Source organism: Undibacterium sp. Di26W, assembly GCF_049340265.1.
In the GTDB taxonomy this organism is placed as follows: Bacteria; Pseudomonadota; Gammaproteobacteria; order Burkholderiales; family Burkholderiaceae_D; genus Undibacterium.
Genome location: NZ_JBMPOR010000003.1, coordinates 288,358 through 346,028 on the forward strand (window position 1 = coordinate 288,358; position 57,671 = coordinate 346,028).

51 protein-coding genes (2 of these 51 only partly in view) are annotated in these 57,671 nt (G+C 51.0%); 27 read left to right on the top strand and 24 right to left on the bottom strand.

The genetic code is table 11. The annotated features are described in order from the left end of the window. A protein-coding gene (locus tag ACO0LM_RS05635; protein ID WP_423035077.1) for a LysR family transcriptional regulator crosses the window boundary here: on the top strand, positions 1-553 show its 3' portion. 332 nt of this gene lie to the left of the window's left edge; 553 of the gene's 885 nt are visible here — the last part of the coding sequence; the start codon falls outside the window, past its left edge; it ends in the stop codon at positions 551-553. Between the two features lie 12 nt (positions 554-565). Here ACO0LM_RS05635 and ACO0LM_RS05640 read toward each other — a convergent pair whose 3' ends face one another. After that, on the bottom strand, positions 566-1,054 hold the full coding sequence (locus tag ACO0LM_RS05640; RefSeq protein ID WP_423035079.1) for a rhomboid family intramembrane serine protease: 489 nt from the start codon (positions 1,052-1,054) through the stop codon (positions 566-568). Between the two features lie 404 nt (positions 1,055-1,458). Between ACO0LM_RS05640 and soxC the strand changes: the two genes are divergently transcribed. The 6 genes from soxC (at position 1,459) to soxX (ending at position 6,488) form a co-directional block, all read left to right on the top strand. Continuing rightward, positions 1,459-2,823 (top strand): sulfite dehydrogenase, encoded by a 1,365-nt coding sequence (soxC, locus tag ACO0LM_RS05645; protein ID WP_423035081.1) that lies wholly within the window; start codon positions 1,459-1,461, stop codon positions 2,821-2,823. Continuing rightward, on the top strand, positions 2,807-3,838 hold the full coding sequence (locus tag ACO0LM_RS05650; RefSeq protein WP_423035083.1) for a c-type cytochrome: 1,032 nt from the start codon (positions 2,807-2,809) through the stop codon (positions 3,836-3,838). The genes soxC and ACO0LM_RS05650 overlap by 17 nt, the downstream gene beginning before the upstream one ends. Before the next feature lie 118 nt (positions 3,839-3,956). Beyond that, on the top strand, positions 3,957-4,445 hold the full coding sequence (gene soxY, locus ACO0LM_RS05655) for a thiosulfate oxidation carrier protein SoxY (RefSeq protein ID WP_423035085.1): 489 nt from the start codon (positions 3,957-3,959) through the stop codon (positions 4,443-4,445). A 244-nt stretch (positions 4,446-4,689) separates the two neighbouring features. Next, positions 4,690-5,001, top strand: a complete 312-nt coding sequence (gene soxZ, locus ACO0LM_RS05660) for a thiosulfate oxidation carrier complex protein SoxZ (protein WP_422983165.1) — start codon at positions 4,690-4,692, stop codon at positions 4,999-5,001. Positions 5,002-5,013: 12 nt separating this feature from the next. After that, positions 5,014-5,847, top strand: a complete 834-nt coding sequence (soxA, locus tag ACO0LM_RS05665) for a sulfur oxidation c-type cytochrome SoxA (protein WP_423035087.1) — start codon at positions 5,014-5,016, stop codon at positions 5,845-5,847. 71 nt (positions 5,848-5,918) lie between these two features. Continuing rightward, positions 5,919-6,488, top strand: coding sequence for a sulfur oxidation c-type cytochrome SoxX (gene soxX / locus ACO0LM_RS05670; protein WP_423035264.1), 570 nt, complete (start codon positions 5,919-5,921; stop codon positions 6,486-6,488). 702 nt (positions 6,489-7,190) lie between these two features. On the opposite strand, the gene ACO0LM_RS05675 is transcribed toward soxX, so the two are convergent. Continuing rightward, the gene (locus tag ACO0LM_RS05675) at positions 7,191-7,328 is read right to left on the bottom strand and encodes a hypothetical protein (protein WP_423035089.1); all 138 of its coding nucleotides are present in this window, start codon (positions 7,326-7,328) and stop codon (positions 7,191-7,193) included. A 44-nt stretch (positions 7,329-7,372) separates the two neighbouring features. Here ACO0LM_RS05675 and soxB point away from each other — a divergent pair, with 44 nt between their 5' ends. Beyond that, positions 7,373-9,091 (top strand): thiosulfohydrolase SoxB, encoded by a 1,719-nt coding sequence (gene soxB, locus ACO0LM_RS05680; RefSeq protein WP_423035266.1) that lies wholly within the window; start codon positions 7,373-7,375, stop codon positions 9,089-9,091. Here the strand turns inward: soxB and ACO0LM_RS05685 are convergent. The 4 genes from ACO0LM_RS05685 to ACO0LM_RS05700 all read right to left on the bottom strand — a co-directional run bounded on the left by ACO0LM_RS05685 (position 9,088) and on the right by ACO0LM_RS05700 (position 15,917). After that, positions 9,088-10,437, bottom strand: coding sequence for an MFS transporter (locus tag ACO0LM_RS05685; protein ID WP_423035091.1), 1,350 nt, complete (start codon positions 10,435-10,437; stop codon positions 9,088-9,090). The two genes, soxB and ACO0LM_RS05685, sit on opposite strands and share 4 nt — an antisense overlap. Beyond that, entirely contained in the window at positions 10,434-11,432 is a 999-nt protein-coding gene (locus ACO0LM_RS05690; protein ID WP_423035093.1) for a PfkB family carbohydrate kinase, read from the bottom strand. The genes ACO0LM_RS05685 and ACO0LM_RS05690 overlap by 4 nt, the downstream gene beginning before the upstream one ends. Next, the gene (locus tag ACO0LM_RS05695) at positions 11,429-13,393 is read right to left on the bottom strand and encodes an alpha-amylase family glycosyl hydrolase (RefSeq protein ID WP_423035095.1); all 1,965 of its coding nucleotides are present in this window, start codon (positions 13,391-13,393) and stop codon (positions 11,429-11,431) included. The genes ACO0LM_RS05690 and ACO0LM_RS05695 overlap by 4 nt, the downstream gene beginning before the upstream one ends. A 211-nt stretch (positions 13,394-13,604) precedes the next feature. Beyond that, complete coding sequence (locus ACO0LM_RS05700) at positions 13,605-15,917, bottom strand: TonB-dependent receptor domain-containing protein (protein ID WP_423035097.1); 2,313 nt, start codon at positions 15,915-15,917, stop codon at positions 13,605-13,607. Positions 15,918-16,920: 1,003 nt separating this feature from the next. On the opposite strand from ACO0LM_RS05700, the gene ACO0LM_RS05705 reads away from it, so the two are divergent. The 3 genes from ACO0LM_RS05705 to ACO0LM_RS05715 all read left to right on the top strand — a co-directional run bounded on the left by ACO0LM_RS05705 (position 16,921) and on the right by ACO0LM_RS05715 (position 18,968). Beyond that, positions 16,921-17,190 (top strand): hypothetical protein, encoded by a 270-nt coding sequence (locus ACO0LM_RS05705; RefSeq protein WP_422987652.1) that lies wholly within the window; start codon positions 16,921-16,923, stop codon positions 17,188-17,190. A gap of 75 nt (positions 17,191-17,265) precedes the next feature. After that, the gene (locus ACO0LM_RS05710) at positions 17,266-18,180 is read left to right on the top strand and encodes a DUF692 domain-containing protein (protein ID WP_423035098.1); all 915 of its coding nucleotides are present in this window, start codon (positions 17,266-17,268) and stop codon (positions 18,178-18,180) included. After that, positions 18,177-18,968 carry a putative DNA-binding domain-containing protein gene (locus tag ACO0LM_RS05715; RefSeq protein WP_423035100.1) on the top strand — a complete coding sequence of 264 codons (792 nt, stop codon included), beginning with the start codon at positions 18,177-18,179 and terminating at the stop codon, positions 18,966-18,968. The genes ACO0LM_RS05710 and ACO0LM_RS05715 overlap by 4 nt, the downstream gene beginning before the upstream one ends. 60 nt (positions 18,969-19,028) lie before the next feature. Here the strand turns inward: ACO0LM_RS05715 and ACO0LM_RS05720 are convergent, their stop codons facing one another. Both ACO0LM_RS05720 and ACO0LM_RS05725 read right to left on the bottom strand, forming a co-directional pair. Continuing rightward, entirely contained in the window at positions 19,029-20,084 is a 1,056-nt protein-coding gene (locus ACO0LM_RS05720; RefSeq protein WP_422987655.1) for a LacI family DNA-binding transcriptional regulator, read from the bottom strand. A gap of 120 nt (positions 20,085-20,204) precedes the next feature. After that, on the bottom strand, positions 20,205-20,897 hold the full coding sequence (locus ACO0LM_RS05725) for a helix-turn-helix transcriptional regulator (RefSeq protein WP_422987656.1): 693 nt from the start codon (positions 20,895-20,897) through the stop codon (positions 20,205-20,207). Positions 20,898-21,149: 252 nt separating this feature from the next. Between ACO0LM_RS05725 and ACO0LM_RS05730 the strand changes: the two genes are divergently transcribed. The 5 genes from ACO0LM_RS05730 to ACO0LM_RS05750 all read left to right on the top strand — a co-directional run bounded on the left by ACO0LM_RS05730 (position 21,150) and on the right by ACO0LM_RS05750 (position 23,561). Then, the gene (locus ACO0LM_RS05730; RefSeq protein ID WP_423035102.1) at positions 21,150-21,485 is read left to right on the top strand and encodes a plasmid stabilization protein; all 336 of its coding nucleotides are present in this window, start codon (positions 21,150-21,152) and stop codon (positions 21,483-21,485) included. Between the two features lie 139 nt (positions 21,486-21,624). Then, positions 21,625-21,807, top strand: a complete 183-nt coding sequence (locus ACO0LM_RS05735; RefSeq protein WP_422987658.1) for a hypothetical protein — start codon at positions 21,625-21,627, stop codon at positions 21,805-21,807. 110 nt (positions 21,808-21,917) lie between these two features. Continuing rightward, complete coding sequence (locus ACO0LM_RS05740) at positions 21,918-22,445, top strand: hypothetical protein (RefSeq protein WP_422987659.1); 528 nt, start codon at positions 21,918-21,920, stop codon at positions 22,443-22,445. Between the two features lie 165 nt (positions 22,446-22,610). Beyond that, positions 22,611-22,871: a hypothetical protein gene (locus tag ACO0LM_RS05745; protein ID WP_422987660.1), complete on the top strand. Its 261-nt coding sequence runs from the start codon at positions 22,611-22,613 to the stop codon at positions 22,869-22,871. A gap of 219 nt (positions 22,872-23,090) precedes the next feature. Further along, the gene (locus ACO0LM_RS05750; RefSeq protein WP_423035104.1) at positions 23,091-23,561 is read left to right on the top strand and encodes a hypothetical protein; all 471 of its coding nucleotides are present in this window, start codon (positions 23,091-23,093) and stop codon (positions 23,559-23,561) included. Between the two features lie 207 nt (positions 23,562-23,768). Here ACO0LM_RS05750 and recQ read toward each other — a convergent pair whose 3' ends face one another. Further along, positions 23,769-25,613, bottom strand: a complete 1,845-nt coding sequence (recQ, locus tag ACO0LM_RS05755) for a DNA helicase RecQ (RefSeq protein ID WP_423035106.1) — start codon at positions 25,611-25,613, stop codon at positions 23,769-23,771. Between the two features lie 15 nt (positions 25,614-25,628). Next, complete coding sequence (locus ACO0LM_RS05760) at positions 25,629-26,474, bottom strand: undecaprenyl-diphosphate phosphatase (protein ID WP_423035108.1); 846 nt, start codon at positions 26,472-26,474, stop codon at positions 25,629-25,631. Positions 26,475-26,772: 298 nt separating this feature from the next. On the opposite strand from ACO0LM_RS05760, the gene ACO0LM_RS05765 reads away from it, so the two are divergent. Beyond that, entirely contained in the window at positions 26,773-27,447 is a 675-nt protein-coding gene (locus tag ACO0LM_RS05765) for a hypothetical protein (protein ID WP_423035110.1), read from the top strand. Between the two features lie 50 nt (positions 27,448-27,497). Further along, positions 27,498-28,127: a hypothetical protein gene (locus ACO0LM_RS05770; RefSeq protein WP_423035112.1), complete on the top strand. Its 630-nt coding sequence runs from the start codon at positions 27,498-27,500 to the stop codon at positions 28,125-28,127. A gap of 132 nt (positions 28,128-28,259) precedes the next feature. Here the strand turns inward: ACO0LM_RS05770 and ACO0LM_RS05775 are convergent, their stop codons facing one another. The 4 genes from ACO0LM_RS05775 to ACO0LM_RS05790 all read right to left on the bottom strand — a co-directional run bounded on the left by ACO0LM_RS05775 (position 28,260) and on the right by ACO0LM_RS05790 (position 34,878). Continuing rightward, complete coding sequence (locus tag ACO0LM_RS05775; protein WP_423035114.1) at positions 28,260-29,975, bottom strand: methyl-accepting chemotaxis protein; 1,716 nt, start codon at positions 29,973-29,975, stop codon at positions 28,260-28,262. 408 nt (positions 29,976-30,383) lie between these two features. Next, complete coding sequence (locus ACO0LM_RS05780; protein ID WP_423035116.1) at positions 30,384-32,825, bottom strand: FtsX-like permease family protein; 2,442 nt, start codon at positions 32,823-32,825, stop codon at positions 30,384-30,386. A 1-nt stretch (position 32,826) separates the two neighbouring features. Further along, positions 32,827-33,507 carry an ABC transporter ATP-binding protein gene (locus tag ACO0LM_RS05785; RefSeq protein WP_423035118.1) on the bottom strand — a complete coding sequence of 227 codons (681 nt, stop codon included), beginning with the start codon at positions 33,505-33,507 and terminating at the stop codon, positions 32,827-32,829. 21 nt (positions 33,508-33,528) lie between these two features. Next, entirely contained in the window at positions 33,529-34,878 is a 1,350-nt protein-coding gene (locus tag ACO0LM_RS05790) for an efflux RND transporter periplasmic adaptor subunit (protein WP_423035120.1), read from the bottom strand. 221 nt (positions 34,879-35,099) lie between these two features. Here ACO0LM_RS05790 and ACO0LM_RS05795 point away from each other — a divergent pair, with 221 nt between their 5' ends. Beyond that, the gene (locus tag ACO0LM_RS05795; protein WP_423035122.1) at positions 35,100-36,473 is read left to right on the top strand and encodes a sigma-54-dependent transcriptional regulator; all 1,374 of its coding nucleotides are present in this window, start codon (positions 35,100-35,102) and stop codon (positions 36,471-36,473) included. A 10-nt stretch (positions 36,474-36,483) separates the two neighbouring features. Continuing rightward, a complete protein-coding gene (locus ACO0LM_RS05800; protein WP_423035124.1) occupies positions 36,484-37,695 on the top strand; it encodes a sensor histidine kinase in 1,212 nt (403 codons plus the stop codon). Positions 37,696-37,776: 81 nt separating this feature from the next. On the opposite strand, the gene ACO0LM_RS05805 is transcribed toward ACO0LM_RS05800, so the two are convergent. From ACO0LM_RS05805 to ACO0LM_RS05825, 5 genes are all read right to left on the bottom strand, one after another. Then, entirely contained in the window at positions 37,777-38,055 is a 279-nt protein-coding gene (locus ACO0LM_RS05805) for a YkgJ family cysteine cluster protein (RefSeq protein WP_423035126.1), read from the bottom strand. A gap of 95 nt (positions 38,056-38,150) precedes the next feature. Beyond that, on the bottom strand, positions 38,151-40,187 hold the full coding sequence (locus tag ACO0LM_RS05810; protein ID WP_423035128.1) for a sodium:solute symporter family protein: 2,037 nt from the start codon (positions 40,185-40,187) through the stop codon (positions 38,151-38,153). Between the two features lie 4 nt (positions 40,188-40,191). Further along, positions 40,192-40,458, bottom strand: coding sequence for a DUF4212 domain-containing protein (locus ACO0LM_RS05815; RefSeq protein ID WP_423035130.1), 267 nt, complete (start codon positions 40,456-40,458; stop codon positions 40,192-40,194). Further along, complete coding sequence (locus tag ACO0LM_RS05820; protein ID WP_423035132.1) at positions 40,445-42,016, bottom strand: sensor histidine kinase N-terminal domain-containing protein; 1,572 nt, start codon at positions 42,014-42,016, stop codon at positions 40,445-40,447. The genes ACO0LM_RS05815 and ACO0LM_RS05820 overlap by 14 nt, the downstream gene beginning before the upstream one ends. Continuing rightward, positions 42,013-42,738 (bottom strand): response regulator, encoded by a 726-nt coding sequence (locus ACO0LM_RS05825; protein ID WP_423035134.1) that lies wholly within the window; start codon positions 42,736-42,738, stop codon positions 42,013-42,015. Before ACO0LM_RS05825 ends, ACO0LM_RS05820 begins: the two co-directional genes overlap by 4 nt. 395 nt (positions 42,739-43,133) lie before the next feature. On the opposite strand from ACO0LM_RS05825, the gene ACO0LM_RS05830 reads away from it, so the two are divergent. The 3 genes from ACO0LM_RS05830 to ACO0LM_RS05840 all read left to right on the top strand — a co-directional run bounded on the left by ACO0LM_RS05830 (position 43,134) and on the right by ACO0LM_RS05840 (position 46,130). Then, positions 43,134-43,517 (top strand): BlaI/MecI/CopY family transcriptional regulator, encoded by a 384-nt coding sequence (locus ACO0LM_RS05830; RefSeq protein ID WP_423035136.1) that lies wholly within the window; start codon positions 43,134-43,136, stop codon positions 43,515-43,517. Next, positions 43,507-44,805 (top strand): M56 family metallopeptidase, encoded by a 1,299-nt coding sequence (locus tag ACO0LM_RS05835; RefSeq protein WP_423035138.1) that lies wholly within the window; start codon positions 43,507-43,509, stop codon positions 44,803-44,805. The genes ACO0LM_RS05830 and ACO0LM_RS05835 overlap by 11 nt, the downstream gene beginning before the upstream one ends. Before the next feature lie 518 nt (positions 44,806-45,323). Further along, entirely contained in the window at positions 45,324-46,130 is an 807-nt protein-coding gene (locus ACO0LM_RS05840; RefSeq protein ID WP_423035140.1) for a substrate-binding periplasmic protein, read from the top strand. Positions 46,131-46,172: 42 nt separating this feature from the next. Here ACO0LM_RS05840 and ACO0LM_RS05845 read toward each other — a convergent pair whose 3' ends face one another. Then, positions 46,173-46,418 carry a hypothetical protein gene (locus tag ACO0LM_RS05845; protein WP_423035142.1) on the bottom strand — a complete coding sequence of 82 codons (246 nt, stop codon included), beginning with the start codon at positions 46,416-46,418 and terminating at the stop codon, positions 46,173-46,175. A 10-nt stretch (positions 46,419-46,428) separates the two neighbouring features. Here ACO0LM_RS05845 and ACO0LM_RS05850 point away from each other — a divergent pair, with 10 nt between their 5' ends. Beyond that, positions 46,429-47,598 carry a PepSY-associated TM helix domain-containing protein gene (locus tag ACO0LM_RS05850; RefSeq protein ID WP_423035143.1) on the top strand — a complete coding sequence of 390 codons (1,170 nt, stop codon included), beginning with the start codon at positions 46,429-46,431 and terminating at the stop codon, positions 47,596-47,598. A 76-nt stretch (positions 47,599-47,674) separates the two neighbouring features. Here ACO0LM_RS05850 and ACO0LM_RS05855 read toward each other — a convergent pair whose 3' ends face one another. The 4 genes from ACO0LM_RS05855 to ACO0LM_RS05870 are packed head-to-tail and all read right to left on the bottom strand — an operon-like array spanning position 47,675 to position 54,697. Then, entirely contained in the window at positions 47,675-49,756 is a 2,082-nt protein-coding gene (locus ACO0LM_RS05855) for a TonB-dependent receptor (protein WP_423035145.1), read from the bottom strand. Between the two features lie 35 nt (positions 49,757-49,791). Further along, the gene (locus tag ACO0LM_RS05860) at positions 49,792-51,735 is read right to left on the bottom strand and encodes an IucA/IucC family protein (protein ID WP_423035147.1); all 1,944 of its coding nucleotides are present in this window, start codon (positions 51,733-51,735) and stop codon (positions 49,792-49,794) included. After that, a complete protein-coding gene (locus ACO0LM_RS05865) occupies positions 51,732-52,880 on the bottom strand; it encodes an MFS transporter (RefSeq protein WP_423035149.1) in 1,149 nt (382 codons plus the stop codon). The genes ACO0LM_RS05860 and ACO0LM_RS05865 overlap by 4 nt, the downstream gene beginning before the upstream one ends. After that, positions 52,880-54,697, bottom strand: a complete 1,818-nt coding sequence (locus tag ACO0LM_RS05870) for an IucA/IucC family protein (RefSeq protein WP_423035151.1) — start codon at positions 54,695-54,697, stop codon at positions 52,880-52,882. Before ACO0LM_RS05870 ends, ACO0LM_RS05865 begins: the two co-directional genes overlap by 1 nt. A 600-nt stretch (positions 54,698-55,297) precedes the next feature. Between ACO0LM_RS05870 and ACO0LM_RS05875 the strand changes: the two genes are divergently transcribed. The 3 genes in view from ACO0LM_RS05875 to ACO0LM_RS05885 are tightly spaced (at most 34 nt apart) and all read left to right on the top strand, a layout consistent with a single transcriptional unit that may run on beyond the window. Then, positions 55,298-55,789, top strand: coding sequence for a MarR family winged helix-turn-helix transcriptional regulator (locus ACO0LM_RS05875; RefSeq protein WP_423035153.1), 492 nt, complete (start codon positions 55,298-55,300; stop codon positions 55,787-55,789). Positions 55,790-55,823: 34 nt separating this feature from the next. Next, positions 55,824-57,365, top strand: a complete 1,542-nt coding sequence (locus ACO0LM_RS05880) for an efflux transporter outer membrane subunit (protein WP_423035155.1) — start codon at positions 55,824-55,826, stop codon at positions 57,363-57,365. Then, positions 57,362-57,671, top strand: the start of a protein-coding gene (locus ACO0LM_RS05885; protein ID WP_423035157.1) for an HlyD family efflux transporter periplasmic adaptor subunit. Its footprint extends 920 nt past the window's final position; only the first 310 of its 1,230 coding nucleotides appear in the window; it begins with the start codon at positions 57,362-57,364; its stop codon lies off the right edge, out of view. The genes ACO0LM_RS05880 and ACO0LM_RS05885 overlap by 4 nt, the downstream gene beginning before the upstream one ends.

Here is a 57,671-nt window from a genome sequence, read left to right on the forward strand (position 1 = left end):
GGTTGATTACCTGGCGCAATATCCGGAGATGCGTGCCGATCTCGATTTGAATGATCGCGTTGTTGACCTGGTGGAAGATGGCTACGACGCAGCCATTCGTATAGGGGCGCTGGAAGATTCATCACTGATTGCGCGTGCTTTGCAGCCATACAAAATGATGATCTGTGCTGCACCTGCCTATTTGAAGCGTAAGGGCATGCCGCGTAAGCCAACTGAACTTGTCAATCATGAGTGTCTGGATTTTTTGCACTGGACTAAAAATGTGCGTTGGCGCCTGGATGGGGAGGCAAACGACATTCCGGTCAGTCGCTTGCGCTCAAACAATGGTCAAGCCTTGAAAAGTGCTGCCGTGGCCGGTTTTGGCATCGTCATGCAATCAGAATTGCTGCTTGCTACGGAAGTCGCTGCCGGTCGCCTGGTGCCATTGCTGGAAGATTACTTACCCGCTCCACGCCCCATGCATTTGTTGTATCCGCGTGACCGGCAGCCGACCCCCAAGCTTTCTACATTTGTAGAATTCATGCTGGACAGGTTTGGATTGAATGCAAAGTGACCGATAGCCTGATCATGTGGATTCATTCAGCATGGCAGGACGGTTTATGTCTGGCGATGCAAGCAAACTACTCAGGCTGATCAATAATCCTGCGGCGAAACCATGCACATGGCCTGCTTTGATACCTGCGATGGCATGTACATCGAGCGCAATCTGTATGGCGACTATCAGGCCTGCAAACCATGCCATTTTATTGCGCGGCAGTAAAATGAATACCCCGGCGCACAGGGCCATCAAAGCTTGTGATGAACCGTCTGTAACCAGGTCCGGGTAATACCAGACACTGGCAGCCTGGCCAGCAAGGCCGCCAATCAGATAGAGGCTGACCAGCAGCCGCCAGCCACGTGTGCGTTCCAAGGTGCTCGCCAATACAAAGATGCAGGTGGTGTTGAACAGCATATGCAGGAAATGTACATGCAAAAATTGCGACACCAGCAAGCGCCACCATTCATGCGTTGTAAATAGCTCGCCGGTTGCCGCGCCAAGCTGAGGTAGACGCAAGGACTTTTGCGAGGCAAAAAGAGATTGCTTGAAGTATAAGGCAGAGACGGCCCAAGCCATCAGTATCAGACTACTGATACAAACTGCTACGGGTGAGCTGATGACTATATTTTTCTGTTTCAATTAATCAGAGATTCCTAAATGAGATGGCAAGCTTGAATTGGATAGCAGAACTTACCATGAGTAGGTCAATCCGGCTGACTTGTCGATGCCTTTGTGCGTTGCGCCAAAAAAAGTGTTTGCCTTTTTCTCTTCCTTATTTGATTATATGCGCAAATAGTATTATTTGTGCCTGATCAAATTCAAATCGCTAAAACTGTGCTTAAAAAAGCTTTATGCTGGTTGGTGTGGTAAAGCATACTGACCAGAATGAACGAAGTATCTCATTGGAAAGTTTCAGCCTCATGTCTATCCAAGTCAAAAAATCTGGTCTGTTGCGTCGTGCGCCTGAAAATTTTCTGGATGCGCCTTTGCGTCAAGCCATCAATGAACATGGCTTGAATGACGAACGGCGTGGTTTTTTGCGAAAAAGTTTCGCTGCTGCCACGGCGGCACTGGCATCTGGTGTGGCGATGGCCAGGCCGGGCAGCATGCCAGAAGGTGATGGCGACCCGCTGATACTGAATTTGCAGGAACATGCAAAGTCACTGGGTAATCCTGTCGTCATGCAGGCTTATGGCCAGCCATCCAGATTCGAAACCAATCTGCAACGACGGCAATCACCCGGCTTGACTCGGGTATCGCAGGCTTCCGTCTCATTTGCACCCTTGCAAGGCTTCTTCGGCATCATTACCCCCAGTGGCCTGCATTTTGAACGCCACCATCAGGGCTGGATAGATATCGACCCGGTCCAGCATCGTTTCATGATCAACGGTCTGGTACGTGAAGCCAAGGTTTACACCATGGACGACCTGATGCGCCTGCCCTCGGTATCGCGCATGCACTTCATAGAATGCGGCGCGAATAGCGCGACCGAATGGGGCAATGTCGCCGTACCCACGATGCAGTACACGCATGGCATGCTGAGCTGTTGCGAATTTACCGGCGTGCCTTTGTCAATCTTGCTGGATGATTGCGGCATAGACCGCAAGAAAGCCAAATTTGTGCTGGCAGAAGGGGGTGATGGTTCTGCCATGACGCGCACGATTGATATTGCCCGCGCCATGGATGACGTCATCGTCGCTTACGGTATGAATGGTGAAATGCTGCGACCAGAAAATGGTTACCCGCTGCGCCTGGTGGTGCCAGGTGTGCAAGGCGTGTCCTGGGTCAAATGGCTGCGCCGCATAGAAGTTGGCGACCAGCCGTGGGCGACCAAGGATGAGGCTATCCACTATATCGATCTGCAACCGGATGGCATGCACAGACAATATACATCGGTACAAGAGTGCAAGTCGGTTATCACCACACCGTCCGGCGGGCAAATGCTGCTGGAAAAAGGTTTTCACAATATCACCGGCCTGGCTTGGTCCGGACGTGGCAAGGTCAAGCGCGTGGATGTCTCTGCTGATGGTGGTCGTAGCTGGCGTACCGCCAGGCTGGAAGGGCCGGTACTAGGAAAATGCCTGACCCGCTTCAATATCGACTGGAACTGGGATGGTACCCCGGCCATCCTGCAATCGCGTGCGATGGATGACACTGGTTATGTACAACCCAAGATCGCGCAATTGCGCGCAGTGCGTGGTACTCGTTCGATTTATCACAACAATGCCATCCAGTCCTGGAAAATCAACGAAGATGGCGAGGTCAGCAATGTACAAGTGGCCTGAGTTGAGCATACTGAGCAAAGCCTTAGGTGTACTGGTACTTACGGGCATCAGCCTGACAGCCAGTGCGGATAACTACTCCGGCATAGGCAGGGCTGCCACACCCAAAGAAGTGGCGGCTTGGGACATCGATGTGCGGCCGGACTTCAAAGGTTTGCCCAAGGGGCGTGGCAGTGTTGATCAGGGCCAACAGGTATGGGATGGCAAATGTGCATCCTGCCATGGCACCTTTGGTGAATCGAACCATGTGTTTACCCCCGTCGTCGGCGGCACCACCAGGGAAGATGTCAAGAATGGCCGGGTCGCTGCATTGACTGGCAATAGCCAGCCGCAGCGCACTACCCTGATGAAGGTGGCAACCGTTTCCACGCTATGGGATTACATCAATCGCGCCATGCCCTGGAATGCCCCCAAGACGCTGACGACGGATGAAGTGTACGCAGTGACTGCTTATATACTCAACCTGGGTGGCATTGTCGCTGATGACTTTGTCATGTCAGATGCAAACATCGCCGACGTACAACAGCGCATGCCAAACCGCCTGGGGATGAGCCAGCAGCATGGGCTATGGCAAACCACCGGCAAGCCCGATGTGAAGAATGCAGCCTGCATGAAAGACTGCATCAGGGAAGTGAAAATCACTTCTGAGTTACCGGTCTTTGCGCGTAGCGCCAATGGCAACCCGGCCGAACAAAATCGCACGGTCGGTGCGGTACGGGGTGTGGACCTGAACAAGGCCGCCGTCATCAAAGTCAGCCTGCCTGTCACCGATGAAGGTTTGAAACTGGTCAAGCAATACGCCTGTGTTGCCTGCCATGGTATTAAGGATAAAATTGTCGGCCCCGGCTTTGCCCAGATTGCAGAAAAATACAAAGCGGACGCCAACGCAGAAACCACTCTGACCAAAAAAATCAAGGCCGGTGGCAGCGGTGCCTGGGGTGATATTCCCATGCCACCGCAAGGCCAGGTCAAGGATGGCGAGATCAAGACCATGCTGAACTGGATTTTGCGACAATAATTCAACATGGATTTTGCAGGTATGTCACGTCGACGGAAGGAATTCGCGTTAAGCTATATAGAACAGGTTCAAATCAGTAAATGGCATCATCAGGTAAATGCTCACTCAGGAGACAGCAATGAAGCAGGCAATCAAGATCAATGATGACGGTCAGCAGCGCCGTGATTTTTTACGCATTTCCACCATATTTGGCCTGGCCTTTGCCGCCGGCTTGCTGAAACCATCTGATGTATTTGCCGCCGAATGGCAAGCCAAGGCGTTTGAAGCCAAGAGCCTGCAGGATGCGTTTGCCGCCTTGGGTGCAGGCAGCCCGGCTGTCAGCGCAGACATCGCTATCGTCGCGCCAGACATTGCCGAAAACGGTGCAGTTGTGCCAGTCAGCGTTAGCAGCAAAGCCGCCAATACGGATTACATCGCGATTCTGATAGAGAAAAACCCGAACGCCATGTCAGCGGCTTTTACTATTCCAGAAGGGACAGAAGCCTCCGTCAGCACCCGCGTCAAGGTAGGCGAAACATCGAATGTGCATGCGCTGGTGAAGGCAGATGGTAAATGGCTGGTGGCTTCGAAAGAGATTAAGGTTACTCTAGGTGGCTGTGGCGGGTGATGCCTGTAAAAACCCATTTCTCGGGCACATAGCTGCGTTGCAAATGCTCGCAATACCGACGTATTGCTGCGCTTTGCGCCTTGCTCTGCATCCCGATAAATGAGTTTTTGAAAAATCGACACGGACTGATATCTACATCACGGTAGACATTCGCAATACTTGGCATGGCTCTATTGCGATGTAAATAAATTGTAGGGTTTGTAAATTCAAAGTATTGTTACAGGCAATTAAAAAAGGAGACATCATGGGCGATCCTATGCGTATTCGGGCAGTGGCTACTGGCGACGTTGTTGAAGTAAAAGTGCTGATGCGTCACGATATGGAAACCGGTCAGCGTAAAGACCTGGAAGGTAAGGTCGTACCTGCACATTTTATCAAGACCCTGCAAGCTAAATGGAAAGACAAGCTGGTGCTGGATGCGCAGTTTGGTCCTTCAGTTTCCAAAGATCCTTTCCTGTCCTTCAAGTTCAAGGGTGGTGTCAAGGGCGATAAAGTGTCGGTAACCTGGATAGATAGCAAAGGTGACCAGCGTAGCGATGAAGCAGCCATAAGCTGATAAGGAAACCCCATGTCACGTCTTGCTCTCAAATCACTGTCCTGTATGCCGCTTTGTGTCATGCTGGCATGTTCTGTATGGTTGTCTGCGCAGGCCCAGACCGCCACCCCATCCTCAAGCGATGAAATCGCCAAATACCGGCAAATGCTGGCTGATGGCAACCCGGCTGAATTATGGGAAATGCGTGGGCAGGAACTCTGGCAAAAAAAACTGGGCCCGAACCAGCAATCGCTGGAGCAATGTGATCTCGGTAAAGGCCCCGGCGTAACCAAGGGCGCGTATGCAGAATTGCCGCGTTACTTTAAAGACACCAGCAAGGTCATGGATCTTGAGCAACGCCTCATGCATTGTCGTATCAACTTGCAGGGCCTGACGCGCGAGCAAGCCAGCAAGACGCCTTTTGGCTCTGCTGGCAATCCTTCCGATATCGAAGCCCTGGTTGCTTTTCTGACGGCAGAATCGCGTGGCATGAAACTGGCTATCAGTACCAAACATCCGGCAGAAAAGCAGGCCTATGAAATTGGTAAAAAGATTTTTTATTACCGTGCCGGCTCCCATGATTTTGCTTGCGCATCTTGCCATTCTACCGATGGCCAACGCATACGCCTGCAAGACTTGCCTAACCTGAACAACAAGGAAAATGCCCAGGCCGCCTATTCAACCTGGCCTGCTTACCGTGTTTCGCAAGGCGAAGTCCGCAGCATGCAGCACAGGTTGAATGATTGCTTTCGCCAGCAGCGCTTCCCTGTGCCTGATTACGCTTCAGACACCATCACTGCATTGACCATGTTCCTGGCAAAATCTGCCGATGGCGCGGTCATGAATGCACCTGCCTTAAAACGCTAGACGCTGAGGGACTACGTATGAAAAATTTACGCTTACACCGTATCAGTGTCTTTCTGGTGGCAGCTGGTTGTATGACACCGGTTCTTGCTGCCGAACCTGATTATGCCAAGGCCGCGCTGGACATGATGAAGGCTGACTTCAAAGCCAAAGGCCCTGCCACCATGGAACGCATGGTGCAGCAAGATGAAGCCCAGGCACTATGCAGCGCCAATCCGCAAGGTTTAAAACCCCAGCAGGCAAAAAAACTGGAACAGGCCCAACTGGCTTCTGTCAAATATCCGGCTGACGGTCAGTATATGGGCGACTGGAAGAACGGTGAAAAAATTGCCCAGAATGGCCGTGGTATGCAATCGTCCGATGCCATGGGTTCGGTCAATGGCGGCAATTGCTATGCCTGCCATCAGATGAGCAAGAAGGAAATTTCTTTCGGCAATATCGGGCCATCGCTTTACCAATATGGCAAAACACGTGGCAGTAGTCCAGAGGTAGTGAAATACACCTGGGGCAAAATTTATAACGCGCAAGCGTATAGCGCTTGTTCCAGGATGCCACGGTTTGGGCATAACGGGGTGTTGACTGAGGCGCAGTTGAAGGATGTGATGGCGTTGTTGCTGGATGTGGAGTCGCCGGTGAATAAGTGAGCGGTTTAGCGTCGTCGGCCTGGCTTGACTGCGTTGGAAGCCTGGGTTTTTTAACGTCACTCTGACCTGAATTACGTCGCTCCAGCGAAGGCTAACGGGTGTTCGGAATAATGTTCTTGACAAAAAATGACCAGGAAATCCCCTCCCTTTCAAGGGGAGGGTTAGGGTGGGGATGGGTTTCGGCCGATTAACGATAGATGAATTTACGTCGGAAACCCCTCCCCGTCCCACCTGTCCACTGCTCAGCTTGCAAGCTGCTTAGATTCTGTCGGCACAAAGCATGCTTTGTGAAACTCCGACATCATCCCTTGAAGGGGAAGGGCTTAGAAGGTAGTTTTTGGCAAAGAAATATTAGTTTGAAAATTAAGTCTTTGATGAAGAGAAATTGCTACAACGGTGCCGAGCTCTTGAGGCTCAGAACTAGTCAAGATAATTATTCCGGACAGTAGTGAGCGTAGGCTGGAGACCAGCGGCGTTTTTTGCATACTTGAGTTGTTATCAAAGCGATTGTCCTTCGTAGGCACAAGCCGGGTCTCGGCCCGGCGGCCGAATTCCTTTCTTTGCTTCGCCAAAGAACGGAATCAAAGAAAGGCGACCGCAGACTCGCTCCCTGCGGGAGTGCCCATTTATGTAGTGCAAAAAATGGGAAGGTCCGAAACTCGCTTCGCTCAGACATCGGCCCTTCTTATTCCATTTTCTGCACTACACAAATGGCTTCGTCCCAAGCGGATTAAAGTCAAAGACAACAGCAACGTCAAAAGCAGCATCAAGAACAAAAGCAGCTTCAAGAACAAAAATAAGGTCAAAACCAGCAGCAGACCCCAAGGTCAAAATCCACATCAAAAACCACACCATCAAAAACAGAAAGCAAAAACATCATGGGTCTGAATCGTCGTGATTTTTTACAGGTAATGGCCATTGCTGCCGCTGGCGGCATGCAGATTGATGCGCAGGCGGCCTTGGCGAATCCTGCTGCGGATAAACTGTACGATCTGCCGCGCTTTGGCAATGTCCATCTGATGCACTTCACTGATTGTCATGCGCAGTTGTTGCCGCTGTACTTCCGCGAGCCCAGTGTCAATCTTGGTATAGCTGCGGCTTTCGGTAAAAGCCCACATCTGGTGGGTGAACATTTGCTCAGGCAATTTGGCATCAAAGCGAATACACCAGAAGCGCATGCGTTTAGCTGCCTGAACTTTGAACAGGCGGCAGCGACCTATGGCAAGGTTGGTGGCTTTGCGCATTTGACGACATTGATCAAACGCATCAAGGGCAACCGGCCCGGCGCACTCTTGCTCGACGGCGGTGATACCTGGCAAGGTTCGGCTACAGCGCTGTGGACGCAGGGGCAGGATATGGTCGATGCCTGTTTGCAGATGGGGGTGAATGTCATGACGGCACACTGGGAAATGACCCTGGGTGACAAGCGCGTCAAGCATATCGTCGAAAATGATTTCAAGGGTAAGGTCGATTTTGTTGCGCAAAATATCCAGACCACCGACTTTGGTGACCCTGTGTTTGAAGCCTTTGTCATGAAAGAGATGAATGGTGTGCCAGTCGCCATCATTGGCCAGGCTTTCCCGTACACACCTATCGCCAACCCGCGCTATATGGTGCCGGAGTGGAGTTTTGGCATACAGGAAGAAAATATGCAAAAGACTGTCGATGCGGCACGCGCCAAGGGGGCGAAGGTCGTCGTGCTCCTGTCACATAATGGCATGGACGTGGATCTTAAAATGGCGACACGTGTGCGCGGTATTGACGCCATCCTTGGCGGCCACACGCATGACGGCATGCCTGCACCGGTCATCGTTGAAAACGGTGGTGGCAAGACCCTGGTGACGAATGCGGGCAGCAATAGCAAGTTTCTCGGCGTGCTGGATTTTGATGTGAAAGAAGGGCGCATACAGGGTTTCCAGTATCGCCTGTTACCCGTGTTCGCCAACTTCTTGCCAGCGGATGCAGAGATGCAGGCACTGATACAGAAAGTGCGTGCCCCGTATGCGGCCAAACTGGGTGAGAAACTGGCGATGACAGAAGGTACGCTGTACCGCCGTGGTAATTTCAATGGCAGTTTCGATCAACTGATCGTCGATGCGCTGATGGAAGTCAAAGGTGCAGAAATCGCCTTCTCCCCCGGCTTCCGCTGGGGTACATCGCTGCTGCCAAACAGCGCCATCACCATGGAACATCTGATGGACCAGACTGCCACCACCTATTCACATACCACCATGACAGAAATGAGCGGTGCCGCTATCAAGACCGTGCTGGAAGATGTGGCCGACAACCTGTTTAATCCTGATCCGTATTACCAGCAGGGTGGTGACATGGTACGCGTTGGTGGCTTGACGTATGCCATAGAGCCGGCAGCCGGCATGGGCAAGCGCATACAGGATATGCGCCTGAACGGCCAGCCATTGACGGATGGCAAAGCTTACAAGGTGGCTGGCTGGGCACCGGTGGCCGAAGGTGCAAAAGGAGACAAAGGTGAACCCGTGTGGGATGTTGTGGCGCAATGGCTGCGCACCCACAAAAAAATCAGCCCGCGTAAGCTGAATACACCCCGACTGATAGGTGTTGCGGGTAATCCTGGTCTGGTTTAATCCGTATTGGATAGCGACTTCGTTGACAGTTTGACGATGCTCACGGCCATTGCCGCACAAATCAGCAAAACACCAGCCAGCCGTATGACGTTTTCAGGGTTGCCACCCAGCCAGGCATGGTAATACAGCGGTAGTGTAAAAATTTGTATGATCATGGGAATGACAATGAACATATTGAAGATACCCATGTACACACCGGTGCGTTCTGCCGGTATGCTGCCTGCCAGCATGATGTAAGGGTTGCCCATGATGCTGGCCCAGGCCAGGCCCACCCCCAGCATGGGGATGAATAGCAGCGATGGCTTATGGATTGCCGGTATGCTGATCATGCACAAGCCTGCCAGCGTCAGGCAGACAGCATGGCTGACCTTGGGTCCAAAGCGGCGGGTGAATGGTACCAGGGCAAAGGCTGCGATGAAGGCGATGAAGTTATAGAACGCCCCTATTTGCCCGTTCAATAATCCCGCGTCTCTGAAGCCGACTGAACTGGGATCACTGGTACCAAATAGGGTACGGCCCAGTGACAGCATGATGTACTGCCAGTAGCAAAACATGGCATACCACTGGAACAGTTTGACCAGGGCAAGTTGACGCATGGTGGGTGGCATTTCCCTGATCGCCAGACCGATCTCGGCCAGGGTGGCGCGCCAGCCTGTGGCTTGCTTTTTGATCTGCGCCAGTTGATCTGGCGTCAAAGGAATTTCTGGCGAGGTTTTCAAGGTCCACAAGATGGAGGCAATCGAAAACACCGCGCCGGTAACAAAAGCGGCGATGACGATATGGGGAATATGATGGCTGTTGACGTTGTTGCTGTTCATGCCCGCTACCACCAGTATCGACGGCGTCAGGTAAGCCAGAGTTTGCCCCAGACCGGTGAAGGCGCTTTGCGTCAGGAAACCGACTGAGTGCTGGCTGGCATCAAGTTTGTCGCTGACGAAGGCGCGATACGGCTCCATGGTCACATTGTTGGCCGCATCAAGTATCCACAGCAAACCGGCTGCCATCCATAGTGTAGAACTAAAGGGCATGAGCAACAGACCCAGACTGCAGAGGATGGCACCGATCAGGAAGTAAGGCGTGCGACGGCCCCAGCGGCTGATGGTACGATCACTCATGGCACCGATCAGCGGTTGTACCAGCAAACCCGTAACTGGCCCGGCCAGCCACAAATAGGGCAGGCTGGCTTCATCTGCACCCAGGTAGGCATAGATGGGACTCATACTGCTTTGCTGCAGACCAAAGCTGAACTGTATGCCAAAGAAGCCAAAGTTCATGTTGATGATTTGCCAGAATGACAGGCGCGGTTTACTTACGCTCTGCTGGATATTCGCGGTGCTTGAATTCATTTGCCAGCTCCGCTGTGATTGGTGATGGCCGGGGTTTCTGCACTCCAGCGTTGTTGCCATCGTGCGTAGAACGCCATATCACTGGCAACCGCCCCCCGTACACCGCAAATACCTGTTGCAAATTCATGGGCACGCTGCAGGCTGATGGCCAGCGGCCAGTCGCGCTGCAATCCAAGCAAGAAGATGGCAGAGAAAGCATCGCCAGCACCAACGGTATCAACGATCTGTACCTGGGGTGGTTCTGTCGCACTGCGCAGGTAAAGTCCGGCCTTGTCCAGATACGCATAGCCGTGTTCACCCAGCGTGATCAGGATGGCTTGCAGGTCAAACAACTTGATCAGCGCTGAGGCGTGTACTTGTAATTTGGTGTCGTCAGGCTGGTGATTGGCATCCGGCCTGATCTTGTTCAGGTAAATTTCTGCCAGTATCTGCAATTCTTCTTCATTCAGTTTGAGTATGTCGGCACATTGCAGCGACTGTTCTATGCTTGTCAGACTATATTGCATGGCACGTAAATTCAGGTCCAGGTATTTGACGGCACGGGTTTGTTGTAGCAGGCTATACAGCGCTGCGCGCGACGTGGCGTGTCTTTGCGCCAGCGTGCCAAAGTAAAAAATACCCTGGTGGTGTAATGGACAGGTTTGCTGCATGGCCAGGACGGCAGTCTGTGCGTCGATATGATCGTAAGCCTGGTTGTTCAGTATTTCAAAGTGATGCGTGGCTTTGTTATTGTGATCTTCCTGGGTGACTTTGACGCGACCTGTAGGATGCTGCGGGTCGGTCTGCAAGCCTGATGTCGCCAGTTTGAAGCCTTGCATGTCGGCGCGTATCAGTGCGGCTGTCGGGTCATTGCCTACGCGTGAAATCATCAAAGGAGCGCACTCAAAATAGCCTAGCGTGCGGGCGACGTTGAAGGGGGCACCGCCAACGACAGGCTGATCGGGAAAGTCATCGATCAGGGTTTCGCCAAAAATGACGATGGGTCTACTGGTCATGCCTTTGCTCCCGGATTATTCTTCTGTGTCAGCCATAATTGCGCATACGCCGTCAAAGTCACACATGTACCGGCATCGAGTCTGTCCAATTGATTCAACCATGCCTGCGCAGGAATATCATAGCCTGCCAGCAGTGCATTGATATCAATACTGACATTGTTTTCTGAAAAATTTGCCAGATACAGCAAAGGCTGCTTCGTCGAACCGCGCATGAATGCCAGCACGGCAGGCGATGCAGGCGTTAGCAACTGACGTGGGGTCGCTGCAGCTAGCTGCAGCAATTGCCTGCGTACATGCAACATATGACACAGGGCGTCGAATACGGCTGCGGTATGACTGAGGCTGTCATGCCGCTGTTGATACAGGTTTTCATCCCAGGCTGGTCTGTGCAACCAGCGACTGTCGACTGCCTGTGCAGTGATGTGCTGATAGGCTGCATCATTTTCCTGCGCCAGTTCATCCCCCATGTAAATCAGGGGCATGCCACCAAAGCAAAAACTGAGGCCATACAACAGCAACAGGCGTTGCCTGGCCAGATATTTTTCTTCAGCGGTTTGTGCGCTGGTAAAACCAGTTAATGCTGATGCCATACCGACTGTTCCATGCACGGCGCCTGGGTCAGTGGCCTGGAAACTCTGGCCACGCGCATAACTGTCTTCACCGCTGTAAAAACGTGATACCCGGGCCAGTCTTTGTTGCACATCTTCGGCTTCAAGGCAGGCTTCCGGTCGTAATACATTCCAGCCTATATCGTCGTGACAGCGTACATAAGTCAGCCAGCTGCTTTGTTCTGGCAACGCGGGTGTGGCGGCAACTACATGGCGTATCAGACTGGTATCTTGTTCTGCCAGCGCTACCCAGGATGCTGCCATCAGGCTGCTATGATAGGCCAGGTGGCATTCCTTAATAATTCGCGTCTCGTCGTTGCTGCCGAGGTAGGCGGGCAAATCACTGGTTTCGACGATGGCTTCGGCTTTCAGCAATACGCCAGGTGCGGCGATGTCTACCAGGCTGCGCAAGGCTTGCAGGATTTGATGGGCTTCCGGCTGGTTCATGCATTTGGTGCCGGCACGTTTCCACAGGAATGCAGTTGAATCCAGGCGGAAGGCCTCGACTCCGCGGTTAGCCAGACGCAACAGGGCGGCGGTCATATCGGCAAACACGGCCGGGTTACGATAATTGAGATCCCATTGATATGGGTAGAAGGTAGTCCAGACCCAGGCCTGTATGTCGAGTACGTAGCTGAAATTGCCAGGGGCTACCTGAGGAAAGACCTGGCCCAGATGTTTTTCAAAGGCATCTGGTTCGCTGCGATCAGGGTAATGATAAAAATAATCGCGATAGCGGGCGTCACCATTTTTTGCCGCGATGGCCCACGGGTGATCATCGGCCACATGGTTGAGTATAAAATCAGAACACAGGCTGATGCCTGCTTTTCGCAAGGCATCACAGGTCTGTTCCAGGTCCTGCATGGTGCCGAAACGGGGTTCTATTGCATCAAAATCGGCTACCGCAAAGCCGCCGTCATTTTCACCAGCCCGCGCCTTCAAAAACGGCAACAGATGCAGATAGGTCACTCCCAGTTCCTGCAAGTGCGGGATACGTTGTTGCACCCCTTTCAAGTCACCAGCAAAACGGTCGACATAACAGCAATAGCCGAGCATGTTTTCTTTGGTGAACCATTCTCTGTCTTCACTTCTTTGCTGATCCAGCTCCAGCAATAGGGCGGGGCGCTGGGCAATGCTGTTGCCTGCCATGCAAAGCAGGTCCATCAGCCACAATGCAAACGCATGCTCATCGGCGAATTTTTTTGCATACAGGTGTTGCAGGTCTTGATACAGGACAGGGAAGTGTTGCTGAAATCTGTTGCTGACGCGCTCGCGCATGCCGGATGGCATAGTGGGTGACATGCCGGCGAGCAGGCTTGCTAAAAAACGGTCGGTAGTGAACGGTACTGACATGATGCAGGCTGGGCCTTAGAAAAACAGATAAGGAGAAAATGGCTCCCTCTACATATTGGAGATGTAAAGGGAGCCCAAGTGCTACCAGGGACTTGTTCTGGAAGCGTGGAGGGAACTACTGCGCCTCTCAACTCAAACTGATGTTGCGCTATGATCCCCCACGTTCCCTAGGCACGGGGGCGACGATGTTCGCTGCGCCCCAACGTGACAATTAAAAACTGTACTTCAACGATGCTCTGATACTTCTGCCATTGATGGACCTGGCCGCGTGTCCGTCGCCTTCCACTTCGGTGTAGCCTATGTTGTTCGTCAGGTTATTGATGCTCAACGACAGTTGAATCTGGTCGTTGATACTGTAATTGACGAAGGTGTTCAGGACATGGAAGGAAGGCAAAATCAGGGTGTTGGCGTCGTCACCGTAAGATTTGCTGGTACCTATCAGGCTGGCGCCGAAGACGGCATTGCCCATGGTGTAGGTGGGTGCTATTTGATAGGTGTAACTGGCCTGGCGACGCGGGGTCTTGCCGATGACTGACTTGTCATTGGCCGCAGTGATGCTGGCATTGGTATAGGTCAGGCCACCAGTCACACGGAAGGCATCGTAGCGATAGCTAGATTCAATCTCTACACCCTTGGCATCATAGTTATTGGCCGTGAATTTTTGGGTTGTTGCTTCAAAATTCGATTCTGCTGTCTTGGCCTGGAACAGGGTCACAAAGCTGCTGAAGTTGCCGGCTTTCCATTTCACGCCTGCTTCGGTTTGCTTGACAATATTCGTGCTGATCGGTGTAGTGCCGTCAAGTGGATTGCCAAACATGATGCGGTCGGCGTTGAAAGCGATACCTTCACTGATGCGGGCGAACACTGCAATATCCTTGGTCACGCGATAGTTGGCACCGGCAGAGTACGATGTATGGTTGACGCCATAGTTGATGAACCTGGTATTGGCAGCAAGGTATCTTTGGTTGACGGCCTGGTTGAAGGTGCCGCTGGCGTCTTGCTTGTCATAGCGCAGGCTGCCATCCAGGTTCCAGTTGCCACTTTCCCAGCCCAGGTTGACGTAGGCGGCATTGGTTTTATATTGCGCATCGATATTGCGGTTGCAGCAGCCGCCAAATACGTCGGTACCTTGTGCCAGCAAACCAGGTGAACCGGCGATAGTGCCGTTTGAATTAAGCAGGGCAGGCTGGTCGCCGCTAGCCTGCATCAGGTATTGATTAAAGTTCCAGGTCACGCCCAGGTTTTGCAGTGATGAATACCAGCCTACAGTGGTAGCAAATTTACCGCTGCTGGTTTCAAATACCTTGGACAACTTGATGTCATTGACGGTGCTGCCCAGATCATCAATCGAGGTATTGAATACGGTGGCAGTAAACGCTGCACCAGTGTAGGCCTTGCCCGCATTGGGGCCGGTGGCGTAGCTCATATTCGTTGCGGCCTTGCCGCTGACACTTGCATCAGCCGGGAAGATGGAAATGAAGCGGCCGGTATTGGTGGATTTGCGGAATTTTTCATCCAGCGTCCAGCCATCGGCAATTTTCAGGGATGCTTCGGCACCAAAGGCATTATTGACGACATGCAGGCCATCATTCACATTGGTCGAGATTTTATTATTATTACTGTCCAGGACAATATCACGCGTCCAGTAAGGTGAATAAAAACTGGCAGTGCGCGGGTCTATGCCAGGTAATTCAGAGATATTGCCATTCACTGTACGGACTGGTACCGGCATATTCATAGGCGTCTTGTCATCCAGATGTTTGATGCTCAGACGCAGATAGCCGTTGTCCAGTTCTTGCGTGATATTTGCACGCAGTTGACCGCCATCTTCCGCAGTGACACCGGCAGGGCGGGAGCTATCGCCATTGCGGTAAAAGCCGGCCACGAAAATGCGGGTCTTGTTAGACAAAGCAGCGCCATAATCAAAATCAAAGCGGGTCTGGCTAAAATCGACACCCTTGCTGATGCCTATGCTGCCACCGGTTTCTTTGCCGTTCTTGCTGATGAAGTTGATGATGCCGCCTGGCGAATTGGTGGCCATGGTGGATGCCGTACCACCACGTACCACTTCCAGATGGCTGAGGCTACCGTCGGCACGCAGATACATGTCTGGCGTGACAAAGGCGATATCGCCGAATTGCAGCAGCGGCAAGCCATCTTCCTGGAACTGCACATAACGCGCACCACCGGCAGAGATAGGCACACCGCGCTCCGTCAGATTGGCATTGCCTTCACCACCCGATGATTCAGAACGCACACCGGGAATGGCACGCAAAATTTCAGCCGCATTGGTCGGTGCCGATTGCGCGATCTGGTCCGCATCCAGGGTACTGATGGATACACTGGCCTTCATCTTCGATGTGCCTGTAGGTGTGCCCGTCACGATGACGGAATTCAGGTTCAGGGAATTTTTTTCCTTGTCTTGTGCAGGTGCTATATCTTGTGCCCACACGGTATTCATTTGTAGTAATGCCAGGGAAATGACGCTGGCCATACGCGTCATCTTGATATGTGATGATTTCATTGCTGTCTCCGCTTTCATCATTTTGTGAGGCCGTACAGCGTTGCGCTGTACCTGCCATGTTTTGCCTGATCATCAGCACCGCGCCGGTTGGCGTGCGGGCTGTGTCGTCACAAAAGACCTCCAACAATTTTCGCCGCGCTCTTGGACGTTCGGGCTGATTCAGATGGATATCAGCCGTCGTACTCTATGGCGCTTTTTTGCGATCCCTGGTTTGCCAAGGCAAACGCTGTTGAAGATCTTTTGTAGTGCAGGTGAAGAGAATTATCGGGCAAATAGCCATTCTTTGCAATCGATTGCAAAGGCGCGCTGCAATAAATGACTGCAATGTTTCTTGATGGGAAATTTGAAGTGCCAGGCAGATAATGATGTGCTTTGCCAACGCAAAGGATTGCGTACTATGAAGGCCCGTCTTAAATGGATGCAGTAAATAGTGACCAGAGGCGAACGCATTCCCATGCTGATCAAGTGTATTTTTGCTGCAACAGGAGATATCTTTTCCATTGCAATTACTGCGATGCACAAACGATAGGCATGAGTTTTTTGATGGATTTTTGTAGGAATGCTTCAGTCATGAATTCATATTATGCAATCGGTTGTAATTTAACAGGGGCTAGCATCACCGGACTGGTATACAACAAGCAGTGCTTTTTAATTCTGACATTACCAGTTAGAGAGTGGTCTTGATTGTGCGAAGATGGTTTGTACAGCACGCAAATGAAAATGTTTGTGCTTTACGCCGACATAGTGACTCGGTCGGATCTGGTAGCGGCCTTGTACCGGGGGCGACTGGCAGATTCCTATATGGGGTGATGGCAGTAGCAAATTGACGAAATAAAAAAAGTTGAAATTATTTTTTCCGGAAGTGTAAGTAATCTTAAATTGGCCCGACTGATGGTGGAGTTCTGCTTGTTGATGCTGGCTTGCCAGGCAAGTGAAGAACTTTATCCTTGATGTAACCACTTTCAATTACTTAATCAATTACTTAAATGAACGGAGAAAAACCATGAAAAAATCTATCCAAACCGGTGCCCTGATCGCTGCTGCCGCTGCCACTATGGCTTTGTCTGGCTACGCCATTGCTGCTACCAGCAGCTTGAGCGCGGGTGACAAGATCCACTGCTCTGGCATCAATAGCTGCAAAGGTACCAGCGATTGCAAAACAGCAGAAAACGCTTGCAAGGGCCAAAACTCATGCAAAGGCCATGGCTTTGTTGGTACGACAGCAGGCCAGTGCCTGGCCAAAGGCGGCAAGATCATTGATCTGGATAAATAAATCCTGATGGCTTGACGCAATGCGTTAATCAGGTGATTAACGCATTGTCCTTCCCTGTTTTACTTGCAGATTCCTATGACGATCTCAACCACACCCGCCAGTGCTGCTGCTTTTGCCGGTTTTGGCCTGGGGCTGCGTACCGACCATTATCTATCCATACTGGCAGACAAGCCGGCAGTGGACTGGTTTGAAATCCTGTCTGAAAATTATATGGTGCCCGGTGGCAAACCATTGGCTATGCTCGATGCCATTCGTGCTGATTATCCAGTGGTCATGCATGGCGTATCGATGTCGATAGGGTCGCCGCAAGGCCCGACACCAGAGTATTTGCGTGACCTGAAGAATTTAATGAACCGGGTAGCACCGATGTGGGTATCCGATCATATTTGCTGGACTGGTGTGCATGGCAAGAACATGCATGACCTGTTCCCCTTGCCCTACAACGAAGAAACCATCAAGCTGGTGGTGAATAACGTGCGCCGGGTGCAAGACGTACTGGGCCGCAGGCTGGTGCTGGAAAATGTATCCAGCTACCTGCAATACAGTAGTGACAGCATGCCAGAATGGGAATTTGTTGCCGCCATTGCCGAACAGGCTGACAGCATGATCTTGCTGGATGTGAACAATATCTACGTCAGCAGTATCAACCATGGTTTTGATGCCGGCGACTACCTGCGCGGCATCCCTCTACACCGTGTGCAGCAAATACATCTGGCCGGTCATAGTGATCATGGTACGCATATTGTTGATACCCATGATCAGCCAGTGGCCGATCCCGTATGGGATTTATATGCACAGGCGATACACCGATTTGGTGCGGTCGCCAGCATGATAGAGCGCGACGATAATATGCCGCCGCTGGCAGAACTGGTGGCTGAACTGGACCAGGCACGTGCCATCAGCGCCAGTGTCTGCGCTGGCAGAGCGCTTCCTGCCAAAACTGCCAAAGCTATTGAAGTTTCCGAAGTTGCCGAAGAAGACGTTCGATGATGAAGCTTATCCACGACACCCACGACACCCAGGCGCTGCAAACGGCTTTCCAGGAATTTATCCTGGGCCAGCGTGATGCTGCCAGCATGCATGTGCACCTGGCCGTTACACCTGGCCTGGGCCATGATGCCCGTCTTGATATTTACTACCAGGCGTATCGCCTGCGCCTGCGCGATGCTTTGTCAGAAGCTTATGGAAAAACCCATAGCTATCTGGGGGACGATCTGTTTTACCAGGCTTGCGCTGCCTATATAGATGCCCATCCTTCTACCTATCGCAATTTGCGCTGGTTTGGTGAGCAGTTTGCCGCTTTGTTGCGTCAGCAGTTTCCTGAACATCCGCAAGTGGCTGAACTGGCACAGTTTGAATGGACACTGGGGTGTGCTTTTGATGCCCCGGATCATGCCATCCTCCAACTGACTGATTTGGGTAAGGTCAGTGATTGGGAAACCGTGGGCTTGCGCACCAGCAGCTCATTGCAATTCATCGATATGCACTGGAATAGTGTTGCCATATGGCTGGCATTGAACGAAGACAAATCACCACCAGAGCCGGTTTCCACAGACGTGGCTGTGACCTGGGTGGTTTGGCGTAAGCAATTACAGGCGCATTTCAGATCCCTGGTCACTGAAGAGACTGAAGCTCTGCGCCAACTGGGACAAGGCCAGCGTTTTGCTGATGTATGTGAACGTGCCGCCGAAAATAATCCACAGCTACAAAACGATATTGGTGGCTGGCTGCATACCTGGGTAGTGGATGAAATGCTGGCAGAGGTGGTGCAAGAATAAGTCCGCGCCGCAGGATGGACAGTCACAAGGCAAAGCGGACGTAGTGGCGATACCTATCCATTACGTGCTGCTGGCCCTTACCATCAATTCGGTCGGCAATAGCTGTGCCTGGCTGTCCCCATCCTCTATCAGCTTTAGCAAGGCATCGACCAGGGCCAGGCCAGCCTGTGCCATAGGCTGACGTATGGTGCTCAGAGGCGGGTGGAAATAACGTGCCAGTTCTATATCGTCATAGCCTACTACCGCTACTTCATCCGGTACCAGGTAATCATTGTCGCGCAGGCTGTTGATACTGGTCATGGCCAGTAAATCGCTACAGGCAAACAGAGCATCGAAAGGAACTTTGCGGCTGCACAGTTCTGCCACGGCCAGCTTGCCACCTTCTTCTATGAAAGAAGCGGGTACTACCAGCCGGTCATCCAGCGCTATCTGATATTGTGCCAATGCCTTGCAATAACCTTCATAACGCTGTGCCACTTCGGGTAATTGTGTGTCGCCAAAAAAGGCAATATGCTTGCGGCCGCTTTGTATCAGATGTTCAGTTGCCTTTTGGCCGCCGGTGACATTGTCGCTACCTACCGTCACGTACAATTGTTGTGGCAATTGCGCACCCCAGACCACGATGGGCACATGGCGTGCCGCCAGCTGGTTCAATTGATCATGGTGGCGCCACTGGCCGATTAAAATCACGCCCAGTACACGGCCAGTATCAAAAATCTGTGCAGCATTGTCCAGATGTTCTGCATCGATACGCGATAACAGCATGTCGAAGCCACGGTCAGTCAGTGCATCGGCCAGGCTGCCCAGTATGCCCAGAAAAAAAGGATCGGACAGATGCTGGCGGGTTTCCGAATCAAAGGGCACCACCACGGCGATGGTGCGGGTTTGCTTCAGGCGCAGATTACGGGCATCGATATTGATGGAATATTTGAGTGAGCGTGCCAGTTCGGCAATGCGTTGACGGGTTTCATCATTGACCAGGCTGCTGCCACTTAGTGCACGTGATACCGTGGATGTGGATACCCCGGCCAGACGGGCGATATCGGCCATCTGCAAACGGCGCTGCTCTTTGCTGGCGGACCTGGATGTGTCTGCGATGTCCGTCTTGGCTTTCATCTTATTATTCTTGGTTGGAATGGGTGGGCTGAATCAATTGATAAGTCTCATTATAAAACTGAAAGCAGTCAGAACGGAAACTATGCGAGTCTGCAAAAAATTTGCCCTTCAAACCGCTGCCTAACGCTCGGACCTGATTCCCTGCTGCACGCGCCACTCCTTCAACAAAGCCTGACGCGATCGCGGATAAGTCTGGTCTGCTACCTGCAGGTTCAGGATGCGGTCAGTGCGAAAATGTCTGAAGTCATTACGCAATTCACACCAGGCGACGATGACGCGCAGGCTGTCGAAGAAAGCCAGGGCACACGGCCAGATAGTGCGCTCGCTGGCTTTACCGGTTTCATCCTGGTATTCCAGCACGAGTTTATGTTGCTTGCGTATGGACAGACGTATCTGGCGCAATTGTTCGTCATTACCCGGGTTCTTGCTGCAGGGGCCGATCAGCAGGCCGCTGGTTTCCAGTTCCAGTCTGGCTTCTGCTGGCAAGACCGATGCAATTTTTGCCAGTGCGTCACGGGCGGCCAGCGCCAGTTTATGGTCAGCTTGTTGTGCCACCCAGCGTGAACCCAGGGCAATCGCCGCAATTTCTTCTTCCGTGAACATCAGTGGCGGTAGCGTGAAGCCCGGTTGCAAGAGATAACCCATGCCCGCTTCGCCGGCAATTTTTGCGCCCTGGTTTTGCAGGGTAGCGATATCGCGGTACAGACTGCGCAGACTGATACCCAGTTCTTGTGACAACACTGCACCGCTGACAGGATAGCGATGCCTGCGCAGGATTTGCATCAGTTGCAATAGACGTTCAGTGCGCGACATGCGGATACTCAATTGTTGTTGGGGGCATGGCAATCCATCTGTCAGTGGTAATTTATGTAATTTTACCTTGCTGATCGATACAGGGCAGCTTCGAGCCTTGGTATGTACTGCATTGCAGCAACTTCGTCAGCATAGTCTTACGCAAGTATCGTCTTAATCCGATTTTGTTCTTTGGTGCTGACGACTACAATATAAATATGGACGCAGGGCGAAAAATAATTACGCAAGAAAATCAGACATGGGGAATTGACGATGCCACAAGCTGCCTGGAGCGCAAAAAGAGAGCGCCAGTTTAAACATATCAAGGATAGCTTGGTAAAAAGCGGTCGTAAGCCTGGTTTACCTACAGAAATTGCTGCGCGTACCGTTAACAAAGAAAGGGCGCAGCATGGTGAAAGCCTGGAAGCGAGCAAGACTTCTCTGCAGGATATGCCTGCAGGAAGGAGGGGCGGACTTCATTCGCATAGTGGACCAGCCGGACGCACTTATGCGCAGCTATACCAGGAAGCACGCAAGAAAAATATCAAGGGGCGCGCAAGTATGAACAAGGCGGCTCTGGAGCAGGCGGTAGATAAGGGTAAGGGCTAAGGATTGCAGGCATGTGAAGGTGCAAGATAATGGCAAAAATAATACTTTAATCCAAGGTACTGCTAACTGTGGGGCCGCAAACAACAGAATTGGTTTCGCGTAAGTTCTGCTATAGATCAATCTTTACATGGCTAAGATCATGATAATCATAGGCATCAATAAAGCACCGGCACAACAATGGCTGCGCGTCGCATTGCGGACGGCCAAGGCAGCGGCAGAAGCCAATGAAGTCGAATGGGAATACGCCCATATCAGGATAGAGTTACCGCAAGGCCGTTCATATTCCAAGTTGCCAGGACATATGAACTTGGTGGAGAATTAACAGCAACAAGCGCTATCTGGCAGGAAGAAGATCATGCATACACCGCAACTCATTTTGTATGGAGTATTGGCGATGGTTTTGCTGACTTCATTTTTTGGGAAGAGATGATCATGAGCGCCCATTATTCAGCCTTGATCGTTTGCAGCTTGTTGATGTATGCACAAGCTACCTGTGCACAAGAAGTAAAACAGCCCGCCAGCGCAGAAGGATTAGAGCAGCAAAATGAAGTGGGAAAAAACCTGCCTGCAGATCGGTGGATAGCCAATAGGGCAGGCGACGCAAACCCGGTGAACGGGAAACCGGCACTGGGACCGCAGCAAGCCACTGCTGACGCTGAATTGGACGGTTTCCCGGTACCCTCTGCTTCTGGCGCACGGCTTCCAGGCAGGACAGGAAACACGCAGGCCGCGAATGGGCAAGACTTGTATGCGCGCGTCACGAAAGAGTATTACAGTCAGTCTGCCAGTCTCCCAAGCAAGCAGGAAAAACCGGACGCCCTGTCCAGGTTTGGTGTGCGTTATTCTCCGGCTGGCAATGATCATCTATGGCTGGAATACCGCTTCAGCGAAAAAAGCGCAATACGCTTGCGTGGCGCGGCTCACAGAGGTGTAAAGGTGTTGGCGGTCATTGAATATTGATATTCAATATTCAGACTCAGGCAAGAAATCATCAGTCAATTTCTGCTACACCCACCAGTATGTGCAGGCTATTGAAATCCATTATCGATCTTGTACATCGAGCTCAGTCAGGCATGTTCCCATACAGTTTTACCGGGACTCTGACATACCTGATCAGGAAATAACATGAACAGCAGCCTTAAAACTAAGATAGAGCGAACGCCGACCATGCATTACAAGAATTATGATATTTTTGTGATTGCATTTCCACGACCCGATGGCAACTGGTTTGCCAGCGGCGAAGTGCAAAAGTATGGTGCTGATGGGTTGGAAATTGCCCAGCAATTCAGCGGGCCGTTCAAGGCGGGTAGCGAAACCCAGGCCAAACTCGCCGTCATTCGTGATGCCAAACTGAAGATCGATGCCATACTGGCAGAACCGGCTTAGCTTGTTGTAGATCATTCGATCGGCCTGCCACTCCCAACGACCCCAGATGCATGGACCGCCGACATGCAGATACAGGTGTATTTGCTTACTACACCTTCCGCTTCAAATGTTTGTACATTGTGTCAACCATAATTTGCCTGCAGTGTTAGCATTTAAGGCAACATAATAATAATTTGCCAAGACACATCATTCAATCATCAAACAGGACAGCGGAAGATAATGAAAATTATAAAATGGATCGTTATTGTCATCATTGCAGTGCCCTTGGCACTGGTAGCATTTATGTATGCACGCAATAAAATGGTAGGGCCAGCCGGCTGGGCGGAAGACAATACCATCAAACAACTCAAGGGGATGATGAAAGATCCGGATTCCATGGTGATACGTTCTTCTTTTGTTTTACAAAGAACAAATGCCGATGGTAATACCGAAATTTCGGTATGCGGCATTGTGGATGGAAAAAATGCATTTGGCGGTTACGCAGGTGGTACGCGTTTCGTATCCCTGAGTATGGACAATAAAAAAATCAATACCTTTGATACCATTTTCGTCAAAATAGACGAAAGCACGGCATCGGATCGGGCCTTGGCAAAACGCGTGGACAGCGTAACACCATTCGAGCACGCCTACTGGAACGGCAACTGTGTGGATGAGACACATCCCATGTTGGTACGCACGTCGGAAAGTTAAAAACTTGCCAGCCAGATCTGGCAAAAACCGCTAGCCACGGCGGCAAGTAGAGACTGAGAAAAGAGTATCTTGAAATCAGATATGAGATGACAATCAGGGAACTGAAGATACTGTCGTTCTTCTCTATGCCCCCCTCTGTGTCTCCGTGCCTCTGTGTTGGGAGGTCTTGCATTGCTTTAGGACTTATAAGTGCAAAGCCGATAAGTATTAAGCCTGCAACTCCTCAATCAGGCTGATAATTTCTTTACCATAGCTTTCCAGCTTCTTGTCGCCCACGCCCGATATAGCGCGCAGGGCGGTCAGGGTGGCGGGTTGCTGGCGGGCGATTTCGCGCAGGGTGGCGTCGGGAAAGATGACGTAGGCCGGTACATTGTGGGTGCGTGCAGTTTCCACCCGCCACCAGCGCAGTTTGTCAAAAGCGGCCTGGGCAGTGCTGTCAAGGTCGGCTTCGGCATAGTCTTTTGCTGACTGGCGTTTGTGCTTAACGGCTTTTTCTGCTTTTTTGTACTGGCGCAGCTGTACCTTGATTTCACCTCGCAAGACGGCGCGGGAGGTTTCGGTCAGTTTCAGCGAGCTATAATTTTCATAATCTACCGCGACCATGCCCAGCGCGATCAACTGACGCAACAGGGCGCGCCATTCAGCTTCGCTTTTGTCTGATCCTATGCCATAGGTCGATAATTTGTCATGTCGCCATTGCTGTACGCGTTCAGTGTCAATACCGCGCAAGATGTCGATGACATGGCCAGCGGCAAAGCGCTGATCGACACGATATACAGTGGACAGGATTTTCTGCGCCGCGACACTGCCATCAAAAGAGCTGGGGGGGCTGATACAGGTATCGCAATTGCCGCAGGGGCCGGCTTGTTGTCCAAAATACTCAAGGATGTGGGCGCGTCGGCAATTCAGGGTTTCGCATAGCGACAGCATGGCATCCAGTTTGACGCCTTGCACCCGCTTGAAGGTTTCATTGGCTTCGGATTCATCGATCATGCGGCGCTGCTGCACCACATCCTGCAAGCCATAGGCCATCCAGGCATTGGCGCTGGCACCATCGCGACCGGCACGACCGGTTTCCTGGTAATAACCTTCTATGCTTTTTGGCAAATCCAGATGGGCGACAAAGCGCACATCAGGCTTGTCTATACCCATGCCAAAGGCAATGGTGGCACACATGACAATGCCGTCTTCCCGCAAAAAGCGCGCCTGGTTGCGGCTGCGGTCTTGCAAATCCATACCCGCATGATAGGGCAGGGATGAGATACCGTTTTCATTCAGAAATTCAGCTGTCTCCTCAACCTTTTTACGCGACAGGCAATATACGATGCCGGCATCACCGCTGTGCTGGGCATTGATGAAATCCAGCAATTGCTTGCGGCCATTGGCTTTTTCAACGATCTGGTAACGGATGTTGGGGCGGTCAAATGATGACACGAACTGCATCGCGTTTTCCAACTGCAACCTGTGAATGATCTCATCACGGGTTTGCTGGTCTGCCGTGGCGGTCAGAGCAATACGCGGCACATGCGGGAAGCGCTCATGCAGCGCGGATAGTTTGATGTATTCAGGACGGAAATCATGTCCCCATTGCGAGACGCAATGGGCTTCGTCAATTGCAAACAGGGCGATGTTGACGACTTGTAGTAGTTCCAGGCAGCGCTGGGTCAGCAGGCGTTCAGGTGCGATATACACCAGGTCAATATCGCCTTCGCGCATCTTTTTTTCCACTGCCAGGATTTCATCAAAACTCTGGGTGGAATTTAAAAATGCTGCACGCACACCCACCTCGGCCAGGGCATCGACCTGGTCTTGCATCAAGGCAATCAGCGGGGATACAACGATACCAACGCCATCGCGTAGCAGGGCCGGTATCTGATAACACAAAGATTTACCACCCCCTGTGGGCATCAGCACCAGGGCGTCGCCGCCATTGGCAACGTGTTCAACGATCTGGCCCTGTTGCGAGCGAAAGGCCGGATAGCCAAATACAGTCTGCAGTAAATGCAGAGCCTGCTCAACGGTATCGCTGGTGGTATTGCCTGCTTCAGTCACTGCGCTTGTCACCAATTAGTCGGCCCAGGTAATTACGCCAGTGTAGGCGGTAATCAGGATCATGATACCAAAGCCTATGCGGTACCAGGCAAACACATTGAAATTATGCGAGCTGATATAACGCAGCAACCAGCGTACGCAAAAGAAGGCAGAGATAAAAGCTGCAACCGTACCCAGGCTGAACATGGGCAAGTCTGCCATCGACAAGTCTTCACGCGCCTTGTACAGCGAATATACCGTCGCACCCAGCAATGTCGGTATCGCCAGGAAGAACGAAAATTCGGTCGCTGCCTTGCGCGACAAGCCAAACAGCATGCCACCTATGATGGTGGCACCGGAACGGCTGGTGCCGGGGATCAGCGCAAAGGACTGGGCCAGACCTATCTTCAGGGCATCCAGCATGCTCATGTCATCCACGGATTGTATGCGGGCATGGCTGCTGTCATGGCTATCGGCACCCGCGTGTTTGCGTTCAACAAACAGGATGATGACGCCGCCTATGATAAAAGCAAGGGCGACTGGCACAGGGGCAAACAGCACGGCTTTGATTTTTTTGGAAAACAGCAGACCCAGTACGGCTGCTGGTAAAAATGCGACGATCAGATTCAGGGCAAACTTGCGCGCCCTGGCATCACTGGCCAAGCCAGCGACCACGCTGGCAATCTTGGCCCGGTATTCCCAGCACACCGCAAAAATCGCGCCGGCCTGTATCACGATCTCAAACACCTTTATTTTTTCGCCGGTGAAGTTCAGCAAACTGCCGGTCAATATCAGGTGACCAGTAGAAGAGATAGGCAAGAATTCCGTCAAACCTTCGACGATGCCCATGATGATGATTTTGATCGCGATTATGAAGTCCATACGACACTGAAAAGAGGGAAGTTAAGCAGGGAATTGGTCGGCACGAAGCTTAACATGGTGCATGCCTGCCTGCGCAGAAATTTGCCCGTAAATGCCCCATTCAGGGGGCAAATTTATAAAAACATAAGGATAAAGACTTGCCGGATGGCAGTTCCTTGCACTCAAGGTTCTGTATTTCGGTACTTTTCTGAATTTCATTGCTCCCCCGTTAGCAATCGCGATACTTTGGCATTGTCCTTGGTCGTATCTGTATTCATGCCTTTATTCCTGTCTTTATTTTATTAAGCGCTTATCACCCATGTTCAGGCTGTCACAACAATCCATCTCTTTTTGCCGGTATGGCTTTATTGCCAGCCTGCTGCCGGGATTGATTGCCTGCACCACCGCCATGCCCGCGCAGCCATCACAGGCAAGCACCGGCCCTGAAAAGATGGAGCAGGTGTTTGCTGAGTATCGCAGTAGCCAGGTGGAAGTATTGGTGGTGAGGCAGCAGTTTCTATGGCAGTTCCCGGATGCAGATCAACATCTGGCCCAGTTTGCTCACCACATCACGGTTGATGGCACGGTGCCGGTGCGTTTGCAGGAATTTGTCATCAATTATCACAACCCCCGCCTTCTGTCGCCAGCATCTTCAGCTTTAGCAGGCAATGCCAGCGCCATGATGCAGATCAGCAGAAATGGTGAGTTCCTGTTGCGTGAAGTTATATCGCCGATATTTACCGGTGAGCAAAGGTATCGTTTGCTGGAGGTAGCCAAACTCAAGGTCGGAACCGAAGCCTATGTGCTGACAGTCGCCAATCGTTCTTTGCGACAGCCCATGTGGCTGGCGATTTTTGGCATGGATGGCCATGCCGTGTATCGCATAGGTCTACCCCATGGCACCTGGCAATTTACTGAGCATGCCGATGGTATTTCCATGGTGGATACCTCTGGTTCTGGCAGACGGTTGGTGATCCGGCCTGCACCGCAATGACAGGCCTGGCCAGAACATCGCAGCGCCTATGGAGTTTTTGGCCATCAGGCATGCCGTTGGTCAATATGAGTTTGAAAGTGTGCGCGGGTGTTTGTTTGAGTGCCTGCCTGAGTGCCTGCTTTATACCTTTGCCCATTATTGGTGGCGGCGTGGCGGGTGCAGGACGAGATAGTGATGCAGTGAGAAATGAAGCCTGGAATTACCCAGAATTTAAGGAGATGCATGTGCAGACCGAAATGACCAAGGATAGCGTGCCCAGGCAGTCACGCACAGACCGTAATAATTACTTCGCCGACTTTGAAGATCATGTCCATATCCGGCGCAGCACACCAACCCGGCTGGGTTCCTACGAATTTAATTTCGTACGTTCCGGCACTGACAATGGCTTCCTGATACAGGTTCACAATGATGGCTTGCGGGTCTTGCTGGAACGCATACCGTCGGCCTTTTATATGGGCGACCTGCAAGCCAGCCAGGTAAAGATAGCTGGGCGCGAATATCTTTTGCTGGCGGCTAATTCGCGTACTAGTACGCATCGCATGTGGCTGGGTATTTTCCGGCCAAACGGCAGTAAGTTATACGCCGCCAGCCTGGAACAGTCGGTGAGACGCATCCTTCAGACTGAGGATGGCGTTTCGCTGTTCTTTTCGAGTGGTGATTCGATGCGTATCAAGATATAGCTTGTTTTAATTCCTGTTCCTTCAGCATCCTTGCAGCTTGCAAGCTGCAAGGATGCGTGGGCGGGATTCTTGTGCCCATCGGATTTTGAATCGCCAGAACGCAAGCCATTTATTACCCAAAGCAGGTCACTATCAAAACTCTTCCCAGTCATCACTGGATGGTGACGCCGGCTTTTTCTTCGCTGTGGATGCTTGCAATCTGGCTGGTTGTGCGGCGGCGCGCTGTACTGCAGGTGGGCGTCCGGCTGCAGTTGCGCGTGCCGGTTGCCGTGCCTGGGTGAGCGGTTCCCGGACCGGGGCGATGATATTGAACTGCGAGACTAGATCCGACAACTTGGCGGCCTGGTCGCGCATGCTTTCTGCTGCGGCCGCCGCCTCTTCAACCAGTGCTGCATTTTGCTGCGTCATTTCATCCATCTGGGTGACGGCCAGGTTGACTTGCTCAATACCGGCGCTCTGTTCCTGACTGGCAGCGGTGATTTCACTCATGATATCGGCCACATGCTGGACGCTGGTGACAATTTCCTGCATGGTTTTGCCAGCAGTATCAACCAGCTTGCTGCCATGCTCGACCTTGCCGACAGAATCATCGATCAGGTGTTTGATTTCCTTGGCGGCAGAGGCACTGCGCTGCGCCAGATTACGCACTTCAGTCGCTACCACAGCAAAACCACGACCCTGCTCACCGGCACGGGCTGCTTCCACCGCCGCATTCAGTGCCAGGATATTGGTCTGGAAGGCGATCCCATCAATCACCGAGATAATATCGACGATCTTGTTCGAGCTTTCCTTGATGGAACCCATGGTGGTAACCACTTGCCCAACCACTTCACCGCCTTTGACAGCGACGCCGGATGCCGATATTACCAATTGATTTGCCTGGCGTGCATTGTCAGCGTTCTGTTTGACGGTAGATGTCAGTTCTTCCATCGACGAGGCAGTTTCTTCCAGCGAGCTTGCCTGTGATTCAGTACGGGATGACAGGTCGGCATTACCAGTGGCAATTTCAGCCGCCGCCACACTGATGGTTTCGGTACCATGACGCACTTCGCCTATGACGCCACTTAAACCGGTGTTGATGCCGTTGATGGCATGCATCATCTTGCCGATTTCATCATTGCGTTGAATGTGAATGATGTCGCTCAAGTCGCCTTGTGCCATTTTTTCTGCCACGGCGGTCGCTTTGGCCAGTGGTCTGGTAATCGATGCCGCCATCATCCAGGCGCAGATGACTGATAGCAGGGCGGCGATCAGCGACAGCACGATCAGCAGTATTTTGCTGGACTGATAAGTCTGCTGGATTTCTGCCGAAGTATCGTCGATCTGCTTGCGCTGCATGGTCAGCATGGCTTCGATTTTTTTGATGTACATCGCAGAAGCCGGAAGAAATTCTTTTTCCAGAGCAGTATTGGCTTCATCTACCTTGTCTTCTTTTTTCAGGGTGATGACCTTGTTGCGCGTATTCAGATAAGCTTGCCGCTGTTCACCAATTTCCTTGAAGAGCGCAATTTCATCCGGACTTTGCATGTGTTCTGCAATGGCTTTTTGCAAAAGGCCGGATGCCTTGGTAGATTCTTCCTGTTCCGTCGCAAAAAAACTCGCCAGTGAAGGGTCGCTGCTTTTTGCAATGGCCGTGGTACGGCGCACCCCGGTGTGTATATTGCGATACCAGTCACTGATCAGGCGTTCGGTCGTCAACGGGTCCTTCAGCAAATTGTCGGTTGATGCCGCAACCGCATTAAGCTTGAAAATAGCAATAACGGTGGTGACAAAAAACAGCGCAAGGATGAGGGCAAAACCTAAGCCTAACCTTTTGCCCACTGAAAGGTGTTTGAGTTGAGAGATCATAGATTTTCTATTTATGTCGGGAGACAAGTTGAAAATGCAGACAAAGGCGTCACAAATAAGTCTACACTTGGATGGGGTGGAAATATATTTCCAAGCGGAAATTATACGCAAAAAACGACTGATTTATCTCAATAAATTCAGATTATTTTCACGTATGCCGTGCTCTTTCACCTCATTTCACCAATAAACAGCTTATGGTTGCGGTCTTTTTGCAAGACATGGCATGCAGACCGTAACCATGCCGATCAGCCTGCTTGGGTCGCTTGTATCCCTCTGAATGGGCTTCAGCCTGTAGCTAAACTGCCAGTGAAGTCCTTGCATACAGGAGTCGCCCGTCGGTTTCGTGCCGGTCGCCCTCTCGCTGCAATGAGCACAATTTGATTCATTCAAGAGGCAGGCCAGCATTCTTCAATTCGATAATGCCCGTACTGGCTTCATCTGCATGGCAATCAGTATGTGACGGGTGGTCGCGATCACTGCAATAGCTACTACCATGAGCAATGCGATCAGCAAAGTCCAGTAACCAATCGCAGCATGTTCGACGTAGCCAGCCAGATAGCGTTGAATGACCAGAGTTGAAAGAGGCAAACCGATTAGTGCCGAAAACAAAATAAGCAAACCAATTTCTCGTGCGATCAAATTGCCGATATGCCGTTTCGTTGCACCATATAACTTCCTTAATACGATTTCTCTTGCGCGTCGCTGTACAGAGTAGGCAGACAGCGCATAAATACCGAACGCAGAAATAACCATGGCGATACAGGTTGAGAATATCAACAATTTAGTCATTCGCGCATCATCTTCGTAATTGGCTGCCAAAATGGCTTTAGCCGAATACATCTCCAGTGCGTCATCCGGGAACGAGGTGTGCCATAACTGTTGAATGGTCTGCTCCGCATCAGTTAAGCTAGCCGACGCACGAATGCTTAATGTTGAGCTTTGCGTCCATAACTCCCATGCAATGGCGCGCGGTGCTTCGTGCAAGGAAAAAAAACGTAATTCAGGCGCCACACCTATCACGCGCTTGATCAATACGTCGCCATCATAATTTGTGTACTGCAAAACCTGGCCTATTGCGGCACCTGGAGTTTTAAATCCAAATTTGCGCGCTGCAACCGTATTAATGATGATCGGATCGGGGTCATCTTCTTTGTCGCGTCGCGTATCAAATAAACGACCAGCAACCGGCTTGATGCGGTACTGGTCAAAAAAATTTGCACTGACAGATTTCATTTCAACAAAAATACTGGGATTGTTTCCAAGTCTAAAATCAAGGCCAAACCGGGATTTGGATCGTCCGACCGCATCCATGGTAATCGCTACACTGGCGATATTTTTTTGCTGTGTCAGAGCACTGATGAAATGATGCGCCTTTTGATTGTCTTTTACTTGCACCGGTAAATCGACGATCAATAGCGGATCTGGATCAAAACCTGGAGAAGCGTTCATGGCGAAACTGGTTTGCCATGCTATAGCAAGCGTGATACTTGCCAGACTTAAAGCAACAGCGATCTGAAGTACCGTCATTATCCGGCGCATCAAATTACCATGCATGGATTCGGTATTGGGACGCCCAAGCAATACTTGCAGAGGCCGAACATGCAGGGCTATCCATGCTGGGTAAATTGCAGTAAGAATACCGACAATGGTCCCAATAGTTAGTGCTGCAAGAATATTTTCAGCAGAAAATACGCCGTCTAATTTGCGCTGCATAAGTTCGGAAAATAGTGGCAATGCCAACCACGCAAGCAATATACCTAAACCCGTCGCCAGTAAGGAAACCAGCAATGATTCACTCAAAAATTGAACAAAAATTTGTTGCGCTGTTGCGCCCAGGGTTTTGCGTATTCCGATTTCACGCTGACGTTGCAATAATCGTACTGTCACAAGATTTACATAATTAATCGCAGCAAGTGCAAGAATCAAAAAAGCGATGGCAGCAAGCCCTTTAACAACGACAGGATTTCCCCGGTCACCTGGTATGGTGATTGGATTATCGGCAATGTCCTGATCAAAGTAAGCATCGCTTAGCGGCGATAACTTAATATCCATCACTTTACGTTTTCCAAGACGTTGTTTGACCTCCGGCTTCTGGGTTTGCGATATAGCGGAAAGATCGATAGCCTGTTGCAAGGCTTCTGTTACCGCTGATATTGACGTGCCTGGTTTAACACGTATCAACAATTTCCCCCAATCGTATCCTTTGCCATTTCCATTCAACATTGTCGTCCGCTGCTTGTCAGAAATCAGTACAGAGTTCACACCTATCAGCGCTTCGTGCGGAATAGTTGTATTCGCAGGAGGATCGCGTAATATCGCTGCAACGCGTAACACTTTTCCAGAAGCTTGCAATGTCAAACCTAAGGCATGCGTCGTGCCAAAATAAGTCGTAGCAGTCTGCGCCGTCATGGCGATATTTTCTGGTTGTTCCAATGCAGCACCGAGATCGCCTTCTAACGCCTCCAAACCTAATAATTGTGTAAATCCGGGCAAAACAGGAAGAACGGATAATTTGCGGATTTGATTTTCTATTCGGACCGGGTAAGATCTGTTGGGATCATATCCACTGACATTTGTTACGCCCGGCAGCTTCATGGCAGCTGTACGCAACAAGTATGGAGACTGGTCAAACCAAGGAGCCACGGCATCAATGTTATACCGCTGTTTCACGACATAGACATTCGCTACATCCGGCACGTTTGCATTGTATTGCAAGGAATATCGTACATAACTGAGTAAGCTAAAGCATGTGGCGAATCCTAGCGCCAAACCAGCAATAACTATTGCAGAATAGATGGGATCACCAATTAACAAGCGCCAGCCAATTTTAAAATCGTTCAGTTTCATCATTCTAAGCCGCCATTTGTGCATCGATCAAAATACTGCCATCCAGCATGCGCAAGGTTCTTGACGCCTGCGCTGCGTGCATGGGTGAATGAGTCACCATGACGATGGTGGTACCTTCTGCATTGATTTGGCGTAGCAATTTCATGACTTCATCGCCATGCGCAGAATCCAGATTGCCGGTCGGTTCATCGGCAAGCAAAATCGCAGGTCCAGAAACCAATGCTCGCGCAATCGCCACACGTTGCTGCTGGCCCCCGGAAAGTTGGGACGGACGATGTCTGGCACGATGTGATATAGCAAGTTTTTCCAGCATGGCATTGATTTTTTCTTTGCGTTCTTTGCCTGGGATATTTCCATACTCCATGGCAAGTTCCACATTTTCAAAAACATTCAATTCTTCGATCAAGTTAAAGCTCTGGAAAATAAATCCTATGCGTCCACGGCGTAACTGATTCAATTGTGCTTCGGTGCGGCCCGCAAGGTTTTGACCATTAAACCAATAGTCACCAGAATCTGGAATATCCAACAACCCAAGCAACCCCAGGAGAGTCGATTTACCACAACCGGAGGGTCCTGTAATCGCCACATATTCACCAGCATCAATTTCCAGATTAATGCGGTTTAAAGCAGTGGTGCGTACTTCTCCAGTGGAATACACTTTGCTAAGATTGTTTAATCTGATCATATAAAATTCTCGCTAATGGGTTCAATTTAATTCCAGACGAATTGCTTGTCCGAATCTGGCATAACTGGAGACAATAAGTTTTTCTCCTGCCTTCAAGCCTTCGATAACTTCAATCTGACTATTACTTCGCCGCCCAACCTTAATCTTGCGTCGCTCGGCATATTTATTATCTTTGCTCAAGACATATACCCACGTGCCACCAGTATCATTCATGAACGCGTCACCAGGCAATAACAATGCAGGCTTTGAGTCACCCAATGTAATCTGGGTATCGAGGCTTTGGCCGGGATTTAATTGTTTAGGTTGAACAGCGTTAAATACCATTTCTATGGTGAACTGGCCTCTAATAATTTGTGTGTAAACCCTGCTGACTTCAACGGGGAAATATTGCTCATTCAATTGCGCTTTCCCAGGCCGACCTTCATTGATACGATTGAGATAATATTCATCAACAGCAGCAGTTAACTTAAAACGATCAGGGTCGTCAATGCGACCAATATGCTGGCTAGCCGAGACTGCCTCTCCAACCTGTAAATGGAAATCAGTCAACCTGCCGTGCGTCGGTGCACGAACGGTGAGGGCGTCGATAGCCGTGTCCAGAATAAGAAGCCCGGAAGCCAGCTTGGCATTGGCTTGTTCCATTTGCATAATCCCCGCTCGCTTGATGTCGATTTCTTCAATACTACGTGACTGTTCTTGAACTAATGCATGTCGTTGTTGTTCCAGAGTATCTTCAGATTCTTCTAAAACAACCAAGGAAATAAACCCCTGAAGTGCTAACTGTTTATTTCTGAGGTATTTTTTTTCAGTTTGTTGCACATTAAATCGCAAATCCGAGAGTCGCCGTTCATGATCAGTTTTACTCACTTCCAGGGCGGCACGCAAATTTGAAATATTGGAAATTTGAGTCGCCTGGTCTGACTGCCGCGCCAATAATTCAAGCCGGCGCTGTGGATTTGATAAACGGAACAGGGGCATTCCTTGTTTCACAACAGTGCCGTCGCGCACAAATATTTCTTCAACATGCCCAGATTCCACTGCATCGAGTATCACTGAACTCAATGGAGTAGCATTGGCACGTACTACCATGTCGTTTAAGAATATGCCTTGTTCTACTATCGCAGTTCTGATATCACTCGCATCAACCTGCAAACCACGCGGTATCCACACCCATAGCACACACGCCAAACCAAGCAAGCCGCATACCGCGAGGCTGGCAGCAATGATTTGTTTTCGGTAGCTTTTCCGAATCACGGTATCCATCGCGTAACCAGACACGGCATCAGGTATTTTTGGATGATTCATCATGACAAAAAATAGTGGGAATACAGTAGGCATGGCAATATCTATGCCACCTGATGCTTCCTGCATGGGAGCTTGCCGTTTTCAAATAGGATTTACGCAAAATTGTCCCAGCAAGGCGCAGCGACGAAGACAGTACAAATAGTACGGCAAGGAGCTGTAACGCAGCTGGGGCGGTTTTGCGTAAGTCCTATTAAAAATGTCCGATAACGGACACTTGTCACTGTTCATTATCGGACAGAATCTAAGTCATTTGCGGTGCTTGCTAGCGGCATGTAAAATGGTCCGCCATGGCCCACACAACCCCCAACGCGACTATCTTCATCATTGACGATGACCCTGACATTGTCTGTGCTGCGCAATTGTTGCTGCGACGATACCTGGGTTCTGTACACACGCTGACTGATCCAGCCGGGCTTTCCACTTTATTAGCGCATGCGCAACCCGATGTTGTGCTGCTTGATATGAATTTCACTCCTGGCCGTATTGATGGCAGTGAAGGTTTGATGCTATTAGATCAGTTGCAGCAGTTGAATAATCCACCAGTAGTCATCGCCATGACCGCCTATGCCGATGTGCCTTTGGCGGTGGCGGCATTGAAGCGTGGTGCCACGGATTTCATTACCAAACCTTGGAACAATGAACACCTGACTTCAAGTATTCAGGCAGCATTGGCGCGATGTCATGTTGCGCATGAAAAAGTAAAAGCCGTTACGGGTGACAATTCTGGATTAATCGGCTATTCGAATGCCATGCAGAATTTGCGTAATATGATTGCCAGTATCGCGCCTACACATGCCAATGTCATGATTCTGGGGGAGAATGGGGTTGGCAAAGAATTAGTCGCACGTGCTATCCATGATGCGTCAGAGCGTGCTGACAATACTTTTCTATCTATCGACATGGGCGCACTACCCGAATCTACCTTGGAAAGCGAATTATTCGGCCATCGAAAAGGATCATTTACAGGCGCGCAAACTGAGCGTGCCGGGCGCTTTCAGTCCGCCAGAGGCGGAACCTTATTCCTGGATGAAATCGGCAATATGTCGCTCAATGCTCAAGCCAGACTATTAACTGTTTTGGAGAAACGTGAAGTAACACCACTTGGTTCTGACAGATCGGTGGCGATAGATGTCAGAGTTATCAGCGCCACCAATCTCGATGAAGCAAAACTGTACACCCCTGATATATTTCGCTCTGATCTGCTATTCCGACTCAACACAATTGTCGTTCGGGTGCCACCGTTGCGTGAGCGTCGTGAGGACATTGCGCTTCTTCTTGGACATTATCTCCGTCACTATCAGCAACAATACCAACGTACACCCCGATCCGTAAGTTCATCTGCGCTATCCCGCCTTGAACAATATCCGTGGCCAGGGAATGTCAGGGAATTGCGTCAGGCCTGCGAAAGGGCAATTATTCTTGGCACGAATCCCGAATACGTATTTCAAGATTTTGGAATATCGCTTACAGAAATGAATGCCGCAGCGGGCATATCCATCGGCGTCAAGGTCAGAACCGATAACCTGTTACTTGAATCGCTAGAACGTGATGCCATAGTGATGGCTTTGTCGAATGCACAGGGCAATATCAGTCAGGCTTCCAAGGCACTTGGTATCAGTAGACCTGCTTTGTACAGAAAAATCGATAAATATGGGATATGACATTGTACGAATGGTGATTTATATCGCAGCATTGATGGCCTTGTCTGCACTGACAGCAATGAATTTATCATCGCCGCGCGTCATCGTCATTTGCGGTCTATTTGCTTTGCTTTGCGTCGAATTATTGCGTCGTACTATTATACAACTGCGATGTCGGCAACCGATAGAGGAAGCTCCCATCAAATTGCAATATGATGGGGAAGCAATATCTGATAGTTATTCGCGCTTGGAAGCACGGCTGGAACATGCACCGTCCGCACTCTTTCTAATGACCTCAGAAAATGAACTGCTTGCCCCCCTCAATAATTATGCCCGACGCATGCTGGCACCTGGACGCGTTACTGATTTAAATGACTTTAATTCCGCACTAAGGGCCGTCAACAATGATAGACGCAATATTATTGTCTTCGACACAGAGAATGGACAGGAACGCGCCCTTGTAACCGTCAATTACTTTCATATCGGCGGTGTTGAAGAACGGCTTATTGCAGTGTTGCCGATAGAAAGCGAGCTGGAAAACGCAGCGTTCAAAGCCTGGCAGCAACTTGTGCACGTGCTGACACACGAAATCATGAATTCACTGACGCCGGTCGCCTCATTGTCGCGCACTGCACATGATTTAATGGCTGAGTTGCAAACCAAATTGGCACAGGAAAATCAGGAGGTGCAGGAATTAGGTGGTGATTTATCTATAGCACTGGATACCATCAGTCGACGTTCTGATAGTTTGGCAGGATTTGTATCCAGTTATCGCTCGCTAAGCAATGTGCCAGCTTCGCTTCCTCAGCGCACTCAACTGTTGCAATTATTTTCCCGCATCTCTACACTCCTGAAACAAAGTTGGCAAAGCAGAAATGGAGCAGCGACCTTTGTTGTGGAGCCTGAATCACTAGAAATAATGATCGATCCTGGGCAGTTGGAGCAGGCAATTATTAATCTGCTGAAAAACGCCGAAGAAGCAACAGCGAATACGCCAAATCCACAAGTTTCAGTATATGCGCGTCTGGCACGTGGTGGTCGATTACGTATTGAAATCAGTGACAACGGGCCAGGAATACCAGATGAGTTGGTCGCGCACATCTTCACGCCATTTTTTACAAGCAGGGCCAAAGGCAATGGCATAGGACTGGCGATGGTGCGGCAACTGGTGCATAACAATGGCGGTACGGTGCGTTATGCCAAACTTGCCAATTCAGGAGCAAGGTTTATCATGAGTTTTTAATTCGCCATGTAAAAATAAAAAAAATGGAAATGACGACATCAATCATTCAAGTAAGCAAGGCTTAGCACCGCACGATCTGGATCAACGTGGAAATGATGAAAACAGGTTCGGTAAAGTGGCGTGCTCTAAATCCGTCAACCATCGAATGGCCTGCATCTGGGTGTAACCACACATTTCCTCGGATGCTTGTAAGCTTCCGCAAAATAGGGGGCGCTCTGGTTTGCCGAAGATGAGGCAGCGATTGTCTTCGCCAAGCTGGACACATCGAACACCTGCAGGTTTCCCATTTGGCATCCCGGGGATTGGACTCGTAATAGAGGGAGCGATGCAGCACGCGCCACAATTATCGCGACATTTCATCGCATTTCCTTAGTTGGCAGATGGCAGGATAAGTGTATTCATACCGGCATTTTAGCGGATGCCGGTACGGTATGGCCAGCAGGCCGCAGCCACCATTATGGCTGACGAATAAAATCAACCAGTTCCGTTGTCTTTTGATCTGGCTTTGGTGTCAGGTAACTTACCAGCAGCATGCTGATAAAGCCTGCCGGTACGCCAAATACACCTGCCGAGATCGGTGCAATATTTAACCACTGATTTGCGGTGCTGCCACCAAACAGCGGGTGGGTGTAGAGCATGTAAAACACGCAGACAGTGAATCCGGTGACGATGCCTGCAATTGCCCCCTGGCGATTGGTGCGCTTCCAGAAGATGCCCAGCACCAGCGCCGGAAACAGGGCGGATGCCGCAACAGAAAACGCCGCACCCACCAGCGACAGGATATCTGCCGGTTTTAAGGAGGCGACGTAGGCCGCTATCAGCGCCACTACCAGTAATAGCAATTTCGAGATGGTTACCCGTTTCTGGGTAGAGGCTTGCGGATCGATGATCTTGTAATAGATATCGTGCGACAGTGAATTGGAAATGGTCAGCAGCAGGCCGTCTGCCGTTGACAGGGCAGCAGCCAGGCCACCAGCGGCCACCAGGGAGGAAACCACATACGGCAGGCCGGCAATTTCGGGTGTGGCAAGCACTACGATGTCACCATCCAGCACGATTTCAGCCAGTTGGACAATGCCGTCATGGTTGATGTCCGTAATCGTCACCAGTGGGTTGATCTTGTCTATGCTGGCCCAGTAAGTTACCCAGGACGGCAGTTTGGAAAATTCGCTACCCACCAGTGAATTATAAATATCGTATTTCACCAGTATCGCCAACGCCGGGATGGTGATGTAGAGCAGCATGATAAAAAACAAGGACCAGAAGACCGAGTCACGGCTTTCCTTGACGGTCGGCGGTGTGTAATAGCGCACCAGTACATGGGGCAGGGCGGCAGTACCCATCATCAGGCATAGCACCAGCGCCATGAAATTGTTGCGCTTGTTGTCTGATTCCTTCTTGTCTTTGGCTGCATACGGTGTGTATTGCGAAAAGCCAGGCTGTGCCTTGTTCAGGTAATTGTTGCGGATATCGGTCCAGCGGGTTTTGGCTTCTTGCGGTGATTTGGGATAATTCGCCAGGATGCGTCCGGCAGCCTTGATCTCAAGTAAAGAGGCGTTGCCGGATTTTAAATCGTCCAGCCTGTGTTGTACTTCAAAGCGGCCTTCTTCCCATGATTGTGGCAATTGCAGGATTTTATTTTGCAGTTCGGTGGCACGCTGGCGGTAAATAGCCCTGACTTCCTGTTCTTTGGGATCTTGCGCGAATTGCTTTTCCTTGTTGACCAGTTCTGGCAACACCGACCCATACGTCAGCGGTGCAAGCGGATTATGTGTGTGTTTGACCGATAGCCAGCCAACAGGAATCAGGAAGGCAATAATGATGATGATGTATTGCGCCACCTGGGTCCAGGTGACGGCCCGCATGCCGCCCAGGAAAGAACAGACCAGGATACTGGCCAGCCCCAGGAAAATTCCCACAGAAAAATCCACGCCGGTGAAGCGCGAGGTAATCAGGCCCACACCATAGATTTGTGCCACCACGTAGATGAAGGAAATGAAAACGGTGGCAAACACCGCCAGTATCCTGACCGTATTGTTTTCTGGCGCGCCGGCAAAGCGGGCACCCAGAAAATCAGGGATGGTGTATTGCCCGAACTTGCGCAGGTAAGGCGCAATCAGCATCGCCACCAGGCAAAAACCACCGGTCCAGCCGATGATATAGGCCAGGCCATCAAAACCCTGCAGATACAGGCCACCTGCCAGGCTAAGGAAACTGGCGGCAGACATCCAGTCCGCAGCAGTGGCCATGCCATTGAAAACTGCGGGCACGCGTCGTCCGGCGACATAGTATTCGGTAATGTCAGAAGTGCGGCTGACGACACCGATACCGGCATACAGAACGATAGTGGCAAACATGAACAGGTAACCTATCCAGGCGCGTGGCACACCTTCTTTTTCCAATATCGCCAGGCTGATCAGGAAAATGAAAAACAGCAAGGTGTACCACAGGTAGTACAGCGTCAGTCTTTGTGTAAAACGTTGTTGTGGCATACGATCAGGGTCCTGTCTGTCTGCGGCCTATCCAGGCCATGCCCAGGGAATAAGTGGCCAGCAATATGACAAAACTCAGGGTCAGGCCCTGCGCTGCCATATAAAAAGAAAACGGCCAGCCAAAAAAAGTGATAGTGCTCAATTCACGCGCAAAAAACAGGACAGTGAAGCTCAGTAATGCCCAGATCAGCAGCAGGCAGGATGTCAGGCGTTTGGTATAGCGCCAGTACAGCCCGGGGCCGGCGGGTGGGGTTTTTTCAGGAATGCTCATAGCCTGCCTCAATGGAAGTTTCATCATGCGGATTAAGCCTGAAGGCAACCCTGAACCGGCAACCGGGGAAAGCCACATCCTGCGGGTGGGGGTTATCGGCAATTTCTATGCGGGCCTGATGCTGGCTGGCTATTTCACGGACAATTGCCAGCCCCAGGCCGCTACCTTGCACATTGCTACCAAGGATGCGATAAAAACGTTCGAACACATGTTCTCTTTCTGAAGCGGGGATGCCAGGACCATTGTCTTCTACCTCTAGCAGGGCCAGCGCCTGTTCCTGGTCAACGATTACTTTAACGGTAACACTATGTTCTTCTGGCGTATAACGTAAGGCGTTGTCGATCAGATTGCTTAGCATTTCCCTTAACATCAGGGGGTTACCAAAAATCAGGGCCGGTACATCTTGCTGTTCAAAACCGAGGTCGATTTTTTTTGAAAATGAAGTCTGTATCCAGTCATGCACCACGCTGCGGGCGAGGTGGTTCAGGTCCAGTTGTTCCAGTGGTTGGGTGGCGGGGGTCTGGTTTTCTGCTCGCGCCAGTGTCAGTAATTGATTGACGAGACGCGTTGCCGCTTCAGAACTGGTGGCCAGTTGCAGTAGTGATCTACGTATCTCACCCTGATCGGTCTGGCGCAAGGCCAGTTCTGACTGCATGCGCATGCCAGCCAAGGGTGTTTTCATCTGGTGGGCGGCGTCGGCGATGAAACGTTTTTGTATATCTATGGTTTGGGCCAGACGTTCCAGCATTTCATTGAGGGATGTCACCAGGGGAGTGATTTCTTCGGGCACCTGACGTGAGTCTATGGGACTTAAATCGTCAGGACGGCGCGCCCGTATCCTGTGCTGCAATTCTGCCAGGGGCGACAGGCCACGGCTCAGGGCAAACCAGACCAGTGCCAGTGCTATCGGCAGGATAATGAACTGGGGCAATATCACCCCTTTGATGATTTCATTGGCCAGCAATGCTCTTTTTTCCAGCGTTTCTGCAACCTGTACCAGTGCCAGGTGCGGCGCGCCATCGGCTTGTCTGCGATTCGCCTTGTTCAAATCTATATAGCTGTACGCAACCCGGATATCAATGCCGCGCAGGTTTTCGTTTCTTAACTGTACCGTGCCGGTTTGCGGTTTGTCTTCTTCCGCAGGGGGGGGCAGGTCACGGTCACCATCTATGATTTCGCCCTTGCTGTTCTTGATCTGGAAATAAATATTGTCAAGATCGTCGGCACGCAGGATGTCGCGTGCCGGGCTGCTGAGTTGTGTCATTACCTTGCCATCCACTTCCTTGACCTGTTGCGATAGCACCAGCACATTGTCTTCCAGTGCGCGGTCAAAGGGTTGGTTGGCGATGGATTTGGCGACCAGATAAGTGATGGCTATGCTCATGGGCCAGAGCAAAAGCAAGGGGGCCAGCATCCAGTCCAGGATTTCACCAAACAGGGAGCGCTGGATTTTTTCTTCCACCGGCCGGGTCAGGCTGTCATCCGCTGTTGCAGCGGTTTTTTCAGCTGTGTTCGCAGCCGATTTTGTCCTGAACCTGTTGCCTGGTCTTGCCGTCATTTTTGTTCAGACGGGGCCGGGGGTGTCGATTGCGCTGTTACTGGTGGCGTAGCGACAAAGAATTTTTCCAGGCAATAGCCAAGTCCGCGCACGGTGGCGATACGTACACCATCAATTTCAATTTTTTTGCGCAGGCGATGAACGTACACTTCTATCGCATTATTGCTGACCTCTTCACCCCATTCGCATAAGTGATCAACCAGTTGTTCTTTCGAAACCAGACGACCAGTACGTTGCAGCAGCACTTCCAGCAAGCCCAGTTCGCGTGCCGACAGGTCCAGCATCTGTTCATGGATATAGGCGATCCGGCCCACCTGGTCATACGACAAAGGGCCATGCTTGATGACCGTTGGCCCGCCACCGGCACCACGTCTGGTCAGGGCCCTGACGCGTGCTTCCAGTTCTGACAGGGCAAAGGGTTTGGCCATGTAATCATCGGCACCAAGATCCAGACCCTTGACCCTTTGCTCCACCGAATCTGCCGCCGTCAATATCAAGACTGGCAGGCGTGAGTTGCGCGCCCGCAGGCGGCGCAAGACTTCCAGCCCGCTCATTTTGGGCAGGCCAAGATCGAGTATGAGTAAATCGAAATCCTGAGTGGACAGGGCAGAATCCGCTTCCTGGCCATTGTTGACACAATCAGTGGCATAGCCGGATTGCCGTAGTGAACGGGTCAGTCCGTCGGCCAGTACACTGTCGTCTTCTGCTAGCAAAATACGCATGATGAATTTGATCCAGGTGGTTCGTCTCGTTTGTGGATGCCAATGTACACGGCGTATCAGCTCCGCCTGGCGGCATCTCTTTCTATTCTGGCATGGCGTCATGTTTTACGCCTCTTGCAGACACAACTTTAACCCAATATCGTCTTTTTGCCAGAATTACCCTTGCATATATTTTTGCAAAGGCAAATATATGTCGTTGAAGGGCTTCAAAGGCGTTGTCAGACGCGGTAATCCACAACAGAACCGGCGTGGACAAGTTTACTTCTACCCTCAACAGGATAGACAAGTAATTGCAAATTCTCACTTGACATGAGTGATTACAAGTGTAATCATTGATTATCGATTACATCTGTAAATGGTCGTGCAGATGCTGTCGAAAAAATACAGGAAAGAGAATGCAAATGAAAACCATCGCCATCAGTGAGGCAGAAGCCATCGTCATGGAAGCACTGTGGAAAAAAAAGCCTTTGTCGGCCGAAGAAGTATTTGCCGCAGTGCTGGATCAGCAGGAATGGCAAGAGGCTACCGTCAAGACCCTGCTGAACCGGCTCTTGAAGAAGGGGGCAATACAGGCGGAGAAAGACGGACGGCGGTTTTTATATACGCCCCTGCTTAAGCGTGAGCAATGGATACAATCAGAGAGCAAAGGTTTTCTTGACCGCATGTTTGACGGCAGAATTGCTCCACTGGTGGCGCATTTCAGTCAGCAAAAGAAATTATCAAAGCAAGATATCGCCGAATTGAAGCGCCTGATAGAGGAGCTTGGTGATGGCAAATGAATTCTTGAAAATGTTGATGCAACTGGGTCTGGCATCTACGGCACTGACATTGCTGGTGTTGGCGCTAAGACTGCCTTTGCGCCATTATGCGGGCGCTGAAATTAGTTACAAGGCCTGGCTGATTTTGCCACTGACCATGTTGGCCATGCTGTTGCCGCATCGTGTTTATCAGGACAGTTTCACTGGGTTGTCCGTTCCCATTACGCAACTGGCGGGCGTTGCAGATGCAATCGAGTTACCGGCAGGGCGTAACCGGTCGGGCCTGCTATTGTGCTTGTGGCTAAGCGGTAGTTTCATCATGCTGGCCTGGATGTTCTTTCAGCACAGTCGTTTTTTGCGTGATCTGGGTGAATTGACGAAGCACCAGGATTTTTATCTGACGCGCAGCATCGATGTCGGGCCGTCACTGACCGGCTTGTTGCGGACCAGGATTATCGTGCCGGGTGATTTTTTTCAACGCTATACCGCTGAAGAGCAAGCCTTGATTATCGCGCATGAGAAAATCCACAGACACAGACGTGACCTCATCGCGAATACCCTGTTTGCGCTGTGGCAGTGTCTGTTCTGGTTTAACCCCGTCATACACATGGCTGCCAGGGTTTTTCGCTTTGATCAGGAACTGGCTTGCGATGCCCGTGTGATTATTCAATACCCGCAGGCCCGCCGTACATATGCCGAAGCCATGCTGAAGACTCAATTACATTTCACTGTCAGCACCACTAGCACCATCAGCACCATTGCCTGTCAATGGCAATCTCATCATCCTTTAAAGGAAAGAATCATGCATTTACATCAGGCTCGCCCTTCTTTGTTGCAACGCATAGCTGCTTATTTTTTGCTGTTCGCCGTTGGTGGTTTTAGTGCGTATAGCGCCTGGGCTGTGACACCGGCAAGCCAGGCCATTGCAGACAACGCACCCGGATTAGCGAAGGAAACAGTGCAGGCAGATAGCTATCTGCTTGCTACCTCCATCACTGTGGGTGGAAAAACCTCCAGCCCCCGTATCCTTGTCAAGCAAGGCCGCGAAGCCAGCTTTACCGTCAGGATGGATGAGCAGCAAAGCAAATGGGATTTCAGTTTTACCCTGAAAACGCCCACCGCTGGCAACACACAAGACGCGGTCATGGTGGAGATGATCGTTAAAAAAGATGGAGTCGTGATAACCAAGCCTAGCCTGTTGGTCAACCTGGATCAAGCAGCAAAAGTCCAGCAACAGACGCCGGAACACTTGAATGATTTTGATCTCTCACTCACCGCCAGCTTGTTGAAGAAAGGTGACAAGTTTTAGTTGTGGTGGGTGTGGTGTATTGGCGCTGGTAGTGACTGGCGGATAAAGAGCGGATATACATGCTCTCCTTTTTATCAGGGCTAACGCAAAACCGCCTCAACCCAGTTGGGGCGGTTTTGCGTTAGTCCTATTTATGTGGTTTCAGTGGCTTGTCAACGAACTGAAGCCCCCTCGATATTTCACCTGAGTGTAGCTCAAAACAGACAGTCTATTTAATTTGCTGCACTTTGGATAACAGTAAGTTCATGCGCAGGCAAAAAATAAGCAAACGCATTTCTTTAGAAAAATGCGCTGATTAATAAAGAAAATTTGTCGACAGCACGACTAATCCATACAAAACAGCCATCATTAAAAATAAGGATGCGAGAAATTTCCATATGGAAATGCCGAGCCTGTTGCGAGAGAAAATTCTTTGCTTTAACCGCGATGCGCGCAAATTATTCGCTGTTAATATGACGGTCTTTAAGTGATTTGGTTATTGAATACATGCAATTCATAACAAAAAATATAATTTCTTCATGGCAATTACACCTTCCAGGCTTGCCGTGCTGAGGTCGGTCTTATTGTCTGGCGTGATTTTTCTGGTCAGCGTCACGGCTTCATTGGCGGCGACACGCGAGGTCAGCTTATTGGTCCCTGATCCTCTTGATAGCAAGGGTGAGCCCGCACCCATACCGAAGGACAAACAGCGCATGCTGGACTATATTGCGCGCGAAGCAGATGTGCATTTTGAGGTGCAGCGTTATCCATGGAAACGCATTTTGTTACTGGCCGAGCAGGGAGATGGTCTGGTATTTGGCATTTCAAAAACCAGGGACAGGGAAAGGATGTTCCATTTTTCCCGTCCTCTTTACGCCAACTATGTCTGGCTGGTGACGCGCAAGGATGCGCGTTTTGATTACAAAGGCATCAGCGACCTCAAGGGGCGTTCTGTGGGCGTAGTCGCTGGTGCGCATTATGGCGATAATTTCGATGAACAAAAGGGTAAATTGTTCAGGGTGGAGAGTGATATCAATTCCATGCTGGCGCGCTTTAATAAACTGATCAACCGGCGCATGGATGTGATGGTGATTCAAGACCCAGGTAGCGACGCGCGTGATCTTGAAGAGCGTATCAACCGCTATTTCAGCAAACACCTGGCCGCTGAAGGTCAGCCAGTTGTCGAATTCAGTGTACTGGCCAAACCCTTGCTGGTTGACGATATTCACTTCGCCATTCGGGCGGATAAGGATGATGGCTTGATACAAAAGATCGATGCGGCCATTGTCAAAGGCAAGAAACAGGGGATCGTGGTCCTGGATTTACCTAAAACAGGAAAGCAGTAATTGATTGGAAGAAGTCTCCATCCGATCCGATTTAATCCACGGCTAGTTGAGGTCAGCAGGCCATGGGTTACTAATCGTGGAATGAGTTCTACATTGATCCGTATCATTGTTTTCCGTTATGATAGAGATGACAAAGCTGCGTGATACAAAGCAGCTCATCACTTCCGCCAGCCTTTTTGTTGCCCATCCACGAATAGCCAGCATTGATGTTTTTTCTGGATATTCGCCATGTATTTTTCTTTTTCTTGTGCGTTCACTTGTCAGACTTTTCTGCAACGCAATTTGCATGAGCTCGGCCATGTTATCTAAATCGGTACGTGCAGTCCTATTGCGGCTGCATTTGTGGCTGGCGCTGGTATTTGGCAGTGTGTTTGTCGTATTGGGACTGACAGGCAGTATCATCAGCTGGATGCCTGAACTGGATCATTTGCTTAATCCCTCGTTGTTCAAGAGTACGCATACGGCCTCCAATGCAGAACGCGTTACGCCTGCCATGGTGCAAGCCGCAGTCGATATGTTGCAGGCAGACGACCACAACGGACGCTATGGACGCTATGGACGTCCCAGACAGGTGATGATACCAGCCAGTACGGCAGAGGTTTTCGTTGCCTGGTATCCCCCCACGCCACAAGATCGTTCCATTTTTGGCCAGAACTGGTCGCGCCAGGTGATGCTTGATCCGATGACTATGGCAGTAACAGGCGAGCGCAATTGGGGTGAATATGGTTTGTCACCGGCCTTGTTGATACCGACGATTTATCATTTGCATCGCTATATGTTGCTTGGGGAAACCGGCAAGACGGTGATTGCTGTGTGTGGCCTCATGCTCATCCTGATGTCTGTTAGCGGCTTGTTTTTATGGTTGCCTAAACCTGCGTGGAAAGCATTACGCCAGGCGCTTACTGTGAATTTTTCCGCTTCGGCTATGGCAGTCAATTTTCGTTTGCACCGCATGTCGGGGTTTTTTGCCTTACCAGTTTTTCTGCTGTTGGGTTTTTCCGGTACGTATTTCAATCAGCCACGATGGATAGTGCCGGTGATTTCCACGGTCTTACCTGTCACTGGAACGCGTGAAACAGGCAATGCGAATAAACCGGCAGAGCAAGTTATCAGCGTTGCGCAAGCCATGCAATATGCACAGGATGTATTTCCCCAGGCGAGGATCACTCGCCTTGGCTTGCCATCCAGCACCGCGACAGCATATGAAATCAGATTGCGCCAAGCTACGGAAATACATCGTGGCGACGGTGCAAGCAGAATCAGTGTTGATGCAGAGAGTGGTCGCATACTGCGGGTTATTGATCCACTCCGTGGCCAGAGCGGTGACCGTTTGCTGACGTGGTTATTCCCCTTACATAGTGGAACAGCCTTTGGCACAGTGGGGCGGATCTTTATTTCTTGCTTTGGCTTGATGCCGCTTATTTTGATGGTAACAGGGTGGAGGATGTGGCGTAAGAGAATGACCTGAACAAGCCGGGCGTTTTATCGCCCGGACTTGTCTTTCACAGCATCATACTTGAAGTATAGGCACTAGTATCAGCACTTCAGAACCGTGTATTGAATACCAGATTCGCATTGAATGGCGCACCTGGTTGTATCTGCACATTATTATTCGCGGATTCCATATAACGGGTGTTGCCAAGGTTATTCAGTTTCAGCGTGATGTCATAGCGTGCCTGCAGATAAGTCAAGGCCAGGTCAAGGCGGGCATAGCCGGGCAGGCGCACCGTATTGTCGGTCAGGGCGTATTGCTCACTATGCGCGATGATGCCGGCACCCGCGCTCCAGTTCCTGGAAAATATTTGTTTTAACCACAGACTGGCATTGTGAGCTGGGGTCATTTCTGCACGGTTTCCTATACGTATGTCGTTAGATGCGACGATTTTTGCGTCGTTATAGGTATAGCTGGCGTGCAATTGCGTGTCGCTGGTCAGTTGACCCTGCAATTCCATTTCAAACCCCTGATTGCGCTGACGGCCGATTTGCAACTGGCGTAAACCGGTTGCATCAGTTGGGTCGGCTGTCAATTGATTACTTTGTTCTATCCTGAACAGGGCGATGCTGGTGTACAGGCGTTTATCCAGCCAGTCTTGCTTCAAACCGATTTCCTTCAAATCAGTCTGTAACGGCTTGACCTGGCTCAGCGGGTTGCTACCGGTGTAAAGCAAATCACCACCCGCAGGTTGATGTGAGCGGCTGAGTGTGAAATAAACAGACTGCTGTGGCGTGATTTTATACACCAGCCCCAGACGCGGAGAGAACAGATTGTCGGTACGTTCGCTGACCGCATTGCTGGCAAGGTGATTGATCTGCTGTTGCTTAAATTGATCAAAACGTCCACCCAGCAGCATTTCCCAGTCTGTTGCCAGGGTGATCTGGTCTTGCAGGTACAAGGCTGTAGTATCTGCATTGAAGCGGCTGTCTATGGCTGCGGGTAAAGTTTTAAAGTCGGGCGCGCTCAACAATTGCTGTGGACGGTATAAATCAACAGGATAAGCCGTGCCGGTTTGCCTGACCAGGGAATCACGTTTTTGCTGTGATATTTCCAGGCCCACCAGTAACAGGTGCTGGCCTGCGACATACGTCAGTTCAGTCTGGTTGAGCAGATTGCTTTGCTGGATGGGAAAATAGGTGATTTGGCGTGATACGGTATTCGCTGTGCCTAGCCCGCTGTTGACACGACGGTTGCGGGTATTGACACCATCCAGATCAGTCTGACTGTATTGCAGGTTATTGACAAGACTCAGTTGTTGATTGAATTTGTGTTCCAGTCTTGCTTTGAAAAGATCGCTATCAGTTTTGGTGTAATCAAATTTTTCGCCATAAAAAGTACTTGCATCCACTGCCACGGCGCGCCCGTTCAAAGACGGTATACCGCGGTCTGGCGTATGGTCTTCGCGCTGCATTTCTGCCTGCAACAAAAGACTGGTTTGTGGGCTGAGGGTCCATGACAATGAAGGTGCCAATAACAGGCGCTTGTGGTTTATCACATCACGATAACTATCGCCTGCATCATAGGCGGCAATCAGGCGGGCGTTGACGTCGCTACTCATGGCACCACCGGTATCGATGCTGAGTCTGCGCTGGTTGTTTGAACCAAGCGCCACTGAAACTTCATTGTCTTGCCTGGCCTGCGGCTTTTTGGTGATGCGATTGATCAGGCCGCCGGCCGCGCCACGGCCAAACAGGGCAGCTGTCGCACCCTTGATGACTTCCAGTTTGTCGGTGGTGGCAATATCACGATAGTACAGGCTGTCATCGCGCATGCCGTCAAGCAGTGTCTCACGCGGAGAGTAAAAACCACGTATATAGAATTCATCGCGACGGCCTTCTCCCTGTCCGGCGATGATGCCTGGCGTATAGGCTAATGCATCCTTGCTGCTGTTGACCGCGCGGGCGCGCAAGTCTTCATTGTTGACGATAGAAACGGACTGCGGTGTTTCCAGCAAGATGCTGTGGGTTTTGCTGGCACCGCTGACCAGCGTGTTACCCCCCTGGGATTGCGCCTTGACTTCGATGGCCGGCAGCTCGTTTTGTGCTTGTGTTTGGCTTTGTGCCATTGCCTGACTGCCGTAGGCGTGACAGAACAAGCTGGTGATGATGAGGGACAGAGGTTTGGCTTGCATAAATAGAGACTTCATTTTAGTGAAAAAAATTGGAATTACAGTAAAGGGCTGACACCATTTACGACACCTAGCGGGTGATACAGCGGCAGATAGGCTGCCTTGCGGTCAGCCTGTTTTAAAAAACGGATCAGTAAATTGCCTTTGACTGGCAGCGGTTCACCAGACAGTAAGCCTTGTATGCGACGCACCGCTTCTGGATTGGGGAAACTTGCCAGGTAAGCTTGCAGGATGTTGCGCAGACAGGCCCACAAGTCGAGATAGAGTTCATGATTGCCATTTGCCAGCGTGGCGATGACTTCGCAAATATTGTTCACCAGCAGGCAATAGGCAATGCGCGTCCATCCGGCTTCATCGCTACAACATATTTCCTGGCGTGTATGGGCATCCAGTTGCAGGGGGGGGATCAGCGCATGGGCCTTGGGGGTCAGTCTGGTCAATTCCAGATCCCTGACGATGAAGCGTGCCGGGGTATCGTCGTCAGCCATGCCGATGACGCTGTTTTGCATATGTGGTTCAAAGGCAATACCTTTTTCAAACAGCAGATAAAACACCGGATAAATCGCCAGCCTGGCGTAGGTGCTGAACCATACGTGCATGCCTTGCTTCAACGGCAGGCCATGCCTATGGGCATAGCGCTCTATCAGTGCTGCTACTTGCAGGCGACCAGCCTGGCCATTGCCGAACAGAGATGCACAAATCATGGGCGTGATGCCTTGCGCCATTTGGGGGCTCAGTCCTTCCCGCAGGACCAGGCCAAACCCATCTTCCAGTTCCTTATGCTGTCTGTGATTCTGCTGCTGATCTTCGGGGAAGGCGACACTGATATACGCCTGTTCTTCCAATGCATGAAAGTCTGGAAACAATGCCTGCATTTCTGCTTTGATGGGGCGATACAGGCGGCTGGCAGCCAATGCAGCTGCCAGTTCATGCCTGGCGTTATTGCGTATGCAATTGGTGATACGCAGGTTCAGCGACAGTTTCAAGAAAGCGCTACCGTCTTCAGCCAGCATGGTGCGTATGGATGCTGTCGGATAAAACTGTTTGCCCGCAAGGCCGAGGTCGCGCATGTCGCCTGCCGCGACGGCTGCCCTGATCCGTGGTTGTTGCAAGAGCCAGTCAGCTTGCCAGGGATGCAGAGGGAGGATGACGTGTTCTGCATCGGCCAGTAGGCCGTGCGCAGTCAGTTGCTGCAAGCGTTTTGGCAAGTTCCCGACATCCAGTGTGTCGCTGATGATCCACTTGAGTGGTAACTGGACATAGCGTAATTGCAGTTGTACTCCGTGTTCGGGGGAATATTTCTTTTCTTCTGCAGCGGTCCAGCCGGAACGACTTTTGGGTGTCGGATGAAACGGGTGACCAGTCAGCAAGTGCTGTTCGCTGCGTATGTAGTGCTGCAAGGCTGTGCCTACATGATGCATGCCAACAGGGTTTTGTTGTGCATCCAGCAGATGCTGCATGGTGGCTATACTTTCTTCTATCTGCTGTAACAGGTCTGCATTGTAGGGCGTACCTTCACGTAGAGAAAGGTCGGAAATGATGAGATGTGCAATCTCGTGCCACCCGGCCACTGCCCAGTCTTGCTGGTTGTCTTGCAGATAAATATCCGTGGTGTAGTCATAATTGCCGGTGACTGAAACATGCCGGACACCAACACAGAGGCGGCTTTGCATGCGCGGTAACTGTATGTCCAGCACTTGCCCCTGGTACTGATGTAAGGCCGCAGGCGGCAGTATGGTGTGTGCTATGGCCCTTACTGCCAGATGATGTTCTTGCATGGCGACTTCACGTGCATAGCAGTTCAGCAAGACGTGTGCATGCTGTCGTTGGGCATAATCTTCTGTGCCTGCAGATACGGCACTGTTTTCTGCACTGTTTGCAGCACGCCGCACAGGTGGAAAATGCGATAAATGTGGCAGATGCAGAATCGACAATCTGTCGGGTGATTGGTTTGGTGTGAGCTGGGATAAGCTGGCGTTCATGGATGTTTACTTTCTATCAAAACAGACAGGCTGGCCAACAGGACACAGCCCAACCAGATGGGAGCGGTATAGCCCAATGAAGTAGCCAGACCACTTGCGAAAATTCCTGCCAGAACAGCGCCCCATTTATTCGCGCCCTCCAGTTTGCCAAAATGCTGACCTGCCGTGGCGTGCTTAGTGGTTGCTGCTGCCAGGGCGTTGATGGACAGGTAGGCCCCAGTCATGCCGACACCCATGAGCAGGCGGCCTGCGATAAGCATCGGTAAATGGCTGCCCAGCACCTGTATTAGCAGTCCTGCACAAGTCAGAGCAGAGAAGCGTGCCAGCGCAGTTTGTGCATTGGCAAAGTTCACGTAGCGGCCCAAGGGCCAGGCGAGAAGTAGAAACAGTGCATGTGGCAGACCAAACAAGGCACCTGCCCAGGTCGCAGATATGTCAAGACGCTGCGCCAGATCGATAACGAAATAGGGATAGCTTAATACCGTGCCTATGGTGAACAGTGCCTGGAAACGGTAGAGCTTGCCGGCATCTAATGTAATAGTCGGGATGCCGGGTGCTGCAATGGCGTGGCGGATTTCTGGAGGGCTGATAGTGCCGTACTGTGCCGGCAGAAAATACAGCATCAGACCCGCCACACCTGGAAAAACGGCCAGGTAAAAAAAGATATGCAGCAAATTCTGACCGTTACTGAACAAACCAATGATGGCTGGCCCGGCAAACAAGGCGGCGCGTGCCGAACCCTGCATGACACTCAATAGGCCTGCCAGACGTTTGCCCGGCAGGATGGAAGCCAGAAAGGCATTGGATGCCGCAAAGGTACCACCCAATAAACCTTGTAAAGTCAGGCCAAAGGCAAATTCCCAGGGCGTGCGTGCCAGGCCGGTGACGATGAAACTCAGGCATAGTCCCCAATGTGCCCGTATCAGCGAAGCGCGTATACCTATGCGATCGGCGAGTTTCCCCCATAAAGGGTTGGCGATGGCGGCCGCCAGTGTAGGAAGAGTAAAGTACCACCCCGCCATGGTCAGCGCCTGGCTGGAAAAATTCTGGCTGAGTATATGCGCATAAAAAGGAGGCATGCATAGCGCAGCAAACGCTGCACCAAAATGCCCTAGTACCGTGATGAAAATAGTTTGCCGCATCATCACGCACCCGGATGCTTCAAAAAATCATGCAAGGGATTGGGGACACTGTGAAATTCTTGCTGGCTTGATGCTGACAGGCGCCGTGTTGCCAGGCGTTCTATTTGTATGGTCGGCACAAACAAGTCATACAGTGCAAAACGTTCTGCCAGTTCAGGGACTTGCATTTGGTAGTTGAGCACAGTTTGTGATGCCAGTTGCCAGAAGTTTTTTTCTGAAAACCCGTGATGACGCTCCAGCCTGTGTGCCAGCTCAGATAAATGGATGAACAGCAAGACCTCAAGCAGGTAGTCCCTGGCTTCGCTGATGGCATGTACTGCAAAGCCAGCACTGGCATTCGCCAGATTACGGTGTGCCGGCGCATGACGCAGTGCGCTGATTTGGGTTTCGTTTGTAGTGTGGCCAGCGACATAATGCAATCCTCCTGGCAGGTCACGTATTGCTACCCCGGTGGGCAGGCCATTGTTTACTATCAGCAAGGTGTTTTGTGCATGCGCTTCGAGCAAAACACCATGAGCCACCATCAGGTGCAGAAAGGGTGGCAGCATGGATTGAAGTAAAGCACTGACCCAGGCTTCTGTTCCATGTGTGGCCAGCCAGGGGGCAATTTCCAGTTGCTGTTGGCTGTCAAGTTTGTTCAATGCGGTGCAGGGAAAAACCTGTTCACCGTCGCGCAGTATGGATTCTGGCGACTGACGCCAGATCGCGCCGAGTAATCCATACCTGTCCTTGCGCGAAAATGCCGGTTTCAGCGTTATACCCATGGGCTCGGCAAGTATTGATAGTCTTGCCTTATGCTGCAAATAACTGTCCTGTGCACATAATTGAAGCAGCCATTGCGATATCAATGCGGCATTGTGTACATGGTGATCGGACAGGATACGGTCAGCAGAACTATTGGCTATTGCCAGCGGCAACTTGATATTCAAACGGGGCTTTGTCGCCGTCGAAGCTAATGAACTTAATGAGCGTATCGATTGCTGCGCCAGCCACATTGCTGAGCCAACACCCAAATACAGTAAGCTGCCATCTGCCAGCCAGTCAGCATATTGAATTTGCAGACTGTGCTGCCAATGCCAGGGGTGTGCCGGCAAGAGGTAATAATTGGTGTTGTCACGTCCTTGATCTGTTATTGCCTGCTGCAGGCAAAGCAATTCCTGCGTATCTGATTCAGCCTGTATGAAGCCAGAGTAGTTACAGTCATCCAAGGCATGGATGTCACACAAGTCTTTGGCAATTGCAAGCCAGATCAGGCCGAATGGCTGTGCAAATTCAGGACCATAGCGCTGATGATCTTCCAGGCTAAAACCCATGCGTGAACGGTAGCAGGGGTGATACAAATGACCGTCACCAAGCTGGGCTTCTTGCCACGCATATGGCAATTCTAGTGGGGACGTATAGCTTGTTGTTAGCGAATAAGCCTGTTTGACGGCGGTATGGGTCAACTCGGTGATGAAACGCCGGATTTTATCTTCATCTACTTGCAAATGCCTGAGTAAATTATTGGTCACGACGACGATGTCATGGACGACTTTTTCATTGCGGCTATCCCGTAGCGGGCCAGATAGCGGGCCAAATAGCGGGCCAAATAAGCGCGTACGCCCGAATGCATCTGGCAACTGGGCATTGATTTGATATTCCACTTTGGCTTGTTGTTCATCCAGACCCAGTAAATGAAGTTTGGTGACACCATCGGTGCCATGTTTAACATGGCCGTTGAGGGCACCTTCGAACCAGAACGCTTCTATGAACTGACGCAAAGTCCGTTCCATTGCGGCGGCGTAAAACGCGATATGGCTGTGTTGTCTGCTGAGATTCATCAAATTTTCTTCCGTAACTTTATTCAGGGTGAGTGCGTCCTGTGCGATTGCGGCGAGCAATCGCACCATGCTTGATCACGTGGTATGACGGAAGCTAAAGAGCTGCTGGGGGACGTATCAGCTGTTGATGGAACTTGTTCGTATGCCGGCATCGAAATGTGCGAAAGCACATGGCTTTTTTGCCCGGTATTTGAGACTGGTCGCGGATGGTATGCGTGGTGCTAAGCGTGGTACTAAGCGTGGTACCAAGCGATAGAACGATGGACATGATTTCCCCCAATACAAACTTCATTGGCTTTTCACTGTATCTGCCCACGTCGTGATGCTGGCGAACGTGTGGTGCTGGGGGGGCTGGCGCTTGATGGGGATAGTGAAATTGCAAAAGTGGAATCATTATAAATGAGAATGATTATCGTTTGCAAATATTTTTTACGAGAAATCACATGGAATGGATTTTTATTTATGCGGATGTTTCCGCTTTCATAGCGAAAAGCTAGGGGCCCTGGACTGGAAAAACACGTTCGATTCCTCATTTCCAGGTGCCGTGCAAAATTTTTTAAACTGGTATAAACTATTGCCTAGTCAATGAATATTCTCATCATGGATACTGAAAATCAAATCCCCGAGTTCGATAGCTCACAAGTCGAAGACAGTGTCGGCTATTTGCTGGCCAGGTCGCGCACCATGCTGTCACGCTCCATAGAAGATGCCTTACGCCGGGTAGATATCACCCATGCACAAGGCAGTGTCTTCATGATGCTGGCCACCGGCAAGATTAGTACGGCGGCAGAGCTGGCGCGTGACCTGTTTATCGATTCTGCAGCTATGAAACGCACTCTGGACAAGCTGGAAGCGAAGGGTTACATACAGCGTGTGATTGATGAGAGTGACAAGCGCCTGTTCAAGCTGGAACTGACACCATCCGGCAAGGCAATGGCGGCACAGTTGCCGGCAATTTATGCTGAAGTGCTGGATGTGGGATTTACCGGGTTTGCTGCTGAGGAAATCACTTTTCTGAAGTACCTGCTACGCAAGCTTCTGGCGAATCGTCCCATACTGGAAGCTAAAATGAATAGTTGCTCAGGCAATTAAATAATCATATCAATCTGGAATTCATATTTACATCATGAACAAACCAACTTTTAACTTCCGGGCGGCCAACAAGCTAGTGCGTGCGCTGGCTGCTGCCAGCGCGTTATCCCTGCTTTCTGCCTGCGTCAGTTACCAGGGCATCCAAAGCCAGGTACAACTTAAAACCCTGAATGCAGACAGCGGCGCTTTCCCCGGGCAGGGCGGTAGTGGTAGCTGGCCAGACAACCAATGGGCCAGCAGCATAGGTGGTGCCGATTTGCAAAAGCTGATTGATCAGGCGCTGCAAAATAACCCCAGCCTGCAAGTTGCTGCAGCCCGCCTGCAAGCTGCGAAGGCGATGACTGCCGCAGTTGGTGCCAATGAATTACCGTCAGTGAATGCCAGCTTTGACAGTACCTATCAGCGCTTCACTGAAAAAGGCCTGATACCGCCACCGCTGGCAGGCACTTACCATACCAATAACCAACTGGCCTTGAATGCATCGTATGAATTTGATTTCTGGGGCAAACACAGCGCAGAAATGCGTGCCGCCTTGTCGCAGGAAAAAGTAGCCGACGCCGAAGGCCAGAGTGTACGTCTGATGCTGGGCAATGCCATCGCGCGTAGCTGGTTGCAACTGGCACGGCAATCGTCACAACTCGAATTGAGCAAACAGCAATTGGCGATTCGTGAAAAATTCGACCAACTGACACAGCAACGCGTCAAGGCCGGTCTGGAAACCAAGACTGAAACCCAGCAAAGCCTGATCCAGCTGTCTGGCCTGAAAAACGATATCGCCCAATGGCAGGAAGCCGTTGCCCTGACACGTAACCAGATCGCTGCCTTGCAAGGCATGGGGCCAGAACAGGGGCGTAACATTCCGCTGCCACAGTTTAAACCGGCGGCGGATATGGCCTTGCCCGGTAGCTTGCCGCTGGAATTGCTGGGGCGCCGTCCAGATATTGTGGCTGCGCGCTGGCGGGTGGAAGCCAGTCAGGGTGAAGTGGATGTTGCCAAGACCCAGTTTTACCCGAATATCAATCTGGTCGGCTTTGCCGGTCTATCCAGTCTGGGTTTGAGTAATCTCTTGCAAAGCGGCAGTAGCATCATCGGTGTCGGCCCGGCAATACGACTGCCAATTTTTGAAGGCGGCCGCCTGCGTGCGCAATTAAAGGGCAAGATGGCTGCTTATGATATGGCCGTTGCCACTTATAACCAGAGCCTGACCGATGCCTTGCATGAAGTGGCAGATCAGGTGCAGATACTGCAAGACAGTCAGGCCCAGGCAATTGAGCAGAAAGCTGCCGAGCAGGCTGCCCGTGTCAGCCTGCAACTGGCACAGCAAAGACAGAAAGCCGGCACCGCCAATATGTTGCCGGTATTGGCAGCAGAAAGCGCCGTACTGTCTCAGCAAAAACTGTTACTGGAGTTGGCCATCCGTCATACCGAAAGCCAGATTAACCTGATCAAGGCGCTGGGTGGCGGCTATGACAGCAAGACCAATTTTGCAGCTTTTGCGGCTACCCCCAGAAATGCAAACAGCAATGCAAACACCAACAACACCACTGCAGCAAGCACATCGGAGGCCGCGTTATGAACGCCCCAGCAACAAACAATCAAGATAAAGCTGTTACCACCCAGCCACCAGTCAATGCGGCTCCAGAAAATGGCAAGCGCCGTGGCCTTCTGCTGATCGTCACTTTCATTATTCTTATTGCCGCTATCGCCTACGGTGCATGGTGGTGGCTGGTTGCCCGCAATTTTGAGCATACCGAAGATGCCTATGCCGCTGGCAATGTCGTACAGGTGACATCGCAAGTCACTGGTACCGTGGTGGCGATTCATGCCGATGATACCGAGCTGGTGCAGGTCGGCAAACCGTTGGTGGAACTCGACAAGACCG

What these genes read in the sequence shown, in the direction of transcription:
- ACO0LM_RS05770 (WP_423035112.1), top strand. Translation starts at nt 27,498, where the DNA reads ATGCCGTTGGTCAATATGAGTTTGAAAGTGTGCGCGGGTGTTTGTTTG.
- ACO0LM_RS05700 (WP_423035097.1), bottom strand. Translation starts at nt 15,917, where the DNA reads ATGAAATCATCACATATCAAGATGACGCGTATGGCCAGCGTCATTTCC.
- ACO0LM_RS05690 (WP_423035093.1), bottom strand. Translation starts at nt 11,432, where the DNA reads ATGACCAGTAGACCCATCGTCATTTTTGGCGAAACCCTGATCGATGAC.
- ACO0LM_RS05880 (WP_423035155.1), top strand. Translation starts at nt 55,824, where the DNA reads ATGAACAAACCAACTTTTAACTTCCGGGCGGCCAACAAGCTAGTGCGT.
- ACO0LM_RS05830 (WP_423035136.1), top strand. Translation starts at nt 43,134, where the DNA reads ATGCAAATGAAAACCATCGCCATCAGTGAGGCAGAAGCCATCGTCATG.
- ACO0LM_RS05720 (WP_422987655.1), bottom strand. Translation starts at nt 20,084, where the DNA reads ATGAAAGCCAAGACGGACATCGCAGACACATCCAGGTCCGCCAGCAAA.
- ACO0LM_RS05675 (WP_423035089.1), bottom strand. Translation starts at nt 7,328, where the DNA reads ATGTGGATTTTGACCTTGGGGTCTGCTGCTGGTTTTGACCTTATTTTT.
- ACO0LM_RS05820 (WP_423035132.1), bottom strand. Translation starts at nt 42,016, where the DNA reads ATGACGGCAAGACCAGGCAACAGGTTCAGGACAAAATCGGCTGCGAAC.
- ACO0LM_RS05815 (WP_423035130.1), bottom strand. Translation starts at nt 40,458, where the DNA reads ATGAGCATTCCTGAAAAAACCCCACCCGCCGGCCCCGGGCTGTACTGG.
- soxA (WP_423035087.1), top strand. Translation starts at nt 5,014, where the DNA reads ATGTCACGTCTTGCTCTCAAATCACTGTCCTGTATGCCGCTTTGTGTC.
- ACO0LM_RS05845 (WP_423035142.1), bottom strand. Translation starts at nt 46,418, where the DNA reads ATGCAAATTGCGTTGCAGAAAAGTCTGACAAGTGAACGCACAAGAAAA.
- ACO0LM_RS05740 (WP_422987659.1), top strand. Translation starts at nt 21,918, where the DNA reads ATGAGCGCCCATTATTCAGCCTTGATCGTTTGCAGCTTGTTGATGTAT.
- ACO0LM_RS05810 (WP_423035128.1), bottom strand. Translation starts at nt 40,187, where the DNA reads ATGCCACAACAACGTTTTACACAAAGACTGACGCTGTACTACCTGTGG.
- ACO0LM_RS05825 (WP_423035134.1), bottom strand. Translation starts at nt 42,738, where the DNA reads ATGCGTATTTTGCTAGCAGAAGACGACAGTGTACTGGCCGACGGACTG.
- ACO0LM_RS05870 (WP_423035151.1), bottom strand. Translation starts at nt 54,697, where the DNA reads ATGAATCTCAGCAGACAACACAGCCATATCGCGTTTTACGCCGCCGCA.
- ACO0LM_RS05860 (WP_423035147.1), bottom strand. Translation starts at nt 51,735, where the DNA reads ATGAACGCCAGCTTATCCCAGCTCACACCAAACCAATCACCCGACAGA.
- ACO0LM_RS05760 (WP_423035108.1), bottom strand. Translation starts at nt 26,474, where the DNA reads ATGGACTTCATAATCGCGATCAAAATCATCATCATGGGCATCGTCGAA.
- ACO0LM_RS05745 (WP_422987660.1), top strand. Translation starts at nt 22,611, where the DNA reads ATGAACAGCAGCCTTAAAACTAAGATAGAGCGAACGCCGACCATGCAT.
- ACO0LM_RS05865 (WP_423035149.1), bottom strand. Translation starts at nt 52,880, where the DNA reads ATGATGCGGCAAACTATTTTCATCACGGTACTAGGGCATTTTGGTGCA.
- ACO0LM_RS05840 (WP_423035140.1), top strand. Translation starts at nt 45,324, where the DNA reads ATGGCAATTACACCTTCCAGGCTTGCCGTGCTGAGGTCGGTCTTATTG.
- ACO0LM_RS05850 (WP_423035143.1), top strand. Translation starts at nt 46,429, where the DNA reads ATGTTATCTAAATCGGTACGTGCAGTCCTATTGCGGCTGCATTTGTGG.
- ACO0LM_RS05835 (WP_423035138.1), top strand. Translation starts at nt 43,507, where the DNA reads ATGGCAAATGAATTCTTGAAAATGTTGATGCAACTGGGTCTGGCATCT.
- ACO0LM_RS05805 (WP_423035126.1), bottom strand. Translation starts at nt 38,055, where the DNA reads ATGAAATGTCGCGATAATTGTGGCGCGTGCTGCATCGCTCCCTCTATT.
- ACO0LM_RS05715 (WP_423035100.1), top strand. Translation starts at nt 18,177, where the DNA reads ATGATGAAGCTTATCCACGACACCCACGACACCCAGGCGCTGCAAACG.
- ACO0LM_RS05795 (WP_423035122.1), top strand. Translation starts at nt 35,100, where the DNA reads ATGGCCCACACAACCCCCAACGCGACTATCTTCATCATTGACGATGAC.
- ACO0LM_RS05775 (WP_423035114.1), bottom strand. Translation starts at nt 29,975, where the DNA reads ATGATCTCTCAACTCAAACACCTTTCAGTGGGCAAAAGGTTAGGCTTA.
- ACO0LM_RS05705 (WP_422987652.1), top strand. Translation starts at nt 16,921, where the DNA reads ATGAAAAAATCTATCCAAACCGGTGCCCTGATCGCTGCTGCCGCTGCC.
- ACO0LM_RS05710 (WP_423035098.1), top strand. Translation starts at nt 17,266, where the DNA reads ATGACGATCTCAACCACACCCGCCAGTGCTGCTGCTTTTGCCGGTTTT.
- ACO0LM_RS05780 (WP_423035116.1), bottom strand. Translation starts at nt 32,825, where the DNA reads ATGATGAAACTGAACGATTTTAAAATTGGCTGGCGCTTGTTAATTGGT.
- ACO0LM_RS05730 (WP_423035102.1), top strand. Translation starts at nt 21,150, where the DNA reads ATGCCACAAGCTGCCTGGAGCGCAAAAAGAGAGCGCCAGTTTAAACAT.
- ACO0LM_RS05685 (WP_423035091.1), bottom strand. Translation starts at nt 10,437, where the DNA reads ATGAATTCAAGCACCGCGAATATCCAGCAGAGCGTAAGTAAACCGCGC.
- ACO0LM_RS05875 (WP_423035153.1), top strand. Translation starts at nt 55,298, where the DNA reads ATGGATACTGAAAATCAAATCCCCGAGTTCGATAGCTCACAAGTCGAA.
- ACO0LM_RS05765 (WP_423035110.1), top strand. Translation starts at nt 26,773, where the DNA reads ATGTTCAGGCTGTCACAACAATCCATCTCTTTTTGCCGGTATGGCTTT.
- ACO0LM_RS05650 (WP_423035083.1), top strand. Translation starts at nt 2,807, where the DNA reads ATGTACAAGTGGCCTGAGTTGAGCATACTGAGCAAAGCCTTAGGTGTA.
- soxZ (WP_422983165.1), top strand. Translation starts at nt 4,690, where the DNA reads ATGGGCGATCCTATGCGTATTCGGGCAGTGGCTACTGGCGACGTTGTT.
- soxC (WP_423035081.1), top strand. Translation starts at nt 1,459, where the DNA reads ATGTCTATCCAAGTCAAAAAATCTGGTCTGTTGCGTCGTGCGCCTGAA.
- ACO0LM_RS05735 (WP_422987658.1), top strand. Translation starts at nt 21,625, where the DNA reads ATGATAATCATAGGCATCAATAAAGCACCGGCACAACAATGGCTGCGC.
- ACO0LM_RS05725 (WP_422987656.1), bottom strand. Translation starts at nt 20,897, where the DNA reads ATGTCGCGCACTGAACGTCTATTGCAACTGATGCAAATCCTGCGCAGG.
- ACO0LM_RS05785 (WP_423035118.1), bottom strand. Translation starts at nt 33,507, where the DNA reads ATGATCAGATTAAACAATCTTAGCAAAGTGTATTCCACTGGAGAAGTA.
- ACO0LM_RS05790 (WP_423035120.1), bottom strand. Translation starts at nt 34,878, where the DNA reads ATGCAGGAAGCATCAGGTGGCATAGATATTGCCATGCCTACTGTATTC.
- ACO0LM_RS05695 (WP_423035095.1), bottom strand. Translation starts at nt 13,393, where the DNA reads ATGTCAGTACCGTTCACTACCGACCGTTTTTTAGCAAGCCTGCTCGCC.
- ACO0LM_RS05855 (WP_423035145.1), bottom strand. Translation starts at nt 49,756, where the DNA reads ATGCAAGCCAAACCTCTGTCCCTCATCATCACCAGCTTGTTCTGTCAC.
- ACO0LM_RS05750 (WP_423035104.1), top strand. Translation starts at nt 23,091, where the DNA reads ATGAAAATTATAAAATGGATCGTTATTGTCATCATTGCAGTGCCCTTG.
- soxY (WP_423035085.1), top strand. Translation starts at nt 3,957, where the DNA reads ATGAAGCAGGCAATCAAGATCAATGATGACGGTCAGCAGCGCCGTGAT.
- soxX (WP_423035264.1), top strand. Translation starts at nt 5,919, where the DNA reads ATGACACCGGTTCTTGCTGCCGAACCTGATTATGCCAAGGCCGCGCTG.
- ACO0LM_RS05800 (WP_423035124.1), top strand. Translation starts at nt 36,484, where the DNA reads ATGGTGATTTATATCGCAGCATTGATGGCCTTGTCTGCACTGACAGCA.